The organism is Sorangium sp. So ce327, from assembly GCF_051530205.1.
GTDB lineage: Bacteria > Myxococcota_A > Polyangia > Polyangiales > Polyangiaceae > Sorangium > Sorangium cellulosum_B.
In genome coordinates this window covers 4,737,742-4,795,412 of sequence record NZ_CP150330.1, presented here as the reverse complement: position 1 = coordinate 4,795,412, position 57,671 = coordinate 4,737,742, and the positions used below count along the sequence as shown (strand labels likewise).

Below are 57,671 nucleotides of genomic sequence, written 5' to 3'. Positions count from 1 at the left end.
GCGTCTCGGCGGCCGGCGCGAGGAGGAGCTCCTCGCCCGTACCGAGATCACGCAGCCTCAGGGCGCCGCTCACGTCGCCAGCCTCGCGCGGCGCGACGTAGGCCAGCAAGCAGCCGTCGATCGCGTAGGGCGGAGCGCCGGGCGCCTGCGGGGCGCCCGTGTCGACGCTCGAGGCGAAGACGGCGACGCCATCGGCCGCGGAGGCATCACACGCAGCGGGTGAGGGCGGCTCGGCGGGGGCGCCGCCTCCGCCGTCCGGCAGGGGCGCCGGCGATCCGTCGACGGCCGCGGGCGAGCAGCCCGCGACGAGCAGCGCGAGAGCGAACCGCCCGCTCCATCCACGGCGAGAGCTCGGCCCTCGATGGCAGGGGCGCGGGGAGATCGGAAAGACCGTTTCTCCTGCCGCGGGGCCCTGTCGGCGCTCCTCCTCGAGCCTCGATGTGTTCAGTGCTCCGGAACCGCTGCCCTTCATAAGGAGTCCTCCACGACTGCGTTTGATTGCCTCTCTGTCAGCGGCGCCTTCACGAGGGGATTCACTCCGCTTTCCTCTGCGACCCGGAGGGAGCGCGCATGCCGAGGCGCGCCATGCGCTTTTTCAGACCGTGGCGCGTGATGCCGAGACGCTCGGCCGCGCGGCTGATGTTCCCGCCGGTCTCCGCAAGCGCGCGCCGGATCGGCTCGCGCTCGTCGTCCTCGGCCAGCGCGTGGCGCGCCTCGCCCGAGTTTCCGCGCCCCGCGGCCGGCGGCGGGACGGGTCCGGCCATCGGCGGCCGGGACGGCGACGCGGGTCGCTCGGCGGCGTCGGGCGCCAGGCGCGCGCTCGCCCGCGGCGCGCTCGCCCGCAGCGCGCTCGCCCGCGGCGCGCTCGCCCTCACCCCCCGCGGGAGGTGCTCCAGCTCGACGCGGCGCACGCCCAGCGCGGCCAGGCGCTGGACCAGGTGCGCGAGCTCCCGCACGTTGCCGGGCCACGCGTAGGCATCGAGCGCCGCGAGCGCGCGCGGCGCGATCTCGATGGGGGCGCCCGTCCGGGCCAGATACCCGGCGAGCAGCAGCGGCACGTCGCCCTCCCGGTCGCGGAGCGGCGGCAGGTGGATCTCGATGGCGTTCACCCGGAAGAGCAGGTCCTGCCGGAACGCCCGCTCGGCGACCGCCTGCGCGAGATCCCGGTTCGTGGCCGCGACGATCCGCACGTCGAACGGCCGCTCGTCGTCGCTGCCGACAGGGCGATAGCGCCGTGACTCCAGCGCCCGCAGCAGCGCCGCCTGCCGCGCGAGCGGCAGCTCCCCCAGCTCGTCGAGGAAGAGCGTGCCGCCCTCGGCCCGGGCGAGCAGGCCGGGGCGCGCGCGCTCGGCCCCCGTGAACGAGGCCCGCGCGTGGCCGAAGAGCTCCGCCTCGAAGAGCGCGTCGGGTACGGCGCCGCAGTTGATGGCGACGAGCTCGCGCGAACGGCGCGGGCCGAGATCGTGGAGCGCGCGGGCGAAGAGCTCCTTGCCCGTGCCGGTCTCGCCCATGAGGAGCACGGGCAGATCGCTGTCGATGGCCGCGTCGAGGCGCGCGAGCGCCCGGCCCAGCGCGGCGCTCTGGCCCAGGATGTCGGGGAAGCTCCTCCGCGGCTGGGCCGCGGGCACGACGGTCGTGTCGGCGCGCCGGAGATCGGGCGCGGGCTCGGCGAGCGAGGCGAGGCAGGGAGGCGCCGGGCCTTCGCGGCGGGGCTCTTCCGGCGCGCCGGGGCGGGTGAAGAGCCGCAGATCTTCCGGCGCGCCGGGGCGGGCGAAGAGCCGCAGGAAGAGCCCCGCGAGCGACGCCCAGCGAGCGGCCCGCGCCTCCGTGACGGCGTCGAAGCACGCCGGGCGGAACCGGTGCTCGATCACGATGAGCGCGCGCGGAGGCCCGGGGAGCGCCGGGTCTGGCCAGGCCGCGCTCGCCGCCGGGGCGCGCGCGCCCATCGAGGCGTGGCCCGCGCCGACGCGCAGCACGAGCCGCGAGCCGCGGCCGCCCGGCGTCTCCACGTCGCGCTGGTAGTGGACGGGCGTGGCCTGGCTCAGCGCGAGCTGCGCCAGGTCGGGCGCGATGCGCCGCGCCGCCTCGGCGATCTCCAGCCCGTCGAGGTCGGCGCCCCAGGCGGCGACCACCCGCCCCTGCTCGTCGACGACGGCGAGCAGCGCGCGCTCGGCCCCCGACTGCTGCACGAGGGCGCGCGCGAGCCCGACTGCGGCCTCCGCGGCGCCGTCCGCTGTCGCCACCGACGCGAGCCACGCCCAGAGCGCGTCGTCTTCTCCGCTCGCCGCCGCCGTCATGCCTGGGCCAGCATACGCGCCGCCCGCCGCCGCCGGTGCCCCCTGCGCAGCCGCCGGTGCCCCCTGCGCAGCCGCCGGTGCCCCCTGCGCCGCCGGTGCCCCCTGCGCCGCCGCCGGTGCCCCTTGCGCCGCATGCGCGCCGCCCCGCGCCGTCGCCGCGGCCGGCGACCGCCGTGCGCCCGGCCGCGCCGAGCGCAGCACGTCGAGCGCCTGCGCCTCCACCTCCGCGAGCATCGCCGCGCGCGCCCGCCGCGCGGCCCGGATCGCGCCCCGCGCCGCCCGCCGGGGCTCCGCCGGCAGCTTGGTGAGGTACACCTGCGCCTCCGCCACCTGGGCCCGCGCGTCCACCAGCGGGTCGTTCGCCCGCACGCCCGGGTCCAGCGCCGCGAGCGCCGCGAGCGCCCGCCGCCCGTCGCCGTCGAGCAACGCCACGTTCGCCCGCGCGATCACCAGATCGGCCTGGATCGCCGCAGGGAGCGACGCCGCGAGCGCCCACGCCTCCTCGATGCAGCGCTCCGCCGCGCGCGCGTCGCCGCGGCGCACCTCGATGTCCGCGCGCGCCGACAGGCACCAGCCGCGCCCCGCCACCTGCCCCAGCGATCGCGCGAGCCGCATCGCCTCGTCGAGCGCGCCGAACGCCTCCTCGTAGCGCGACGCCTTCCCGAGCGCGATCCCGAGGTTCATCAGGCACGAGCGCATGCCGGCGCGGTCCCCGAGGGTCCGCTTGACCGCGAGCGACGCCTCGAACGTCCGCACCGCGCCGTCCACCTGGCCGCGGTACAGGGCGACGATGCCCGCGTTGTGGTGGAGCCGCGCCACCTCTTCGACATCGTCCACGCCGTCGGCGCGCTCGCCCGCCGCGGGCAGCTTCGCCTGCGCCCCCGCGAGCCACGCCTCCGCCTCGCCCCAGTCGGCGCGCATCAGCGCCACGAGCCCCAGCGTCGACAGCGCGAACGCCTCGGCCGTCCCGCCGCCGAGCCGCCGCGCCGCCGCGAGCGCCGCGAGCGCGTGCTCCTTCGCCGCCGTCGCGTCTCCATCCCGCGCGCGCTTCTCCGCGCGGCGCCGCAGCGCGAGCACGAGCACCCGCTCGTCGCGCTGCGCCGCCTCGTCGAGCCACGCCACGACCTGCGGGTGCGCCGCGCCCACGCCCGCGTCGCGCGTCAGCCGCTCGAGCCTGCAGAGGAGCGCCGGGGTCCTCCGGTCCGCGTCCTCGCCGAGCGCGAGCAGCGCCTCGATCTCCTCCGACCGCAGCCCGGCCTCGCGCGCCTGCGCCGCGGCCCGCTCGTGGAGCTGCGCGCGCCGGGCCTTCGTGCACGGCGCCGCCGCCGCCGAGAGGAGCGCCGACGCAGGCGCGCCGGGATCCGCGAGCAGCGCCGCGGCGACCTCCTCGGCGACCTCCGGCGTGGCGAGCGCCGCGGCGAGATCCCTCGCCAGGGCGGGAGCGGACAGCGTGGTGAGCGCGCCGGCCGCCGCCTCCCGCCGCGCGATCAGCGCGCCCGCGAGCAGCTCGCCCAGGGCTCGCTCGCCGGAGGCGCCCGGCTGCGCGCCACCCCGCGCGTACGCCCGGCCGCCGCGCCCGAACCCGAGAGCGCAGCGCGCCTCGGGCAGGGCGCCGCCCGCGATGGCGATCGCGGCGAGCGTCGCGCAGGCGTCGGCCGACAGCTCGCGCACGCGCTCGATCGCGGTGTCCTTCGTGAGCGGCACGCGGCCGAGCGACGCGAAGAGCCACCCCGGGTTCTTCCCCGACGCCACGGCGGCCTCGCGCACGCTCGCCTCGTCGTCCACGCCGAGCGCGCGGCACAGCGCGCCGAAGCTCGCGTCGCCGAGCGGCCCGAGCGCCACGCACGCCGCGCCCTCGGGCGCGCTCCGGGCCGTCGCGACCACCTCGATCGCCGCGCCGCCGGGCGCCGCCGGCCGGCACCGGTACGCGTCGAGCGCGGCGCGCAGCTCGGCCGGGGCCTGATCCAGATCGTCCAGCAAGAGCAGGAGCGGGGGCCCGTCGCCGGGCGGCGTCACGAACGGCGGCGCCCGCTCGGCGCCCCGGAAGAACGCGATGAGCCGCTGCAGGAGCGGGTCGGCCTCGCGCGGGAACGCCACGTACCTGGCGCTCCGCCCGGCGAGCAGCGCCCGCGTCACGAGCTCGCGCCCGAGGTGGCTCTTGCCGGCGCCGCTCGGCCCCGTGACGTAGCGCACGCGGCCTGACGGTGACGGCGCCTGCTGCAGCGCCTCGAGCTCGCGCTCCCGCCCGATGGGCGCGGGCGGCGTTCCCACGGCGATGCCCGCCTCCGCGGCCGCGACGCCGAGCTGCCGGAGCACCTCGCGGGCCTCGGCAGGGCGGTCTCGCGGGTGCAGCGCGAGCAGCGCCTCGATCACCTCGGCCACGCTCGGCTGCACCCACGACGCGGCGTCGCGCAGCGGGCGCCGCGCGCGAAGGGGCCCGGGCGGGCGGCCCGCGGCCGAGCACCACGCGAGCGCCCCCAGGCTGTAGAGGTCGGACGCGGCCGACGGCGCGCCCCCGGCGAGCAGCTCGGGCGCGGCGAACGCCGAGGTGAACGCGACGGCGCCGCCCGGCGCGCGCGCCCTCGACACCGCCGCCCCGAGATCGAGGAGCACGGCCTCGGCGCCGCCCCCGCCGAGGGGCCGCATCCGGACGTGCGCCGGCTTGAGATCGCTGTGCACGAACCCCGCGTCGTGCAGGGCGGCGAGCGTCCTCGCGACGCCGGCGAGCACGCCCGCGAGCCGCGCCGGGCGCTCGACGGCCGGGGCCCCCTGCACCCACGCCCCGGCGTCGTCGCCGGCCACGTACTCCTCGACGAGGAAGGGCGCTCCCGTCCGCTCGTCCCGCCCGAGATCGTGCGCCCGCACCACGCCGGGGACGCGCAGGCGCGCGAGCAGCGCGAACTCGCCGAGCAGGGTGTCCTCGCGGAAGGCGCCCTGACGGAACACCTTCGCGACGAGCTCGCGCCCCCGCGCCTCGCGGTCGATCACGCGCCCCACGACGCCCTGCGCCCCCTGCCCGAGGATCTCGCCCGGCTCGTACCGAGCATGGGCCACGAAGGGCTCGCGCCGCGGGGCGTGCATGGCCGAGAGGTTACTCGCGCGCGGCGCTCGCCGTCGCGCCGGCTGCGATGCGGGCGAGCAGGGGCTGGCCGTACGTGGGCTCGCCGAGGATCGTGAGCGCGCGGCGGAGGCGCGGCTCGGCGAAGCGCCCGAGATCGTCGAAGTGGCGTTCGGCGCCCCCGGCGAGGGACGGATCTGCGAGCCGCCGCGCCGCGCCGACGTCCGCTGCCTCGAGCTCGGGCGAGAGCACCTCGACGCGGAGCATCATGACGCGCACGACATCGGCAGGCGTGGGATCGATGGTGATCGGGATCGAGGCGTCGGTCCACGCCTCCGGAGCGAGGTAGAGCACCCGGACGCCGGGCGTCCGGAACCACTGGCGCTTCCAGGTGTTCACCATGGCGACGGCTTCGTCGTGGTACAGGCCGGTCGCGTCGAGGGTGTCGATCATGCTCGCGCCGAGCGACTCGACGAACTCGTCGAGCGGCGGCGCTCCGTCGAGCGAGGGGGCGCGCTCGACGAGCGTGCCGCCCGTAGCGATGCCCTTGGGGTGGGCGACGAACGCCCCCGTCGAGGCGCCGACGTTGAGGACGAAGACGGCGCCGATCGCCTCGTCGAGGGTATTCTCGGCGGAGATCGCCCCGCCGGTGCCGGCCGTCACGCGGACGGGCAGGTCGAAGTTGCCGAGCCCTCGATAGAACAGGAAGCGCTCGTGCTGGGGCGCCTCCATCGCGCCGGGCACGCCTGCGATGCGGAGCGGGTTGGCGCCGACCTGACGCGCGTGCGCCCACGTGAACCGATCGAGCGGCGCCTCGGGCAGGGGGATATCGCGGTCGCGCCCGAGGACCTCGATGTTGCTCCACTCGAGGAACCCGCGCGCGTTCGGGCCGTAGATCTCTGAGCACATCGGCGAGCCAAAGGGGAAGTCGGGGTCGAACGCCGGGTCCGCGTACGTCGTCAAGTCAGCAACGCTGCCGGGCGCGATGATGGGCGGGTAAAACTGGCGGACGGCGGGGTACCACTGCGTGAAGATCCCTTTGGGGAACCCTATCTGGACATGCGCGTCGAGCGGCTCCTCGGCGTAGAAGTAAGTGACCGGCGTCTCCATCTTCACGTTGACGCTCGTCGAGATCGAGCCATCGAGCGTGCCGGCTCCGAGCCGGTCATAGACGAAGGCGGGGAGATCCTCCTCCTCGTGGTGCAGCCCCGCTTGAAGCGAGCCGTCGGAGCCGACGACCACGGTGTCGGTCCCCCATTCGTGGACGATGAAGCCCTTGCCGGGGTACGCGAGATCCGGCGCCGAAGGCACGGCGGGCGCGGCCTGCTGGCCGGAAGGGGCGCCCTCGTGGGGCGCTGGACCGGCCGGATCGGCCGGGGCGTCGCCGGTCGAGCTGCCGCCGTCGGCCGTTCCGGCGCACGCGGCGAGCAGGGTAGCGAGGAGCATGGGAAGCGTGAGGCGGTGGGATGTCGGTTCGGTTACCATGGTAAGGTCTCCTGCCAGCCCCTGAAGCAGCTCTCGGGCCATCGCGCCAAGTCATTGAATTTCAATGGATTGCGCGCGTCGCAACGGGGCGGTTACCAGGGGACGTGGTAACCGGGACGGCGGGGTGACCAGGAGCTGGTAACCGTGGACGACCGGCCGAGCGAGGAGTAAGGCGGGCGGTTGAAGTGAAACGCATGGCCACTTTGCCGATCGCCGACCGCTGGTTCGAGATCACGCGCGTCAGCGATGACATCACGCTGCTGATCGAGCCGCACGTGGTGCCGCTGATGCGCTGCAACATCTGGCATGTGCGCGGTCGCGATCGCGACCTGATCATCGACACGGGGTTGGGCATCGTCAGCCTGCGGGAGGCCATGAAGCACCTGCTCGACAAGCCGGTGACGGCGGTCGCGACCCACACCCACGCCGATCATGTGGGCAGCCACCATGATTTCGAGCACACCTTGGTGCACCATCTCGAGGCGGAGAACCTGCGCTCACCGACCGACCGCGGCACCTTGCTGGCCTCGGTGATGGGCGCCGCGACAATTCGCAAGCTGGGCGACGCTGGCTATCCGATCGAGGGCGATGTGATCACCGCCCTGCCCTACGCGGAGTACGACATCGCAAGCTACGCCCTGCATGGCGCGCCGGTCACGGAGGTCGTCGCCGAAGGCGACGTCGTGGATCTCGGCGACCGTCACTTCGAGGTGCTGCACCTGCCCGGTCACTCGCCGGGCAGCATCGGTCTGTGGGAGGCGGCGACCGGAACCTTGTTCTCGGGCGATGCGATCTATGACGGGCCGCTGCTGGATGAGATCGAGGGCGCAGACATTCCCGCTTACGTCCGCACCATGAAGCGGTTGCGGGAGCTCCCAGTCCAGATCGTGCATGCAGGCCACGACCCCAGCTTCGGCCGGGCACGGCTGATCGAGCTGGTCGATGCCTACCTGGCGAAGCGCGCCTAGAATACCGAACACGTTGAAACCCGGAGAATTTTCACAGGGAGGCGAGGAGGCGGGGAGGAAGAAAGAATGAATTTCTTTCTCTTGCCGTCTCTCGCTCCCCGCCTCCCCGTCTCCCTGTGAAATTCCTGCTTTTCTCGTGGTTTCAACCCGTTTGTCGCTCTAGCGTGCGCCGGCAATGCAGGCGATCGTCGAGGAGGGTCGGCTGCCCCGTCGCTTGACAAAATAGAACGGTCGTTCTATCCAGTCGAGGTGGCGAAAGGTGAAGATACCCGGCAGGCCATCCTGGCCGAGGCGCTGGCGCTGGCGAGCGAGGTCGGGCTCTCGGGCGTGACCGTCGGCGCCCTGGCCGAGCGCGTGAAGATGTCGAAGAGCGGCCTCTTCGCGCACTTCAGCTCCAAGGAGAACCTGGACGTCGCCATCCTCGAAGAGGCCAAGCGCCGCTTCGTCGACCTCGTGGTCGCGCCCGCGCTGCGCGAGCCGCGCGGTGAGCCGCGCGTGCGCGCGCTCATCGATCGGTGGTTCGTCTGGACAGAGCAGGACTTCATGCCAGGCGGCTGCGTCTTCCATGCCGCCGCGGCCGAGCTGGACGACAAGCCCGGTCCGGCGCGCGACGCGCTCGTCGCGTCGCAGAAAGACTGGCTGGCCACGCTCGCCACCGCCGCGCGCATCGCCGTCGAAGAGGGCCACTTCCGCTCGGACCTCGACCTGGCGCAGTTCGCCTTCGAGGCCTATGCCATCGCGTCCGGCTCCCACGCGCTCAGCCGCTTGATGCCCGACAACGCGTCGAAGCGCCGGGCCCGCGCCGCCTTCGAGAGGCTCGTGACCGACGCCCGGCGCTCGCCCCGCCGCTCTGCCTGATCCGTCTCGCAATCCCCCGAGGAGGTCCCCCCATGCAGGAAGCCAATCAGGTCCATTCGTCGCCCAATAATAGAACGATCGTTCGTACTGATCCGCGGCAGGTCCTCCTGCGCGGTGGGATCCGGTTCGGGTTCAAGCTCCTCAACAAGGCCGCGCCGGATCTGGCCTCCCTGGCGGCCGAACGGCTGTTCCGCTCTCCGCGCCGGCACGCGCGCCCGGCGTGGGAGGAGGAGATCCTCGCCGGCGCGGCGCGCTTCTCGCTGCCGTGGGGCGCGGAGGCGCTGCCCGCGTGGTCGTGGGGGGACGGGCCGACCGTGCTGCTCGTGCACGGCTGGGAGGGCCGGGGCAGCCAGCTCGGCGCGTTCGTGAGGCCGCTCGTGGAGCTGGGCTTTCGCGTGGTGACGTTCGACGCGCCGGGGCACGGCGATGGGCCGAGCCGGTCGGCCACGCTCGTGGAGCTGGCCCGCGCGGTCACGGTCGCGATGGACGAGGTCGGGCCCGTCCACGCCATCGTCGCGCACTCGCTCGGGAGCGCCGCGACGACGTATGCCCTGTCCCGCGCGGCGTCGGTCCGGCGCGCGGGCGCTCCGGCGCCGAGGCTCGTGTTCATCGCGCCGCCGCTCAGCGCGGTCCGCTACACCCAGCATTTCGCGAAGCTCCTCGGCATCGACGAGGCCGTCCGGCGCCGCATGGTCGCCCGCCTCGAGGCGCGCTACGGCGTGCCGCTCACGGACCTCGACGCGCTCTCTGCGGCCCCGCGGATGAACGCGCCGCTGTTCGTCGTGCACGACCGCGACGATCGCGAGGTGTCGTTCGAGGCAGGCGCGGCGCTCGCCGATCGCTGGCCGGGCGCGCGGCTCATGTCGACCCGCGGCCTCGGCCACAGGCGCGTCCTGCGCGCGCCGGAGGTGATCGCCGAGGTGGTCGAGGTCGTGACCGGCACCCCGTGGCCGGTCCGGACAGGGCTCGAGATGTTCGAGCTGGAGCGCGAGCTGTTCGAGCGCGACCGCCGGCGCGTGGTGTGACGTGGAGAACGCTGTTCATCGGCGCCTCGATCCCGCGTCGGGCATCAGGCACGCCTCCAGCGTATCGCAGATCCTCGATAGCTCTTCGCTCGTGTGCGCCGCGAAGCCGAAGCGGAATGCGGGCACGGCCCCGGCCGCGACATGAACGGACCCCGGGGTGAGGGCCAGGCCGCGTGCGTGCGCGCGCTCGACGAGCTCCTCCGAGGTCAGGTTGCGCAAGCGCATCCAGAGCGCCAATCCCCCGCCGGGCGGGTCGCACTCGATCGCGGAACGCAAGGGCGGCCTCGACGCGAGCTGCTCCAGCAGGTGGTCACGACGCTGCCGGTAGAGCTGCCGGGCGCGCCGCGCGTGACGCTGGATCTCGCCGTCCTCGATGAGCTCGGCCACGGCGCGCTCGAGGGCGACATCTCCCTGACGATCGAGCAGCTCACGGACCGCCCTCAGGCGCGCGACAACGGACCTGTCCGCGATGATGTACCCGAGCCGCAGGGCCGGAGCGATGAGCTTCGAGAGCGAGGCCACGTAGATGCAGCGCGACGACAGGTCCTTGGTCGCGGCGAGGGGGAGCAGCGGCGCGCCCTCGAAGTGGTACTCGTAGTCGTAGTCGTCCTCGACGATGTAGAGGCGAAACGACTCGCAGATTCGTCGCAGGTGCATTCGACGCTCGGCCGACATGGCGACGGTCGTCGGGTATTGATGGTGAGGCGTCACGTACACGGCCTTGAGGCGCCCCTTGAGCTTCCTGGCGTGCGCCTCCAGCTCCTCCGTTCGAAGGCCGTGGGCATCGACCGGCACATGAACCACGTCGGCCCGGGCGAGCTGGAACGCGCGCCAGGCCGGCGTGTACCCAGGGTGCTCGACGGCGACGACATCCCCGGGCTCCAGCATCGCCAGCGCGAACAGGCTCAGCGCGCCCTGGCTGCCGCGCGTCAGCACGACCTCCTCCGAGGAGCACGACAACCCGCGGGCGTGATTGACGAAGCCCGCAAGGACCTCCCTGAGCACGGGATCGCCCGCGGCATCTCCGTAGCCGAGGCCCGTCCGCGCCAGCGCTCGGAGAGCGCGCCGCTGCGCGCGCGCGAGCTCGTCGACGGGCGCGATCCGGGCGTCCGGGATCCCGTCGTTCACCGCGATCATGGCGCCGCGGCGCTGGGCGAGGACCGTATCGACCGAGCGGCGGCCCTCCGCATCCGCGACGGCGAGCGTCGGAAGGTTGAGCGCGACGCGGGTGCCGCGCGCGGGGAGCGCCTCGAGCCACCCCTGGGCCACCAGCTCGTCCACGGCGGCGACGACGACCTTCCGGTTCACGTTGAGCTGCGCCGCGAGCGTCCGGCTGCCCGGGAGCGTTGAACCCGGCAGCAGCCGCCCGCGCTGGATCTCTTGAACGATCGCCCTGCTCAGCTGGGTCTGCCGCGGCACGGACGCGCCGTCGTCGAGCACCAGGTCGAAGCGCCAGGGCCGACCAGCTGGACCCGTCGACATGTTCGTTCTGGAGCCTGTCATGGGTCCAGCTTCGCGCTATCCACTCTCCTGCGCAAGGTGCCTTTTGCGCTGACAGGGAGCCGACATGAGCGAACGATTCCATTCAGCAGACTTCGACAAGACGCCGCCGCGGCCTCGCGTGGTGATGCCAGAGAGGCTCGCGCACCCCGCGGTCGAGTCCGCCGGGCGTCACGGTGAGTATTCGAAAGCGCGGAAGCATCCGGTCTTCTTCGTGGACCTCCCGTCGCACGCGATCAGCATGACCATCGGATGGCTCGATCCTGGGCAATCCTCCAACCGGCATCGGCACACGTACGAGACCATCCTCTACGTCCTGGAGGGAGAGGGCTACTCGTACGTGGGCGGGAGGCGTGTCGACTGGAAGCAAGGGGACGCGATCTACGTCCCTGTCTGGGCCTGGCACAACCACGTCAACACCGGAAAGGGTCGGGCCCGCTACCTCGCCTGCGAGAACGCGCCGATGCTGCAGAACATGGGAGGTGTCGCGCTGCGCGAAGAGGTGCCCGACCGGGGAGATCAGCTCTTCGACCGGGATCACGAGGCGGAAGGAGGCGTGCGATGACATCGTCTCTCCGTGGAATCATCGCCTACCCCATCACGCCGTTCACGGAGGCTGGACGCGTCGACGAACAGCTCCTCGGGCGCATCGTCGACGACATGCTCGCCGCGGGGGTCCATGCGATCGCCCCGCTGGGCAGCACCGGGGTGTTGCCGTATCTCTCGGACGCGGAGCGTGAGGCCGTCACCGACATCGTCGTGAGGCGCGTGGCGGGCCGGGTCCCGACCCTGGTCGGCGTCTCGAGCCTCACCACGGAGCGGACGGTGCACCACGCGAGGTACGCGGAGCGGGCCGGCGCCGCCGCGGTGATGATCCTCCCGATGAGCTACTGGAAGCTCTCGGACAGGGAGATCGTTGCGCACTTCGAGGCCGTCGCGAAGGCCATCTCCCTCCCCATCGCCGTGTACAACAACCCGGCGACGGGGGGCCTCGACCTGAGCCCGGACGCGATCGCACGGTTGCTGCAGATCCCGAACGTCACGATGGTCAAGGAGAGCACCGGGGACGTGAACCGGATGCACCGGCTCGTGCAGCTCTGCGGCGACCAGGTTGCCTTCTACAACGGAAGCAATCCGCTCGCGCTCGCCGCGTTCGTGGCCGGGGCGCGCGGCTGGTGCACGGCTGCCCCGCACATCATCCCTCGCCTCACCGTCGAGCTCTATGACGCGGTGACCCGTGGTGATCTCGAGGCCGCTCGGCGCTCTTTCTACCGCCAGCTGCCGTTCCTTCAGTTCATCGTCGCGCATGGCCTGCCGCGGGCCATCTCGGCGGCCCTCGAGCTGATGGGCACACGGGTCGGGCCGCTCCGGGCCCCGCTGCAGCCCCTCGAGAAGGCGCGGGTGGAGGAGCTCCGGCGGATCCTGGTCGATCTCGCCGTACTGCCATCGGCGTGAGCCGTCGGGAGTCTTTGCTACCGCTCGTCACGCCATCGCTCGCGCCTTGATCGCGTCTCGCACAGCAAGATCCCGGCGATGCGTCCTCTGTTCCGGTGGGGTGCGTCCTCGCGTACACTCGATCCCACGATGAAATCTCCTGGCTTGTTCCGGTGGATCGGGTTGCTGTTGGTCGCCGCGGCCGCTTGCGGCACGTCTCCGAATCAGCCGCAAGTGGCGTCCGGGACCGGCGGGGCGGGCGGCAGCCAGCCCGACGGGTCCGGTGGAGCGGGCGGCCAGGCCGACGCCAGCGGCGCGGGCGGCGCGGGCGGCGCCGGCGGCCAGGACGAGGCCACCTGGCCGACCGGTTGCGCAGAGCAGCCGGCGTCCATCAGGACCGAGGGCACACTCGTCGAGCTCGCGTTCGAGCTCGTCCTCGGCGGCGCGCCGTTCCTGTTCGGCGAGCCGAACGTCGCGCCGGACGGCAGCACGGTCACGCCGCTCAACGTTCGCTTCTACGTCTCACACGCGGCGCTGATCGGAGAGGACGGCGACCTCGTGCCCGTCGATATCGTCGGCCCGGACGGCGCCGCCACCCCTTACGGGGTCCACTTCTACAACGCCGAGGAGCCGGGCTCGGCCACGCTCCGGCTGCGCGCTCCGGCCGGCAGCTATGAAGGCGTCAGCTTCGTCTGGGGCTTGCACAAGGCCTGCAGCACCTCTCGGCCCGAAGCGAACGTCGCGCCTCTGTCGGAAGCCTCCCAGATGACGTGGCCGCACAGCGGTTACCTCTTCCTGCGCTACGAGGGCAGCGTGGCTCCGCCGGCCGAGGGTGAGGGTGGTTCCGATGATCCGGACGGAGAGACGGCCGCGGTTCCGCCGGCGGTCCACATGGGGGGCAACCTGGCCGAGGATCTCGCCCCCAGGGTCGAGGTGCGAAGCGCGCTGTCCGTGCCCGCGAGCGGCTCGACGGGCAAGGTCGTCCGGGTCGCCATGGACGAGGTCTTCGCGGGCGCCACGGCGGACATCGACTTGACCGGGTTCGTCGCGCCGCCCGGGCCCGTGGGAGACGAGCTCCTCGCGGGTGAGCGCCTGCGGCGCGGCCTCCCCGATCTGACGGTGTTCGCCTTCGCTCCATGACGCCGCGCTCCAACCGTGGCGGGGCCATCGGCCTGGCGGCGCTGCTCCTTGCGGGCGGATGCGGCGACGACGGGCCGGCGGCCCCTGGACCTCTGCCGCCGCTCGTCACGGACGCCATCCCCGCCGGGTTTCCGGCGCGCACCGCGGCGGCCAGAGCGCCGGCCGACAACGCGCTCACCGAGGCGAGGGCCCAGCTCGGCAAGAGGCTCTTCTTCGACAAGCGCCTCTCTCGCACCGGCGAGGTAGCGTGCGCGAGCTGCCACCGTCAGGAGTACGCCTTCGCCGATCCGGACCCCGTCTCCCGGGGGGTCGACGGCCGCCTGGGACAGCGGAACGCGCCCGCGCTGGTGAACCTGGCCTGGGGCGAGAGCTTCTTCTGGGATGGCCGCGCGGCCACCCTGGAAGAGCAGGTGGGGAAGCCCATCGAGAACCCCGACGAGATGGATCTACCGCTCGCCGAGGCCGTCGCTCGTGTCGCCGGCGATGACGTCTACGTGAAGGCGTTCAAGGATGCTTATGGCAGGCCTCCCGGGGAGGAGTCCTTGCGCCATGCCCTGGCCAGCTTCGTCCGTTCGATCGTCAGCGCCGACAGCCCTTACGACCGGCACAAGCGCGGGGACGACACGACCTTTGGAGACGCCGAGCGCCGCGGCGAGGCGCTGTTCCTGAGCGAGCCAGCTGGCTGCTTCCATTGCCACCCGTCCGGAATGCTCACCAACGAAGGCTTCTTCAACAACGGCACCTACCTCGACGGCGGCGACGTCGGGCGGCAAGTGATCACCGGGCGGACGGGAGACCTTGGCAAATTCAAGGTGCCCGGTTTGCGGAACATCGCGGCGAGCGCCCCCTATATGCACGACGGATCGCTGGCGACGCTGGAGGAGGTGGTCGACCATTACGATCGCGGCGGGCTGGGCCATTCCTCCACCGATCCGCAGATCGAGGAGCTGGGGCTCTCTCCGGACGAGAAGGCCGATCTGGTGGCGTTCCTGCGGTCGCTGACCGATGCCGCCTTCCTGGACGATCCGCGGTACCGTCCGTGAGCGGCAAGGCACGGGCGTGGCGCCATGTCCCCGGATGCCCCCAGCCTCCTGCGAAAAACGCCGTCGAAGAGCTCGCCCCCTCCTTCAGCAAGAGTGCGGGAGGGCCGAAGTTGCTGTCGCTCGACATCCCTCACCTTGGCTCCCCAGGTCCGCGTGCACAGCGAAACCCAACGCGGCTGCCATGCCACGACGGTTCATGGTGCTCGCGGTCGGCCGCGCGCACCCACACAGGGCTCATGCTGAACCACGACCCCCCGCGCAGGACACGGAATTCTCCTTGCGCCGGGCCAGTCGGATTGACCTCGGGATCCATCATTTTCCTGTACGGACCGTAGCGATCCCAGCACCACTCCAGGACGTTGCCTGCCATGTCCAGGAGGCCAAATGGCGAAGCGCCGCTCGGATACATCCCGACAGGGCTCGGGCCGGCGCGCTTGCCGCGCCCGAGCTCGTTGTCATCCCCATCCCAGCAGAGCTGGTCGGAGGGAGGCGCGTTGCCCCAGGGGTAAATCCGGCCGTCGTGCCCCCGAGCCGCATACTCCCACTCCGCCTCCGTGGGCAGGCGGTAGCCCTCAGCGCTGAGGTCCCAGTGGACCTCGCCGCCATCGACCCGGTATGCCGGCGTCAAGCCATCCCGCTCGGACAGGGCGTTACAGAAGCGGATTGCATCCTCCCAGCTCACGTTGATCACGGGCAGCTCATCGCCCGCGATCGAGCTCGGGTTCTTTCCCATCACCTCCCGGTACTGCCGCTGGGTCACCGGCACTCGCCCCATCTGGAACGCTGCGATCACCACCTCACGGCGCGGGTGCTGGTCATCGAACGCGCCGGGCTCCCCCGCGTCGCTGCCCATCCAGAACCGCCCCGGCGGGATGGGCACCATGTCCAGCCGCGGACGGTGGGCCGGCGACTCGGACGGGGGCACAGGCGTCTTGCGCGGTGCCTCTCCGAGCCTGTCCTGAATGACTTGCAGAAGGTCGTGCGCCACGCCGCGGCGAGCCAGGCCATCTTGCTTGAGCCACGTCCCGGGCGCGCCGCTCATCTGATGCTCCAGGGCTGCGCGAAGCGCCTCCAGTGAGCGACGTTCGAGCTTCTTCAGCAAGCGCCCAGCGGCGATGATCGCCCAGTATTGCTCGAAAGCGGAGCGCGATGGATCGATCGCCCGCCGCACAAAATCGAAGCACGCAGGATCCGGTGTCTCGAGCACACCCGCGATCGCGACGATCCGATCTCCATCACCGCCGGCATCAAACCTCGTCGAGAGCTCGTCGGGCGTGAGCCCCGCGTCCTGCAGCGTCTTGCCCATCTCGCCGACCAGCCCGTCCAGCAGATCCGTCCGCGAAGGGCCTCCTGGCGTGACGCGCCGGATCTCCTCGTATCGCCTCGCGCTCGCGTCGAGGCGATCGAGCAGCGTCCGTGCCGACCTGAACCGGCCCTCCAGCAGCTCTCGGACGCGCTGACGATACCTGCCGTCCGGATCGGCGCGCTCCTGCACGTCGAGCAGCTGCGCCGTCCGCGCGAGCCCCGCCGCCGCGCGTCGCGATGGGGTGCCCTCGTCGAGCCCGGGCAGCGTCTCGTAACAGGCGAGGATCTGCCGGAGCGCGCTCGCAGCGCCGCGTTCCTCCACCTCCCGTCGCTCCAGCTGCAGGCACACGTCCAGCGCCTCGGCCGAGACAGGGAGATGGAAGGTGCGGCAGACGATGTATCCTGCAACACGCGTTGCTGGGTGCTCGGAATCCAGCAACGGGAGCACGAGATCGAGCCGCGGCGCGAGCTCGGCGGCCTGCAGCGCGCGCACGATGCCGTGGACGATACGGTCGCCCTCGGTCGGCAACCGCTCCGTCAGGTAAGCCTCCGCCCAGCGGACGGCGATGTCCTGGACCCAGCGCTGATGCTCGTCGGGTCCGAGGACGTGCCGGGTCGCCACGATCCAGGCGAGATGCGAGGGGGCGAGCTCGGGAGCGGGAGACATGGAGTCTGCGCCGTGGTCGAAGACGCGGCCGATCACCGCACGGGCGAGCGGCTGTGCGTGCCGCGCGAGCAGCGGTGTGAGCAGCGCGAGCGCCCTTTCCCTCGCAGGCCATCCCTTCACTCCCTCAAGCCTCGCCCAGTCGGCGACGAGCCAGGGGGCCATGGCCGGCAGGGCCGCCTCGATCTCCGGGATCGCTGGCTCCGGATCCTCCGAGGTGTCGAGCACCTCCACGTCGGCCGCCGCGAGCAGCTCGGCCATGTACGACCGGATCGGGGACGGGTCGGCGACGTCCAGGTCCAGGCTTCCTACGAGTCGCGCCAGGCCGCGCGCGAGGCCGCGGTACGCCCGCTCCGCGGCAGGGTCCTGCAGCGCCAGCACGGCCATCGCTCGATCGACGAAGAAGCGCGTGTCCGATCGAAACCGAGGCCCCCCCTCCAGCATCCGGAGCGCGCGCGCCTGGGTCGTCAGAGGCGCGCTTGTTCCCCCGGGGCGAGCCCGCGCGCCTTCGGCGAGCTGATGCGGCAAGACGCCCGTCCATGGCAGCGGAATCACCGGCCTGCCCCGCTCCTGCGCGGCGGCCGCGAGCTCCGCCACGAGCTCGGCCCCCCCGACGATGACCAGCGCGTCGCACCTGCGAAGCACCTCTCGCGTCCAGGCGTCGCTCGGGGAATCCGCCACCTCGACGGTGCGGCCACCCCGGAAGACGGGCTGCAAATTGCGACGAACCACGTGCAGGAGGCGCTCCTCGACCGGCCGCCCGTGCCGCTCGACCTGTACGGCAAACGCGCGCGCGGTGATCTCGTCCACCCCGGGAAATCCGCCCGTCAGGAGCGCATGGTCGGCGTCGGCGAGCGCGTGGCCGAGCGCCTCGGCGGCCGAGATCGTCACCTCATCGAGCGGCCGGCTGGAGAAGTGCCCCGTGCCCGCGACCAGCACCCACAGCCCACGCCACGGCTCCGCCGGTCGAGCGTCCTGGCCGAGCGCCTTGAGCGCAGCGGCCGCCTCGACCGCCTCGACCGGCAACGGCACGGCCATGCGCACCCCCGCCACCTCCGGCGCAGGGCCATGCTCGGCCACGAACGCCGCGAGCGGTCGCGGCTCCCCCCGGCCCCACGCCGCCATGGCCCGCGCGAACTGCAGCAGCGCCGGGAAGGCCGCCAGCGGCTCGGCCAGGCCCTCGATCAGCGACGCCAGGCGGATCCACGACGAGAGATCGTCCGCGCCGAGCTCCGCCAGCATGCTCACGAGCAGCGCCGCGGTCCGCGCGGGCGCGCTGTAGGCGAGCGCCGTCAGGCGCTGCGTCTGGGCGAGGGTCCGGTCGTAGGCGTCCTCGGCGTGCAGCGCCGCCGCCGCGGCGTCGAGCAAGAACCCGGAGAGCTCCTCCACGCGCTGCGGTCCCAGGCGTGGCTCCTCGGTGAGCCGCCGCCGCAGGGCGGCGCGGACGTCCGGGGCCATCTCGTAGAGCTCCTCGCCGATCTCCGCGCAGAGCGAGGACAGGAGGAGGTCGGCCACCGCGATCCAGGGGACCCCGAGGGGCTGGCCCCGGACGTCGGACCGGAAGGCCGCCCAGAGCTGATAAGCGAGCTCCGGCGTAAGCGCAGCGGGGAAGGCGGCGTGGCAGGCGAACAGCTCGTGCGCGGGGCCGAAGCGCGCGCGGAACGCGTCGAGGAGCCGCGACACGCGGTCCGGGCGCGCTCGTCGGCCGGGCGCGGGCTGCACCTCAGCGGCCCCCGTGCGGCTGGGGGCGCCTGCCGCGCAGCACCCGGAGCGCCGCGTCGAGGCCGGCGCGATCGGCCTCGAACATCGGTACCAAGGCGCGGATGGCCTGCGCGCTGGTGCCCGGCCATCGATCGCGCGGGACGGGGTTGATCCAGGCCACGCGCCGGAGCTGGGCGCGTAGCTCGCCGAGGAAGCGGCGTGTGGCCTCGATGCGCTCGGTGGCGTAGTTGCGGCGCGCGGCGCCGGCGTCGCTGACGATGAGCGCGCCGGTGACGGCGCGGGCGCCGGCGGAGAGGACGTCCCGCAAGAGGACGAGCTCGCTCCCTGGTCCTTCGGGGTGGACGGCGAGCCCTGCTTCGAGCTCGAAGGGCGTGTTGTTGAAGTACCAGACGCCCACATGCGCGAGACGGCCACCCCGGCGAGCGGTCTCCGCAAGACGGCGCGTCACGACCTGGAACGGCGTCATGGATCCGTGACGATCCACGAGCAGCAGGAGGCGCTCCACGTTGGTCCGGCGCGCCACGAGCGCGGGGCCCAGAAAGACGCCATCCCGGGCGATCTGCGCGAGGGTGGCGTCGAGATCCGGCTCGGTGCGAGGGCCACGGCGCTCCATGCGGCGCAGGCGGCGCCACGCCTGCCGCATCTGCCGCGGGCTCACGGGCAGGTATTCGTCCGGCAGCGCGCGGCGCAGGGCGGTCGGCTCCACCTCGCCCGGCGCGCCGCGGAGCATCGCCATGGCCAGCTCCAGCGCGCGGCCGCGCGCCGGCGGAGGGCGCACCTCAGGCGCCTCGTTCGCGGCGGCGACGCCGGGAGCAGCCGCCGCGGCCGGCGGCGGGACAGCAGGGATATTTACCGGCGCAGGTGGCTCCGGCGCAGGCCCGGGCGCGGCGGTGGATAGCTCCAGCGCCGGCCTGCTCCGGCGCGCGGCCGCGTCGACAGCCCGCTCGAAGAGGCGTTCCAGCAATCGGGCCTCCTCGCGCGTCCCTGTCCAGAGGAGCTGGCACAGGCGCAGGAGCGCCCTGTTGTCGTCGAGCCCCTCGCCCATCCGCAAGGCCCGCAGGAGCTCCAGGTAGTCACGGGTGCCGAGCGGGAGCCCCGCCTCGCGCAGGTCCTGGAAGAGCTCGACGAGGGGCAGCTCGTCCACGGCGAGCGGCGGCGCGGACGAGGGCGTCGCCCCGCCGCTCACCGCGCGCCCTCGTCGGCCGCGCGCTTCGCGAAGCGCGCGTGATCTTCCCAGCTCTTCAGGAGGACGCCCGGGAACGGCAGCGTCCCCGCGAGCAGGCGCAGCGCCTCGCCCTCCGGGCGATCCGCGAGCACACGCACCCAGTCGAGCAGCTCGCTCGTACCGACGCGCTTGCCGCCCTCGCCCTTCTCCGCGGCCATCCTCGCGCGGAGCTCGCGAAACCGCCGGATCGCAGCATCGAGGAGGTCCTGCTGCAGCCCGGGGTAATGGGCCCGGACGATCGTGGCGAGCTGCTGCTCTGCCGGGAACTCGAGGTAGTGGAAGACGCAGCGCCGCAGGAACGCGTCGGGCAGATCGCGCTCGTCGTTGCTGGTGATCACCACGAGCGGCGCGTGCTTCGCGATCGTCGTCTCGTCGATCTCGTCGATCCGGAACCGCCGTTCATCCAGCTCGACGAGCAGGTCGTTGGGAAAATCGATGTCGGCCTTGTCGATCTCATCGATGAGCACCACGGCCGGCTGCTCGGAGAGGAACGCCTGGCCCAGCGGGCCGAGGCGGACGTAGCTGCGGTCGTCGCGCGGCTCGGCGAGGCGAGCGGCGACGAGCTGCGCGTCGCGGAGGCGGCCCACGGCATCGTAGGTGTAGAGGCCATCGCGTGCGCGGCTCGTGGACTTCACGTGCCACTCGAAATAGGCGAGCCCGAGCTCGGCGGCGACGGCGCCGGCGAGGCGCGTCTTGCCGCAGCCCGGCTCGCCCTTGAGGAGGAGCGGGCGCTCTAGCAGCTGGGCGATGCGCACCGCTTCCACGAGCTCAGGGCTGGGGATGTAGGGACGGACGCCGAGGCCCCCGCCCGGCGCTGGCTCACGCCCCTGATAGGATCGTCTGGGCTGGCTCATGGCTGGAACCACTCTTTCTGGAGATCGCTCTGGCTATACCAATCGTAGGGCCACCGCCGGCAGAGCTCGTCCACGACATCGCACGGCACGCCGCCGCAGTCCTCGACGATGTCGACAAGCAACTCGGGGTCGTTCAGGTCGGGCGGGACGCCGCCCGCGATGTGTGCGTTGATCCACTCCTCGAGGACCCGTCCATCAAAGCGCGGGAGATCCATGCGCAGCGGTCTGCGGGGGCAGTCTTCCTGTCGGGCCAGCGCGGAGAGACCGTCCGGCGGGTTTGCATGGTAGAGAAGGAAGGCGGCGATGCAGGTCCTCCCCGGCGGCCGCGCGCGGGCCTCCACGGCGTCGACAAGCGGCGACCAGAGGCCATCCAGCAGGGCCGTGAGGCCCGCCGTGCCGAGCTGGTCGACGTTGTCGAGGACGAGGACGACGCTCTGCTGCGGCCAGAGCCTGCAGATCTCGCCGACCACGCAGCGGGTGAGATCAGCCTCCTGGCCCCTCGGCCGGAGCTGGCGCTTGAGCCCCGTGAGCAGGCCGTTCAGCGTCTGATCCACGGCGGCGGCGCGGAACGAGTGCCGCAGGATCATCGGCTTTCCGGGGCGCACGAGGTCGCGGAGCCGGTGGGAGAGCCAGTACAGGCCGTGCTCGGCGTCGCCCTGGATGAGGACCGACGCGAGCCGGCGCGTATCCAGGCGCCGCTTGAACTCGGATCGTTGCCGCGCGAAGTCGAGCGCCCGGATCACGCGCGTGAACTGCTCCCGCGCGACGCCGTCGCGCTCGGACCTGAGCGCCACGATCTGCCCCTCGTACTGGAGCCGCGCGGCCTCGTCGGCGCTCTCGGCGTGCGCCGCGCGGAGGCGCACTTCCCTCGTGAGCAGGTCGCGGAGGTGCTCGTCGCGGTCCAGGCAGCAGGCGAGCAGGGCGTCGAGCCCGGCGAGCAGCTCCTCGAGCTCCCGGACGGTGTCTTCGAGCTCCCGGATCCGGCGCTCGATGGCGAGCTGGTGGTCCGGGCGCGCCAGCACGTGCTCGGCGCGCAGCCGCCTCAGGATCTCGAAGATCCTGTCGATGGTGGACTGGAGCAGGTCCTCGATCACCCCTGTCCTCGCGCCGCTAGGCCTCGCCGAGCTCCGCGTGGAGGCGATCGAGCCGCCGCGTATCGGACTCCTCCGTGCGCTCGGCGTCGTCGATCTGGCGCTCGATCCGCAGCTGCTCCACGGGGTCGGTGGAGAGCGCGCGGGCGGTCCTGAGCCGGCCGATCAGGGTGCGCCGGAGCTCGAACGCTGGCATGAGGCTGTCGATCTCCAGCTGGATGCGCTTGCGCCTCCACGCGGGTGCCGGTGATGGCGCCGCCGCGCCCTTCACCGACGGCACCCGGCACAGCGTGAAGCTCTCGGTCCTGTCGGCCCAGCTGAGCACCGGGTGCTGCGGGGCGGGCGCGCGTCCGGGGACCTCGCGGAGCAGGTAGCTCACGACGTCGAGCGCCCACACGAACCCGAAGTACGACGGCGCTCTGCCGTCGAGCGCCTCGAGGAGGCACGCCGTGAACACGCTGTTGGCGTCGCCGTGCCGGATGTACGACTTCTCGTCTCCGCGGCAGGAGGTCAGGATCATCTGCCCCGCGCCGCTGCGAAGCCCATCGAGCTCCGGCAGGCCCTCTTTCGCGAACTTTGCGAAGCTCGCGCCGTCCTTGGGCCTCGGCAGGCCGGCGGCGTGGCAGCAGTCGAGCAGCACGAGCAAGCGCTTCGCGGGCACAGCGCGGATGCGCGCGGTGAGCTCCTCGCCCGAGACGCCCGTCTCATCGCGGCGCGACTCGTCCCAACCATGAGGTAAGAGGTAGTACCTCGCCAGGCCGGCAGAAGGCCCGAAGCGACCGCCGTGCCCTGAATAATAGAGGATCGCCGTCGCATCCGGATCGCCCAGAGTGCGCTGAGCCAGCCGGTCCAGCGCCGCCAGGATGCCTTCCCGCGTGGCCTGCGGGCCCGTGAGCACATCGACCTGGTCTTCGGGGTAGCCGGCGCGCGCGGGGTCTCGCAGCAGCGCGGCCAGGTCCTCGGCGTCCCTGGCCGTGACGGGGAGGTCGCCGCCTGTCCCCACGAGCAACGCGTACCCGCTCGAGAAGGCCGCGCTCATTGCGCCTGATACCGAGAGACGCTGAACGCGATGTAGTTGTGGGCGATGGGGACCGTCGGGTTGTCGCGCTCCACGAGGTGCTGGGCCTGCGCGTTGTAGGCCCACTGCTGCCAGCACGACGCGGTGAGCTCTTCTGGCGCCTGCACCGCGAAATAGGTGCCCTCGCGAAGCCGTGCGCCGGTCGCCGAGGCGCCGAAATCGAGCCCCAGGTAGAAATCCTGAACCGAGACGTTGCGGTGGCGGCCCGCCAGCGCGCGGGTTATCCCCACAGCCATCGTCGAGAGCGGCCCCAGCGCGGGCTGCACGGTGGCGAGGAGCTGAAGTCCCTGCCGCATGGAGTCCGACTCGAGGACGCCGAGCAGCGCCTCATCCTGCTCGTTCTTGACGTTGACCGTATGGCAGCGGAAGCCCACCCCGCCGTCGCCGACGCCCAGTCCGAGAAAGATAGGGTAGCCCACCACCGCTGCGCTCTGCCCCTGCTGCGCCCGGAGGACCATGTTGAAGTGCAGGTCGTCTTCTCCGCCTGCCCGCTGGTTCCGGGCATAGAAATCGAAGAGGATCCGGTGCACCCCGCGGCCCGGGTACGCGGCGACGCGCAGGCGGTCGAGCCGTACGGCGATGCGCGCGTTCTTCAGCGCAGGATCGGCCTCGATCTGGCTTGCAGGCTTCACCTCGACGAGGCCTGGCGCAGAGACACCCGGCGGGAGGAAGCCGAAGGCGTGCGACGTATGCTCCCACGGGTCTGGCACGGACGAGAAGAACCCCTTCGCCTGGGCCCGCACCTCGGCGTCCGCAGGCGGGTCGAGCTCGCGGAGCACCGCCGCCCGTTCTGCGGCGGGGAGGCGGCCGATCACGGGGAGGTCATCGAACCAGCGTTGCTCCTCGGCCATGGCTCCACCCTCGTCCCGCGGCGCGCCCGACGTGCACGTTTCCCGGGGATTCCCATTGTTTGGACCACATGCGCCGCGGTTCAGTCAAGTGCATCGGACCCCGGTCCACCTGCGACCATCGCCGCCACGGGTTCGCGTGTCGTGAGGGACCGACACGTTGGATCGCGACGTTCCTGTGAACGAGGCCGGAGCGCGGCGCCCTCGTCCTATCCCCAGGGGGCCAGCACCGCCTTGCGGAGCGTGAGCGCACGGGCGAGCTGGTGATCGAGGCCCTCTCGCCGCAGCTCCGCGATGATGCCGGAGAGCTCGCGGACGGCGAGGTTCGCGTGCTCCTCCTGGAGCGCCCCCAGGAAGGCGCCGACATTGCGGAGCAGCCCGTAATCCTCCCACACGGCAAGCTCGAGCAGGTCGCGCAGGATCCCGTCGAGCCCGGCATGATCGCGGGCGAGCGCGAGGTACGCGCGCTCGCTCGCCGCGAACACCTCGCTCATGTCAGCGAGGGAGTCGTCGATCAGATCCATCATCTCGATGATCACGGTCATCGCCGCTCGATGTAGCGCGAGGCGCTCCAGATCCGAGGCTGCCGTCGCTCCGAGGAGGTCGACCTGGCTCTCGAGGAGGTGCGCGACCAGATCCGTGGCGCGGTGATCGTAGTACGCGTCGTCACCGACGACGCGGCGGAGCTCGGGCTCGAAGCGCGCGGGCGACACCGGGAAGCGCGGCCAGTTCCCCCGGAGCGCGTGCGCCTCGATCCGCCGGCGAGGGGTGTTGCGCATCGCGTCCGTGCGGCGGTTCGGACCGTCATGCCAGACCCGCTTCCAGGCTTTCTTCAGCAGCCACCCGCTCGCTCGCTCTTCCGCATCGAGGACCTCTTCCGGAGTCCGCGCGAGGCGTGCGAGCCGGCCACGCAGGTCGACCACCTGCGCGAGCATCGCCTCGGCGGCCTCGCTGCTGACGCGTCGACTCGCCGCGCGCGCACGGAACTCACGCGCGATCGCATCGAGACCGTGCGGCTCCGCCAGCGCGAGCCGCAGGAGCCACCGGTCCCAGTGGGAGAAGGCGACGCCGTCGATCTCGCGCCAGGTCTCCGGGCCGTAGCGCGCGCCGTCGTCGAGCGGACGCTCCGCTGGCTGCGGCAGGCGCCTCGCTCGGGCATCGTCTCTTTTCACCATCGCCTCGGCTCGTTCTCCCGCTTCCAGCGGTCGAAAAAGCTACGGCGCCGCGACTGTTGCTTCCGCATCGCCTTGAACCTCTCCGTGAACGCTGCGTTCGTGCCGTCGCGGGCGGCAAGGTCGCGAAGGTCGATCGCCAGCTTCAGCGCCTCGTCGTAGGCGCGCTTCGCGACCAGGGCCTCCAGCTCGCTCCACGCTGCGTCGAGCCGCCGCGCGAGCGCGTCGAGCTGCTTCGCCCGGGCGGCCTCTGCGGCCTTGCGCGACCGCTCGGCGCGGAGCGCCACGGCGCGCTCTCTCTTCTCGCGACGCTCCTCGGCCGCGGCACGCAGCTCCGCGACGGTTCGTGGAACCCTGGTGGTCTTCGCCTTCACCCGAGCACGGAACACGCGGCGCAGCTCGGCGCCGAGCGCGAGCTCCGGTTCGTCCACCGCGCGCCGTAGCCACTGATCCTTGGTGCGCGCGGGGAGCGCGCCGACCCACGCGCGGAGGGCGTCGGCATCCTCCGGCTCCGCGCCGCTCGGCTCCGCCGCGGCCGCCAGGAGATCACCGTCGAGGCGGAGGAAGCCGACCATCGCCTCGAGCGGCGCGGAGAGCTCGCGGAGCCCCGGCGGCAGCGGCGGCTCCGTTTCGTCGTCCTCGACATCGTCCGCCTCGACTGCGAGGAGCCAGGCGAGGTACGCGGCGCGCAGATCTCCGCGCAGGAGCTCGCTCCGCACGGGTGCCAGCGACGCGAGCGACACGCCGCTCGTGAAGTCGTCCTCGGGCTCCTCGGTGTCGCTCACCAGCTCGATCACGACGTGCTCGCCGGCCTTCGTCATGCGCGCTGCGCCGCCGGGGAAGTACGGGTGGAGGTGCTTCTCGTCGACGCGCGCCGCCGGCAGCCGGAACATCAGCCGCCGCGTACCCCAGTTGGCGAAGTAGAGGTGCGCGTCGAAGTAGCGCTCGAGGAGCTTCGCCGGGTCGGCCTTGAGGTTGCCCCACTGGTACTCGTTCCAGAAGCGCGTGGGCGTGATGTCGGCGCGCGTCGAGATGTCCCTGAGCTCCGCCATCTGCTTGGGCGTGAGGGGACGATCGAGCGCGACGAACTCGTAGCACTGGTACTCGCTCATGTGCGCCAGGTCGTCTCAGCGAGGAGCGCCTCGATGTTGTGCGGCGTCACGTGCTTACCTGTGCGGAGGTCGTGAGCGACCTGGATTTCGATGTTCGCGTTCATGAGCCGTTTCAGGCCACTCCTACCCCACGGGCCAACGCGATGGACACCAAAAATCGTCCGCACAGAGCGAGCGCGACATGAAAATAGGATGGCTACAACGAGAAAATCAGTCGGCTTCTCGCAATGCTTTGTGAGCCGCAGGCGGGGTGGGCAGCTCACCCGGGCTTGGGCAGTTGACCCGTGTTGCCGAGGAGCTCCTCGGGAAGGCCGGCCCGGCGACGCGTAGATTGCGGCGATGGATGCGTCGAAGCCTCGACTGCATAGAGCACGTCGCGCAGATCGTCCCATCGAATCGTGAGCACCATCGAGGCGACAGCCTCGTTGCGCCGGCCGTCATCCATGGCGGCCTGTTCGCTGCGTACGTGGCGTCGGGACGCGCGCCCTCAAGGCCTGTCAGCGACTATGGCCCGGTGGCAGCTGCGAATACGCCGCGGAGATGAGGCCTGAAGGGCTCGGCGCGCGACATCTCCACGCGGACGCTCAGGGAAGCCACCGCGCGACATCGACGATCTCCCGGGCCACCGCGACGACGCCCTGCGGTCCAGCGATGCGGGCGAACAACGGCGCCAGGTGCCCGAGGTCGTCCTTCGTCCAGTCGTCGAGGAGCTCGGGCCGCGGCTTCCAGCCGAGATAGTTCAGGAGTCTCTGGCAGACGCGGCGCGCGTGCGGTTCGGTCATCCAGGCGGCCAGCGGGATCAGCGCGAAGAGCGCCTCGTCCTCATCGCTCGACTGCTCCAGAGCACGCTCGACCAGATCGCGCGCGATCGCCGGCGCGTCGTCCGGCGAGGCCACGGCGATCGCGACCAGGTCTGACCACGGGGCGCCGATCTCGCGGGACAGGTCGAGGACCGCATCGGCCCCGAGAGCCCGGGTCCACGCAGCGGCGTTCCGCTCGAAGAGCATTCGAGCGCCGTCGCTCGCCCGCAGATCGCCCGACAGCTGGGCCCAGGCGGCCCCGCGGACCGCGGCGGGCAGGTGCGCGAGCAGCGCGCATCGCGCCTCGATCCGGTCCGACGGCTGGGGCAGCGTGTCCACCAGCGCGAACGCATCCTCCACGCGCCCCAGATCGCAGAGGCGCGCGGCGACGGCCGTCACCACCGGGAGGTAGAAGCTGCCCGCAGCCGCGCACGCCTGGACCAGCGCGGACGCGGCGCCGGCAGGTGCATGCGGCGCGAGCGCGCAGACGCTCCAGCACGCGTCCGGTGGAAGCCAGTCGCCCGAGAGCAGCGACAGCGCGAGCCCCAGCGCCTCCGACGCGCCCGCTTCCCGCTCCTCCGCGGGCAGGCCCGAAGCGAGGCGAGCGAGGACGATGTGCCGCTCCGAGGGGGGCAGCGCCTCGGACCATGCCCAGAGCCCGCGCACCGCCGCGGGAGACCATCGCGCGGCGGCCTCCGAGAGCCGCGGCAGCTCGTTGCTCCTCTCGTCGGCCGGGACCTCGGCGAACGCCTCGCGACCGAGGTCGCGCGCCTCGTCCTCGGGCAGCAGCGCCGCCAGGGACACGCGCGCGAGACGGCTCTCCCTGGTCGGCTCGCGACCGAGCCGCGCCGCCGCCTCGCGCGCGGCCGTCACGCGCGCCTGCCCGTCGAGCGCGTGCGCAACGGCGGCGAGCGCGCCCCCCTCGGCGTGCTCCTCGCTGGCGGCCTCGAGCGCCCAGTCGAGCACGACCGCGCGCTCGGCGTCGGGCAGCTCGTTCGCCAGCCGGATCAGGGCGCCGGCGCGCTCCGCGGCGTCGGCGATCGGCCGCCCGGCCTCGAGGACGTCCTCGCCAACGCGCGGCATCTCGATGTGGGGTCCGCCGGAGCCCTCGCCTCCCTCGGCCCCTTCCTCTTCCTCCTCGTCGTCGTCCTGCGCCGCCAGCGCGGCCCGCGCGCGCCGCGTCTCCTCGAAGCCAAGGATCTCCCGCACGGAGCTCGTCACGAGCAGGCAGCGGACCCGCGCGGCCAGCACCGCCACGACATCGCCTCCGGCCGCGGCATCGACAAGAAGGCTCGCCGCGCACGCCGCCGTCGCGTCCACGTCGGCGATGAACCCGGACGAGCCATCCGGGCGTGTCCTCCACATGTCGAGCCACGCCCTCGAGACCAGGTCGAGCCGCTCTGCGAGGCTCGCGCCGACCCGCTCCAGGTGAGCGCGCCAGTTCCGGCACACGTAGTCAGAGACCGTGCCCGAGACGAACGCGCGCTTCCCGTGCTCGGCGAACCGGCGATCGATCGCCGCGCGCTCGTGCGGCGCGAGCCGTCCGTCGATTGCCTCGGCCCAGGCCGGGTGACGGAGCGCGAGGCCTGTTTCTCCGGCGGCGACCAGCGGTCCGCTCAGCTCGTTCCAGGCGCCGGCGTTCATCGTCGAGATCGCGAGGAGCTCCTCCACCTCGATCGGCGCGAGCGCGCCTGCAAGCCATGGCAATACGGGGCGGATCGTGCCGCCGGCGCAGAGGTCCAGGACGCCCGGAGCTCCGGCGGGAACGCTCGCAAGCGCCGGCGCCACTGCCGCGGAATCCTGCGCAAAGGCCTCGACGAGCGCCTCGACGAGGAACGGCTCCCCACCGCTCACCCGTGCGACCTCGTCCTTCACGCTGGCCGGCAGATGGCCGAGCCTCCGCCCGATCGCCTCCGCGACCTCGTCGACCGCGATCGGCGGCAGCGCGACCACCTCCGTCCCCTCCCGGAGCCCTCCCAGCGCCTCAATCGAGCGCGCCGACAGCACGGCGCGCACGCCGGGGCCGAGGTCTCGCAGGAATCGCTGCGCTGCATCGAGGGTCCAGGAGACTCCCTCGTCGAACCCGTCGAGAATGACCACGAGCGGCCTGCTTCCGGGCGGGCGGCCCTCCGCGAGCATGATCGCGAGGTCGCGCCGCATCTCCTCGACCCCGTGCGCCCGTTCGCCGATGCGCCGCGGCGTCCTGAGGAACGGAGCCACGCGAGCATAGAGGAGGTTCAGCGCCGTGGACTCCAGCGCCGTACCGAACCGGCGGCTCACGGGGACGAACGCGATCTCGTGCCGGCCCGCGCGGGCCAGCTCCAGCGCCCACGCGCCCAGCAGCATCGACTTGCCGCGCCCGCTCGGTCCGAGCAGCGCCACGCGCGCACCGCCACGCTCCAGCCACGCTTCGAGGCCCGCCACGGCGCCAGCGCGCGCTCTCCCGCCGAGGGGGGCGCTGCTGCAGCGCTCGACCTCGCGCCAGAAGTCGAGGACGCCGCGCTCCGCCGCCGCCGGGCCAGCGGCCGGCGCATCCGGTGCTCGCGAAGGAGGGCTCATGTCCCTTCGAAGGGCGGAGTGCTCGAGGGAGCGGTCCTGAACGGCACGGAGCGTCCCGCTAGCCATACATTGCCGTTCCACGCCTTGCCATCCGAGCCGATGACACCGTTCTTCTTGCCAGTACCGCCGTTGTTCGCCGGGTGAAGGCCGAGCTCACGCAGGACCTGCGCGCAGAATTTGCATAGATCCATGAGCTTACCGCGCTTGTCCGTCGTCGTCATCTTGCCCTCCTTCACCTGTTTCTGCAGCTCCTTCCTGATCTCGATGTCTTCGGCCGCGGGGTCTTTCAATGTCTTACCGTTCTTCTTGCGGTCCTGCCGGATGTCCTTCGCCAGGTTGTCCAATGCATCGATCTCGGCGCAGTGCCCGGCGCTCGATGGCGCCGGCCCCGCGCAGTGCGGGCCATGGTCGTCTCCCGCGCCTCGTGCGGTCTTGCTGCCGCGTGATCCAGGCGAACGTACATCGCCTGGCCCCCGGATGCACCAGCACGCTCGCAGGCCGGGCAATGCGCACCGACGAGGAGGATGCCCGTGAATCTCAATGGTGGGATGGCAATGAACGGCAGAGGGCGAGTGCTCCGCTTGACGACTCCGATCGAGCCACTCAAAGCTTGGCGCGAGCTATGAACCACGCCCGCCACGCGAGCGCCGAGATGGATGAGCTTGCCCGCGCAGCGCAGCGGGATGGGTTCTGCCTGATAAAGAACCTCATTCCGAAGAGCCTGCTGCGCTCGTGGCGTGAGGCCTTCGCGCCGCTCCTCGACGCCCACATCGCGCGTCAGGGGCACCTCAAGAACCGGGGGCCGGGTCGCTATTACGTGACGCTCCCGTTCAACGCCCCCTTCGCGGAGCCGCGCAGGAGGTCCACCGCGATGCGCCGCCGCTCTTTCCCGAGATCGGGAAAGAGACGCCCGCGTTCCAGCTCGCCGTCAACTTCCCCCTGGTCGACGTCACCGCCGAGAACGGCCCGATCGAGATCGCACGTGGCACGCACATGCTCTCCAAGGCCGAGGGGATGCGGCGCCTCGCGCAGGGCGAGGTCGCGCTCGAGCCGATCGCCATGGAGCTCGGCGACGTCATGGTCCGCGACGTTCGCGGCCTCCACCGCGGAACCCCGGCACCTCGGCCACACGTCGATCGCCTCGACGGTTTGCCGTTGACTCTGGTCGGCTTTGACGGAACCATCGGCGCGGGCACTGGAGGAGAGACAAGACCATGATCCTGAGCCAACTTCTCGATCCGAAGATCTACTCGACCCTGACCGCGGACGACGTCGACAAGCTCGAGGCCGTGCTCACCGCCGAGATCGCCTCGAACCCGGAGATCCAGAAGCTCCTCAAGGCGCGCATCGACAAGTTCGTTCCCCACTTCAAGGGAACCATCAAGGGAACCAAGAAGATCGGCGGCTGACCGGGAGATCGCGCGCAGTCACGAGCCACGCACTGCACGGGCGACCGATGACCGAAGACATCGTTGCCAGCTCGTCGTACCTGCCCATGCGCGACGGCACGCGGCTCGCGGTGTACGTCTTTCGCCTCGCCACCGGGCGATCGTCGCCGGTCGTCTGGATGCACAATCGCTATCACGCAGGGCATCCCAGCACGGATCAGCTGCGGCAATGGGCGGCCGCCCACCAGTGGCTGCGGGAGCTCGCCTCGGCGGAGATCGCCGTCGGCGAGATCTCCCTGGATCCCTGGCTCGTGGGCCTGGTTCGCCGCGGGTACGGCGTCGTCCTGGTCGACGCGCGGGGAACCGGAGCGTCGTGCGGAAGCCGCCGCGGGCCCTTCGCGCCCGAGGAGGCACGCGACGCCGCGGAGGTGACCGCTTGGCTCGCATCCCGCCCGTGGTCCTCCGGCGCGGTGGGGATGTTCGGCCGGTCGTACATGGGTACCAGCCAGTATTTCGCGGCCACGGAGGCCCGGGCGCTCGGCGCCATCTTCCCCGAGATGCCCCTGTTCGATCTGTACGATCTGGTGCGGCCGGGCGGCGTCTTCCGGCACGTCTTCGGACGCCAGTGGACCGATGACGTGACGCTGCGAGATCGGGGGGCTTCGGTCTCGCCGGTGCAAACCGATCCGGAGGGGGCGCTGCTCGAGGTGGCGCGCGCGGAGCACGCGGCCAACCTGGACAGCCACGATCTCTTCGCTCCGCTGCGCTGCCGGGACTCGCTGGACCCGGTCACCGGAGCGCGCCTGTTCCTGGAGCGCAGCCCCTCGTTCTGGGCGGCCGACCGGCGGCCCGCGACGCCGGTGTTCCTGCTGGCAGGCTGGAACGACGCGTTCGTTCGCGACGCGCTGCTCTGGTATCACAACAGCCCCGGGCCGCGGCGCCTGGTCATCGGCCCCTGGGCGCACACGGGGAGCGCGGGGTTCGACCTTCTGGAGCAGCACGCGGCCTGGTACGACCGATGGCTCGCGGGCGTCGAGCCCTCGGGGGAGGAGCCGCCCATCTATTACTACACCGTCGGGGCCGACCCTGGTGAGCGCTGGCGCTGCACCGAGGTGTGGCCGCCAGAGGAGATGGTGGCCACGCCCTTCCACCTTCGAATCGGGCGCTCCGGGAGCTGCCGGTCGATCAACGATGGCCGCTTGACGTTGCAGGCAGCCGACTCCGGAGAAGGCGCCGACGACTACGACGTGGATCCGACGACGACCACCGGCACCGCGACCCGCTGGGCCAACACCGCCGGAGGGCCCTTTGCTTATCCGGACCTCGCCTCCAACGACGAGCGGGCCTTGACGTACACGACGGCGCCGTTGACGGCCGCTCTGGAGCTGACCGGGCATCCCATCGTGCGCCTTTGGGTAAGCTCGACGGCTCCCGACGTCGACGTCTTCGCCTACCTCGAAGAGGTCGCTGAGGACGGCCGGTCGCTCTACGTCACCGAGGGTGTGCTGCGCGCTTCCCATCGCGCGCTCCACACGCCTCCCCACGAGCACTTGGGCTTGCCTTACCACCGGAGCTACGAAGAGGATCTCTCGCCCCTGCCCGATCACCCGGTCGAGCTGGTGTTCGACATGCACCCGATCTCCCGGAGGATCGCTCCAGGGAGCCGGCTCCGGCTCGCGGTCACGGGGGCCGATCGCGACAACGCGCTCACCGTGGTGCCGCCCGGCGGAGCACGGCTCCGGATCCACCACGAGCCGGGCTGTCCATCGAGGTTGATCCTGCCCGTCGTGGGTCCATCTGCCGCGTTCTAGGGAGGCTCGTGCGCGAGGACGAACGCCCTACCACCGCAGCGGCCGAGGTGCTGGACGTCATCGCGCGCGAGGCCGGGGTGCCCCCGGAGCGCGTCGATCCCGATGCGTCGTTCACCGAGCTGGGCCTGGACTCGCTCGGCATGATGACCCTGAGCGAGGCCCTGGAAGCACGCCTCGGCCGGAGCGTCCCCTTCCGGCGGCTCATGGAGGATCTCTCGACGCTGCGGCGCCTGGTGGACCACGTCGAGAGCCTGGAGGCCGAGCAGCGAGCGACGCCCGCGGCGCCTCCGCCGGTGCCGGCCTCCGCCGGTGATCCGGCGCCCGCGCCTCCGGCCGCGCTGACGGCGGCCCAGCTCGCGGCGATCCGGGACATCGGGGCGCGCCACGTCGCGCGCACAGCGACGTCACAGCGGTTGCTCGATGGATCGCTCGGACGGCTCGCCGATCCGCGCATCGCGGGCCGCACGCCGGATGGACGGCGATGGGCCTGGCCCGTCCTCACCGGGCCCGCGGGAGGCGGCAAGATCCGCGACGCCGACGGGAACGTCTATGTCGATCTGAGCATGGCGTCGGGCGCCTGCCTGTTCGGGCACGCGCCGCCGTTCCTCACGGCGGCCGTCCGGCGCGCGCTCGACGACGGAGCGTTCCTCGGGCCAGAGCACCCCACGACAAACGACGTCGCCGAGCGCCTCCGCGCGCTGACGGGGGTCGAGCGGGTGGCCTTCTGCATCTCGGTGACGGAGGCTGTCATGAGCGCGCTGCGGCTCGCGCGCACGGTGACACGCCGCCCTGGCATCGCGGTGTTCGCGGGATCGCACCACGGGCACTTCGACGGCACCCTGGCACGACGGGCCGCCGATTCTCCCTGGGGGACGCCGCTGTCCCCCGGAGTGCCCCGGAGCATGGTCGCCGACGTGGCGGTGCTCGACCACGGCGCGCCCGCCTCCGTGGAGGCGATTCGTCGGCTCAGCGACAGGATCGGCGCAGTGCTGGTCGAGCCCGTCCAGCCCCGTGGTTCGAGGGGGCCCCAGCCCGGGTTCTTGCGCGACCTCCGCAGAGCAACCGAGGAGGCGCGCATCGCGTTGATCTTCGACGAGACGACCACCGGCTTCCGCTGCCATCCAGGAGGCGCTCAGGCGCTCTTCGACGTCCGGGCCGACATGGTCGTGTACGGGTCGCTGCTGGGAGGCGGGATGCCCCTCGGCGTCGTGGGCGGCCGCGCGCGGTTCCTGGATACGATCGACGGAGGCCCCTGGGCCTTCGACGATGCCTCCTCACCGCAGGTGGAGCAGACCTTCTTCGGAGGCACCTTCTACAAGCACCCCTGCTCGATGGCCGCGGCGTCCGCCGTGATCGATCGCCTGATCGCCGAGGGGCCGGAGCTTCGACACCGCCTCGACGCCCGGGCGGCGGCGCTCCTCGGGCGCTTGCGGGCGGTGCTGGCCGCGAGCCGATCGGGCCTGCAAGGGTACGGGTTCTCCTCGGTCCTCTGGTTGGATTGTCCGCCGGGGCTCGAGGACGCGCTCTCGCAGCTCCTCCTGGAGCGTGGCGTGTACGCGCCGGCGCACCTGCCGTGGTTCCTGTCCACGGCGCACGAGGACGGCGATCTCGATACCGTCGTGTCTGCGGTGGAAGGGGCGGTGAAGGCGCTGGCCGGCAGCGGCGCTCTGCCGCGCGAGGCGATCGTGGAGCGGCCGCTCGACGCCCGGCAGCGCCAGCTCTGGATCCTCGCGCAGCTCGGCCCCGAGGCCTCGATGGCGCACAACGAGTGCGGCGCCCTGCGCCTGCGCGGCCGCCTCGACATACCCGCGCTGCGCGCAGCGCTGTCCCGGCTCATCGCGCGGCACGAGGCCCTCCGCACCACCTTCCGCGCGGACGGCGAGGCCCAGATCATCCACCCGGCCATCGACGCCTATCTCCCGATCCACGTCCTCTCCGGCGCCGAGGGAGAAGCCCTCGCCGAGGCCATCCGGCGCCGGGCCGCCGCGCCCTTCGATCTGGAGCGAGGTCCGCTCTTTCGAACCGAGCTGATCCAGCTTCGCGACGACGACTTCGTCCTCGTGATCGCGCTGCACCACCTGATCACCGACGGATCGTCCATGAGCGTCCTGCTCGGGGAGCTGACCCGGGAGTACACCGCCGCGGCCTCCGGCGCGCCGTCGCTGCTCGAAGCGCCTGCCGCGGCGCCGGCGCCAGAGGCGTGCGACCTCGACGAGCGATTCTGGGTCGGCGAGCTCCACGATCCGCCGCCTCCGCTCGCGCTCCCGCTGGACCGGCCGAGGCCGCCTCGGCGGACGTTCGCCGGCGCGGTCACGCGCTGCCGGCTCTCGCGGCCTCATCCGGCCGACGTGCGCGCGCTCGCCGCGGCTCACGGCACCACCACCTTCGTCGCTTTGCTCGCCGCGTACACCGCGCTTCTCCACCACCTGACCGGCCAGCCGGATCTGATCGTCGGCATCCACGCCGCGCCGCGCGCCGCGGGCGGCGCGCCGCGCGTCGGGTACTTCGTCCGCCTCCTGCCGCTCCGCAGCGGCGTCGAGCCGGCGCAGCGGTTCTCCGATCACCTGGTGGCCACGAGCCGCCGCGTCCTCGCCGCGCGCGATCACCAGGACGTGTCGCTGCCTTCCCTGAGCACGAAGATCGGCGCGCGTCACGAGCCCGGGCGCACCCCGCTCGTCGCGGCCACGTTCAACGTCGATCGGCCGGCGCCGCCCATCTCCCTTCCGGGGCTGACCGTCGAGGTGGACACCGTGGGGACCGGGTTCGCCAAGCACGAGCTGAGCCTCAACGCCGACGACACCAGCCTGACCTTCGACTGGACCTTCAACACCGATCTCTTCTCGCCCTCGACCATCCAGCGATGGAATGCGCAGCTCGGCGCGCTCCTCGCCGAAGCGGCACGAAATCCCGACAGCACCCTGGCCGAGCTCGCGGCCGTGCTCGACGGCGCAGCGAGAGAGCGCCATTCCCCCGGGCCGGTGGGGTTCCTCGACGGCGGCCCTCCCCTTCGCGACGGCCCGCCGGTGCACCAGCAGGTGGAGCAGCGCGCCGCCGCGCTCCCCGCCGCGATCGCGGTCGTCGCGGGCGAGGAGCAGATCAGCTACCGAGAGCTGAACGCCCGCGCGAACCGGCTCGCGCGCGAGCTCCTGGCGCGCGGGGTGAGGCCCGGCGTAACGGTCGCCGTGCTGCTCGATCGTGGCATCGACGAGGTGGTCGCCGCGCTGGCTGCGCTGAAGGCCGGCGGGGCCTTCCTGCTCCTCGATCCCGAGACGCCTCCCGATCGCCTCCGCGTGCTCCTGGCCGACGCGGCGCCCGCCGCAGTGATCACCTGGCAAGGCATAACCCCCCTTCTCCGTGGAGACGAGGTCGTGCTGGCCCTCGACGCCGACGCGCCCGCCATCGCCGCGCGCTCTCCGGCTCCTCTGGCCCTGCGGGTCGATCCTGCCGCGGCGGCCTACGGGGTGTACACGTCGGGCTCCACCGGCACACCGAAGGCCTCCATCAACACCCACGCGGCCACCGCGAACCTGGTGGCCTGGCTCGCGCAGCGCCTCGACGTCCAGCGCACCGACCGGGTGCTCCGCAAGGCCCCCGGGGGCTTCGACGTGGGCGTGTGGGAGATCTTCCTGCCCCTCGCTGCAGGCGCGACCATCGTCGTGGCGCCGCGAGGCGCCCACCGGGACATGGCCGCTCTCGCGCGCCTGATCCACGAGCAGGGCGTGACGATCGCGCACTTCGTCCCGTCGCTGCTCGGGCCCTTCCTCGACGAGCCCGGCGCCGCGGCCTGCCGGCTATCGCACGTTCTTTGCGGCGGAGAAGCGCTGCCCGCCGAGACGCGGAGCCGGTTCCACGATCGCCTCTCCGGGGCGACGCTGCACCACCTCTACGGCCCCAGCGAGACAGCCGTGGACGTCACCGCGTGGCGCGATCCGGCCGGCCCCTGGGAGGGCAAGATCCCGATGGGATCGCCCATCGCGGGCGTTCACTTGCACCTGTTCGACGAGGCCGGGCTCCCGGCGCCCGCGGGGGTGCCCGCCGAGCTGTTCATCGGCGGGGTGGCCCTCGCCCACGGATACCATCGCCGTCCGGGCTTGACGGCCGAGAGCTTCGTGCCCGACCCCTGCTGCGCCGGCGGCAAACGCCTGTACCGCACCCGGGATCGGGTGCGGCAGCGCGCGGATGGAACCCTGGAGTTTCTGGGGAGGATCGACGACCAGATCAAGCTCGGCGGCGTGCGCATCGAGCCCGCCGAGATCGAGGTGGCGCTGGGTGGTTTGCCGGGCGTGAAGCAGGCCGCGGTGGCCCTCCAGCCCGGACCCGCCGGCCCTCGTCTCGTCGGTTACGTGGTGGGCGATCCCCGGCTCGATCCGGCGTCGCTCGCCGAGGGGGTATCGAGGCTCCTCCCGAGCGTGATGATCCCGTCCGCGTGGGTCTTCCTGGATCGACTGCCCACGCTGATGAGCGGCAAGATCCATCGAGCGGCGCTCCCGCAGCCCGCCGCCGGCGCCGGAGCGCACCCGGGCGCCGCGCCCCGATCGCCGGTGGCGCAAGCCCTCGCGGCCATCTGGTCGCGCCTCCTCGGCGTCGAGGGCCTCTCGGTCGAGGACGGCTTCTTCTCCGCGGGCGGCCATTCGCTGCTGGCCATGCGCCTTGCCGCCGAGGTGCGCGACGCGTTCGGCGTCGAGCTCCCGCTGGGGGCGCTCTTCGATCGGCCGCGCCTCGGCGACGTCGCCGAGGCCATCGCGGAGCTGATGGAAGGCGCCGGCGGATCCAGCGCGCCGATCCCCGATCTCGCCTCGAGGGAGCGAGCGCCCCTCTCCCTCGTGCAGGAGCAGATCTGGCTCGCGCAGCGCGTGGACGCCGGCTCGGCGGCCTACAACACCGCCGAGGGGCTCCGGCTCACGGGCGACCTCGACGTCGGCGCGCTCCGCCGATCGCTGGACGAGCTGCTGATCCGCCACCCCATCCTCGCGACGACGATCGCCGAGATCGAGGGCCAGCCGTGGCAGGTCGCGCAGCCGGGCGCGACGATGCCGCATCGCTTCGAGGATCTGACGGATCGCGCGCCGGAGCGACAGCCCGTGGACGCGCTGCTCGCCGAGGTGATCGGCGCGCCCTTTCACCTGGATCGCGATCTCCCCGCGCGCGCTCTGACCGTGAAGATGTCGCCTTCGTGCCACCTCGTCGTGCTCGCGATCCATCACATCGCCTGCGACGAGGGATCGCTGTCGGTGCTGCTCCGCGAGGCGCTGGTCCTGTACCAGGCCTTCGTGGAGGGCCGGCGGCCGGCGCTGCCCGCCCCGCGCGTCTCGTACGCCGCGTTCGCGGCGTGGCAGCGCTCCCGGCTCCCCGACGTGCTCTCGCGGCAGCTCGGCTACTGGAGAGAACGGTTCTCCACCCCGGCGCCGCCGCTCGCGTTTCCAGGCGCCGAGCCGCTCTCGTCCCCCGCGGCGCGACGGCGGGCTCGCGCGCTCGCCGCCGGTCAGGGGCACGCCGTGAAGCGACTGACCAAGGCGCTCGGCGTCACGCCCTTCGTGGCCTACCTGTCGGTGTACCTGATCCTCCTGCAGCGGGCGTGCAGCGAGAGCGATCTGGTCGTGGTCACCCCGGTGGACGTGCGCGCGCAGAGCGAGCTCGACGAGGTGGTCGGGCCCTTCGTCAACCTCCTGCCCCTCCGGGTGGATCTCGGCGGAGCGGCGACGTTCGCCGACGTCGCGTGGCGCGCGCGGGCCGCGACCCTCGGCGCGCTGGCGCACCGCGAGATCCCCTTCCAGTCGATCGTCGCCACCGTGGCCCCCGAGCGGAGCGGTCCCGCGGCGCCGCTCGCGCAGGTCGGCTTCGCGTTCTACGAGCGACCCGTGCCCCCCTTGCACCTGCAGGGGCTGACCATGAGCCCACTGGAGCTCGATCCTGCGGCGCCCAAGCTGGACCTGCTCGTCACCGTCGACGTCACCGCGGCCGAGCCCGTGGTGACGTTCGAGCACGCCGGCAGGGCGCTCGATCCGGATGCGGTCGAGGGCCTGCTCGACGGATGGGTGGCCTTGATCGGGGCGATCGTGGAGGATCCGCAGACGCCCCTCTCGAACCTGGCGCTGACCACGCCGCAGGATCAGCGGCGGATCGTCGACGACCACAACCCGGTGTCCCCGCCCTTGCCCGGCCCCGGGCTGCTGGGCCGCTTCCGCGCCATCGCGGCGCGGCGCCCCGACGCGCTCGCGCTGGAGTTCGCCGACGGATCGTTCAGCTACGCAGGGCTCGCGCGGACCGCCTCGGCCATCGCGCGGCGGCTCAAGGACGCAGGCGTGGGCGCCGAATCCCCGGTCGGATTGCTCTTCGAAGGATCGGCGTGGCTCGTCGCGTCGCTGCTCGGCGTCCTCGAGGCGGGGGGCGCGTTCGTGCCGCTCCATCCCTCCGATCCGCCCACGCGCATCGCTCAGATCGTGCGGGAGGTCGGCATGTCCGTGATCCTGGCCCCGTCCGAGGTTACCGTCCTTCCCGGGCTAACGGTGATCGACGTGGGATCCATCCGCATCCCCGCGGCGCCCTCGCCTCTCCCCGCGGAGGCGCCGGATCCGGCCACGCTCACCGCCGTGCTGTACACCTCGGGATCGACGGGGCAGCCCAAGGCCGTGGGCATCACCCACGGAGGCCTCCTGCGCATGGCGGTGGGCCAGGAGCCCCTGGAGCTGACCGCGCAGGACGGCGTCGTGCAGCTCGCCGACCCACGGTTCGATGCATTCCTGTGGGAGGTCTGGACGACCCTGCTCGCGGGAGGGCGGCTCGTGGGCATCGAGCGCGACGACGTCGCCCATCCGAAGCGCCTCGCCGGGCATCTCGCCGAGCGCGCGATCACGGCCGGCCTCTTCACCACCGCCTTGCTCCACCACGTCGCGACGATCGATCCTGCGGCGTTCGCCGGACTTCGCTTGGTGCTCTTCGGGGGCGAGGCGGCGGACTCCGCCGTGTTCGCGGCCGCCTGCGGCGCCTGCCCGCGGACCAGCTTCGTCAACGGCTACGGCCCGACCGAGGCGACCACCGTCGCGTCTCTCTTCACCCTCGACCGGGTGGACCCGGCGCGCCGCGTGCCCATCGGCGGGCCGATTCGCGGGGCCCGCCTGCACGTCCTCGATGACGCAATGGCGCCCGTCGCGCCCGGCGTCGCGGGCGAGCTCTACATAGGCGGCGAAGGGCTGGCACGGGGCTACCTCAGGCAGGCGCGGGCGACGGCCGCTCGCTTCGTCCCCGATCCCTTCGCCCGCACGCCGGGGGCGCGTCTCTACGCGACCGGAGACCGGGCGCGGCGTCTGAGCAGCGGCCTCCTCGACTTCCTCGGCCGCGCCGACGAGCAGGTGAAGATCCGGGGCTACCGCGTGGATCTCCTCGAGATCGAGCGGCGACTGGAGCAGCACCCGAGCGTGCGCGACGCGGTGGTCCTCGCCATCGGCAGCGCCGGCATGGAACGGTGGCTCTGCGCGCACCTGGTCCCCAGGGCGAGCCCCGTCGACGCGGCGGAGCTGATCGACTTCCTGCGGGCCCGTGGGCCTTCCTTTCAGGTCCCCGCGGAGATCGTCTGGCACGCGGCGCTCCCGCTCACCTCCCGGGGCAAGGTGGACCGGGCGGCCCTCGCGGCGGCGTCGGCGCGCACGCCCCGGAAGGGCGGCTCCGGCGGCTCGCCCGAGACGCCAACCGAAGCGCTGGTGGCCGGCGTCTGGGCCGCCGCGCTGGGAGGTCCCGTCGGGCGGCACGACGACTTCTTCCATCACGGCGGGCACTCGCTCATCGCCGCGCGCATCACGGCCCAGCTCGGCGAGCGGCTCGGTCTCCAGATCCCCCTGCGCCTTCTCTTCGACGCGCCCACGGTGGCCCGCGTCGCGGCCGCCATCGACGCCCTGCGCCACCAGCGAGCGGGCGCCGCGGCCCTGCCCGGGCCGAGCACCGAGCCCGTGCCGTCCCGGCTCCAGCTCGCCCTACAGCAGCAGCAGATCTGGCTCTTCCAGCAGCTCTTTCCGAACAATCACATCTTCCACATCCACCTCGGCTTCCGCGGCCGCGGCCCTGTCGATGCCGATCGGCTGGCCCGTGCGGTGGACGCGCTCGCCCGGCGTCACGACGCGCTTCGGACCGTGTTCGCCTTCGACGAGGAGCAAGGCCCCGGGCAGGTGGTCCTGGAGACCGTCCCCAGCGCCTTCGAGGTCTTCGATCTCCGCGCGCTGCCCCCCGAGCGAATCCCCGACGAGACCCGGCGCATCCTGGGAGAGGTGCGCGACCGTCCGTTCGATTTCGACCGAGGCCCCCTGTTCCGCGCAGCGCTTCTCCACGACGGTCCCGACAGCTTCCTCGCCGTCCTCGTGATTCACCACATCGTATGCGACGGCGCGTCGCTCGCCGTGCTCGCCCGGGAGCTCGGCGCGACCTACGCGCAGCTCGGTCGGGGCCAAGGCCAGCTGCCCGCGGCGGCGGTGCAGTACGGCCACTTCGTGCGCTGGCAGCGCGAGCACCTGACGGCGGAGCGGCTGCCCGCCGACATGCAGCACTGGCGCGACGTGCTGGAGGGAGATCTCGCCCCCTTGCCGATCGGCAACGTCCACAGGAAGCAATCCATCGTCTTCCGCTTCACGAGCGTCGAGACCTCCCTCGACGAGGACGTCGCGCGGCGACTGCAGGCGGTCCTCTCGCGGGAAGGCGCCACCCTGTTCGCGGCGGGCCTGGCGGCGCTCGGCCGGGCGGTCCTGGCCGAGACCGGCGCGACCAGCCTCCGCGTCAGCACGCTCGTGGCCAACCGCCACCGCGCCGAGCTCCTGGGCGTCGTCGGGCTGTTGGCCACGGTGACCATCCTGCGGCTGCGCCTCCCGCCCGGCGGAGGTCCCCTGGAGGCCCTCCGCGCTGCCCGCGAGGCCGTCTTCTCCGCCTTCGACCACCTGGATCTCCCCTTCGAGGAGGCCCTCCGCGTCCTCGAGTCGGAGCGCGAGATCGATCGGAGCGCGCTGGCTCAGGTGATGCTCCTCGCGCAGGAGACGAGCGAGCTCCCCCTCGACCTGACGGGCCTTGCGGTGGAGCCGGCGGAGATCGACGGGGACGAGCCCGGTCCCACGGTCTCGGGGCACGATCTCCTGGCGCGCCTCGACCATGGCGCGCGGGGACTGCGTCTCCGGCTGCAGTACGAACAGAGCCGGCTCGACACCGCCCTCGCAGAACGAATGTTGAACCACCTCCGGCGTGCCCTCGAGGAGATCGCCGGGCTCTCACCGGCGGACCGCGCCGCGCCCGCGACGGCTCCCCTGCCTGGGTCGGCGCTTCCACAGAAGGAGACCTGACCGTGACGGATCGAGCGCAGCGAGTGACCGAGTTCTACGAGTTCCTGTGGCCCTTCCTCGCGGAGATCGCGGAGGGCGACGCCGCGGCGTGGCTCGACGCCGACCCGGGGGGCCGGCCCTACAGCGAGTACCTGCCGGAGATCCCGGAGCGCCAGGGGGTCGGAAAGGGCGACACCCTGCTCGATCTGGGCTGCGGCAAGGGCCGGCTCACCGTCGAGTTCGTCAAGAAGCTGGGCTGTCGCGTGATCGCCGTCGACCCGCTGGAGCAGAACATCACCCTGGCCGCGGAGCGGTTTCGCAACGAAGGCGTACAGGACTCTGTCACGCTGCTGCGCGGGGCGGCCGAGGCCATCCCGCTGCCGGACGCGTCGGTCGATTTCATCTGGTGTCGCGACGTCTTCAACCATATCGACGATATCGAGCAATCCGCCGCCGAGTGCGCCCGCGTGCTGCGGCCCGGCAAGCGGATGATGAACTACAGCGTGCTCGCCACGCCGAACCTGGAACCCGGGGAGATCCCGCGGTTCGCCGAGCCGCTCGGGCTGAACGTCGACACCCTCTCCGAGGACCGCATGATGAGCGCCTTCAAACGCGCGGGCCTCCGGGTGGTCGAGTACGGGACCACCAACATCGAGACGTCCCCCTACTACGAGGCCCTCGGCGAGGACGGCGGGCGCGATGCCATGCGCCTCGCGCGCGCGCTGCGCGCCCGCTCGCGCACCATCGCCCGGCTCGGGGAGCGCAACTACGCCTGCCTCCTCGGCTATTACTACTGGAACCTCAACCTGTTGATCGACAAGCTGACCTACGGCGTGTGGATCCTCGAACGAGAGCAGCCGTGAGCGAGAACCGAGACGGCATCTTCCGCGTGGTGAAGAACCACGAGGAGCAATACTCCCTCTGGCCCGCGGACCGGAGCCTGCCGCTCGGGTGGAGCGAGGCGGGCAAGACGGGAAGCTGGGCCGAGTGCTGTGCCCACATCGATGCGGTGTGGACCGACATGCGCCCGCTGAGCCTTCGCAAGCGCATGGAAGCAGCGCAAGGTGCGGGGCTGCCTGCCGTGGAGGATGTCGATCCGGCCCTGCTGGGAGAGGATCTGGTCACCCGCCTGTGCCGCGGGGACCATCCGGTGGTGGTGCTGCCGCCCTCGGGCGCGACGCTCGACGACGTGCTCCGGCGCGAGTTCGTGCGGATCCGGTTCGTGGGCACGGAGGGGCCTACGGAGCTCGGCGTGCGCCTCGCGCGCGAGGCGTCCACGCCGCCGGCTTCCGGCCTCGCCCGGACCCACCTCGAGGGGGCGTTGACGCTCGACGGGGTGCGGGTCCGCTGCACGGTGGACGTCGACGCGATGAGCCTGGAAGGACGGGGGCGCCTCTCGCGCCTCGACGAGGGCTGAGCCGTGCTGGAGAGCGGCGCCGGAGGGGATCTGCAGGTCGCCGACGTCCTGTTCCCTGAGCAAGAGCTCGCGGCGCTCGTCCTGCCATCGCGTCCAGGCGAACGCCTCACCGAGATGGCGATGCACCGGCGTGACGCCGTGGAGGCCGCGCTCACGCGCTACGGCGCGGTGCTCTTCCGGGGCTTCGCCCTCGCCGGCGCGGCGGACTTCCAGGCGTTCATGACCGCGGTCGCGGGCAACGTGCTCCCGTATGTCGAGCGATCGTCGCCCCGGCGGCAGGTGGAGGACCGGGTGTACACCTCCACCGAGCACCCCGCCGAAGAGGCCATCTTCCTCCACAACGAGCAGTCGTACAACGCGATCTTCCCGCAGAAGATCGCGTTCTTCTGCGTGAAGAGCGCCGCCGCCGGGGGGGAGACGCCGATCGCGAGCTGCCGGCGCGTCTTCGATCGGATCCCGCGCTCCCTGCGCGACGCGCTGCTGACCCGCCGCTACCGCTACGTGCGTACCTACCACAAGAACGTCGGCGTCTCGTGGGAGACGGCTTTTCAAACCACCCACCGGGGCGAGGTGGAGGCGTACTGCCGCGCCAACGACATCGGGCTCGAGTGGCTCGATCGCGGCCGGCTGCGCACCTGGCAGGTGCGCGACGTGGCTCTCCGGCACCCGCGAAGCGGCGACGCGACGTGGATGAACCACCTCACCTTCTTCCACCCATCGACGCTGCGGCCCGAGGTCCGCGCGTTCCTGGCGCAGCTCTGCGGCGCCGACGGCCTGCCGAGCCAGACCCATTACGGCGACGGCGAGCCCTTCGAGCCCGACGTGCTCGCCACGCTGCGCGAGGCGTACGCGGCGGAGACGTGCGCCTTCCCGTGGCGCGAGGGGGACGTGCTGCTGCTCGACAACAGCCTGACCGCCCACGGACGCTCGCCGTTCCGGGGTCCGCGGGTAGTGTGGACGGCGATGGGTCAGCCGTGCCGCTGGGCCGACGTCGCGTTGCCGTCGAGCGGATCCGGCGCCGCCTGAGTCAGAGGAGCCCATCCTGGCGCATCGCGCCCACGCCCGCTTCCAGGGCGCTCGCCACCCGATCGAGATCCGCGTCGGAGTGCGCGGTGGAGACGAAGCACGTGCCGCCTTCCCACACGTAGACGCCCTGCTCGATGAGGTGGCCGAGGAGCAGCTCCGCGTGGGCCGCTGCGCCCTGGAACGCGAAGTTGAAGAACGATCCGAACGAGGCCACCCGGAGCGGCGCCCGAAGCTCGGTGAGGATCGCGTCGAGGCGCCGGGTGAAGTCGCGGGCGCGCCGGTTGAGGTTCTCCTGGAGGGCGGGCCCCTGGGCGGACAGCTCGTCGAGCACGGCGCGAGCCGCGGCCATGGCGAGGGGATGCTGGCAGAACGTGCCGTCGTAGAAGGCCCGGAGCGCCGCACCGTCGATGGCCGCCAGCAGATCCGCCCGGCCGCCCACGACGCCGATGGGCAGCCCTCCGCCCAGCACTTTTCCATAGGTCACGAGATCGGCCTCGACGCCGAGCCAGGCCTGAGCCCCGCCGGGGTGAATTCGAAACCCTGTGATCATCTCGTCGAAGATCAGCGGCACTCCGGCCTGCCGGGTGACCGTTCGAAGATCCTGGAGCAGGGCCTTCGGCACGAGATCGGGACGGCGGCTCTGGATGGGCTCCACCAGCACGGCCGCGAGCTCGTGAGCGCGCTCGCGCACGGCGTTCACCGACGCGGGGCTCGCGTAATCGAGCACGATGGCGTCCTCGATCATGCGCGGAGGGATTCCCGGCACGGCCGGCAGGGTGATCGATCTGTCCCCCGAGAGTCCGCTCCGCGCGAGCAGGCCGTCGTAGCTGCCGTGGTAGGAGCCCGCGAAGAGCGCCACCTTGTCCCGCCCGGTGACGGCCCGCGCGACCCGCAGCGCGAGCATGACCGCCTCCGTGCCGGTGTTGCAGAACGCCACGCGCTCGACGCCGGTCATGGCGGAGATCCGCTCCGCCACCTCGCCCGCCGATCGCACGTCGGGAGCGCAGTTCATGCCGGAGACGAGCTGCCTGTCCAGCGCGTCGCGCAGGAACCGGGGCGCGTGGCCGAACAGGTTGACCCCGAACCCCATGGTCAGATCGACGTACTCGTTGCCGTCGACGTCCCAGAGCCTCGACCCTTCGGCCCGCCTCGCGACGAGGGGATAACAGAGCTTCTTCCAGGCCGACCGGAAGCGCACCATCGACCGGTTGTCCGCGTGCGTCGAACGATGGCTCTCCGCGAGCCGCCTCGACGCGCCGGTCCGCGCGGTCAAGCGGGCGATCAGCGACTCCACGTGTTCCGCGACGCGCGACTCCTTCGCTCGCCTCGAGCCCTCGGCCGGCGGAGGCTCGGGGTCCGGACGCAGCCAGTGGCGCTCGCGCCGAAGCGGATGGATGGGCAGCTCCACGCGCAGGCGCTTCTCCCCGTCGTAGTAGCGGTGCACGAGGACGGGGACGCCCTCCATCCACAGCTTCACCAGGCCGTCGAGCAGCGGCGAATCGTCCGGTGCTCCGCCGGCGCCGGCGCTGGCCAACGACGGGAGCCAGCTATCGACTCCGGAGCCCGCAGGACGGTCGGCAGCTCCCGCGCAGACCACCAGCCAGGATCGATGGGCCTGCGGCGGCGGAAGATCGGGGCTCGGGCCTTCCACGCTCCCATCGGCTGAGGCGGCCCGCCGGAGGCCTTCCTCGAGCGAAACCTCGCCCCGGACGACCGCGGCGACGATCTCCCCGACGCCGCTCCCGGCGACCTGGTCGGGCTGGAGGCCGCAGTCCAACCAGAGCTGACCGAGCGCCCACGCGAGGGCGAAGGACGCCGCCCGGTCGCGGGCCGCGCCGTCGACCCCGCGCGCGGGACAAGGCGCCGCGCCGGGAGCAAACCCCGGCAGCGCGATGCCGAGCTCGGACGCGAGGAGCTCCGCGCAGGCGGTGAGGTGCGCGTGAAGCGGATCGCAGCGCCGATCGAAGAGGCGCGCGATCCGCGCTGCGGCCGCGGCGTCGCCCGGAAAGAAGAGCAGCACCGGGCCGGGCGATCCGGAGACGCGGACGGACGGCCCGCCGCGAGGCTCACGCAGCGCCGCGACGGCCTCCGCGGACGTCCTGCACAACACCGCCCGGCGATGCGCGTGCGCCGTGCGACCGACGCTCAACGAGAACGCCGCGTCGGCGACGTCGACCTCGGGGTGGGCCTCCAGGAAGCCGGCCATGTCGGCGCAGAGCGCGCGCAGGGCGGCCTCGGACTTGGCCGACAGGATCAGCGCGTGACGCTGCCGCGACGACGCCTCGCTGCGCAGAGGATCCGTCCACTCCTCCACGATGACGTGGGCGTTGGTCCCGCCGATCCCGAACGAGCTGACGCCCGCGCGGCGGGGCCCCTCCGCCGTCCACGGGCGCAGCCGGTCGTTCACGAAGAAGGGCGACGATTCGAGGGGGATCTCCGGGTTCGGCCGCTCGAAGTGCAAGCTCGGCGGGATCATCCGATGGCGCAGGGCCAGCACCGTCTTGATGAGCCCCGCGACGCCGGCCGCCGCGTTGAGGTGCCCGATGTTCGTCTTGACCGAGCCGAGCGCACAGAAGCCCGTGCGGCTCGTCTTGCGCCGATAGGCCTGCGTCAGCGCCTCCACCTCGATGGGATCGCCGAGCCGGGTCCCCGTGCCGTGGGCCTCGACGTGCGAGATGCTATCGGGCTCGACCCTCGCCACGCTCATGGCCTCCGCGACGACGCGGGCCTGCGCACGAACGCTGGGCGCCGTGTAACCGACCTTGTCGGATCCATCGTTGTTGACCGCCGTCCCACGGATGATCGCCAATACCTGGTTGCCCGCGGCGAGGGCGTCGGCGAGGCGCGCCAAGAGGACGATTCCGACGCCGTTGCCCCCGACGGTCCCGCCTGCCCGATGGTCGAAGGCGCGGCAGTGCCCGTCGGGAGAGACGATGCCGGGTTGGTAGAGGTATCCGGCCTTGAGAGGCACCGTGATCGACACGCCCCCCGCCAGGGCCAGATCGCACTCGCCCGCGAGCAGCGCCTGGCAGGCCAGGTGCACCGCCACGAGCGACGCCGAGCACGCGGTCTGCACGGTGATGCTCGGGCCGACCAGGTTGAGCTTGTAGGAGACGCGCGTGGTCAGGTAATCCTTGTCGCTCGCCAAGAGGGCCTGAAACGTGCCTGATCCGGCGCCGATGCGGTGGTAGTGGGGCAGGAGGTTGTGCACCAGATAGCTGTTGAAGTCGGCGGCCGCATAGACGCCCACCACCTCGTCCCGCCCCTCGGCGCCGTGGCCCGTGCGATCGAGCAGCTCCCAGGCGTGCTCCAGGAAAATCCGGTGTTGCGGGTCGAGCAGCTCGGCCTCGCGCGGGGTGAGGCCGAAGAACTCCGCGTCGAACAGATCGGCGCCCTCCAGCGCGCCCGCGGCGGGCACGTAGCCGGGCGCGTCCACCAGGTGGGGCGGGACGCCCGCGGCGATCAGCTCCTCGCGCTGGAAGAACGAGATCGATTCCACGCCGTCGCGCAGGTTCTCCCAGAACTGCGCGGCGTCGCGCGCGCCCGGCAGGCGGCAGCTCATGCCCACCACGGCGATGAGGTTCTTATCGTCCGCGGCCGTCATCTGCCTCGCTTTCGACGGGCCTCACCGAGCGAGAAGCCCTCTCGCCCGGCTTCGCGGAGGCGCCGCGCGTCCGCCTGCTGATCGCGCAGCGCCCGCCGGGCCTCGGCGTCCGCGGGCTCCCGGCGGCGGGCCGGCGAGGCGCCGGGGCTCCGTTGAGCCAGGAGCTCGGCGAGGCCCGCGATGGTGGGGCACTGGAACAGATCGACGATGGCCAGCCGGACGCCCAGCGTCTCGACGATGCGCGCGTGGGCGCGCGCGATGCGCAGCGAATCTCCGCCGCGATCGAAGAAGTTGTCGTTCCGGCCGACGGCATCCACCCCGAGCACCTCGCGCCAGATGGACGCCAGGGCCGCCTCGACCTCGCTCCGCGGCGGCGCGAAGGCGGCCGCGCTCTCTGCGTCGAGGGCCGGCGAGGGCAGCTTTCGCCGATCGATCTTGCCGTTCGGATCGAGCGGCAGCTCGGGCACGAAGAGGTGATGGCGGGGGCGCATGAAGTGAGGCAATCGATCGGCCACGTGCGCGCGGAGCTCCGCCACGGACACGGTGGATCCGGGACGGGCGACGACGTACGCGACGAGGAAAGGGTCCCGTCCCTCAGGTTGGAGCGCGACCACGAAGGCCGCCTCGACGCCAGGGTGCTCGCTCAGCGCGACCTCGATCTCGGCGGGCTCGACGCGAACGCCCCGGAGCTTGATCTGCCGGTCGGTCCTGCCCAGGAAGACGATGGTGCCGTCGGTCCGGTATCGGGCCGAGTCCCCCGTGTGGTAGAGGCGCGCGCCCGGCTCGCCGGAGAGCGGATCGGGCAAGAAGCGAGCGGCGGTCGCCGCGGGGGCGCGGAGATAGCCGCGGCCGACGCACGCGCCGCCGATCAGCAGATCGCCCGGGGCCCCGATCGGCGCCGGCGCCATGAGCCCGTCGACCAGGTAGATGCGGGTGTTGAAGATCGGCCGCCCGATGGGCGCCGACGCCGGCCACGCGTCGGGCGGGCCCTCCATCCAGCACGACGTGACGACGTCGCACTCGGCGGGGCCGTAGTAGTTGCCGAGCCGCGCGCGCGGATGGTCCTGGAGGAAGCGCCTCATCTCGGCGGTGATGCGCAGCTCCTCCCCGGTGGACGCGAGCTCCCGCAGGTGCGGGAGGCGGAGCCCGTGGAGCTGGGCCGCCTGCGTGAGGTGATTGGCCATCGCGTACGTCATGACCGCGCGCTCGACGGCCAGATCCGCCATGGCCTCGCCGAGCGCGCGAGGGTCGGCGCGCACGTCGTCCGGGATCGTGACGAGGGTCCCGCCCTGGCAGAGCGTGCCGAACACCTCGAGGTACGCGATGTCGAAGCTGGGCGAGGCGAGCTGGATCGTGCGGAGGGGGCCGCGCGTGGGGCTCGCCTCGTGGTGCCACGCGATCTCGTTGGCAAGCGACGCGTACGTCATGGCGATGCCCTTGGGGCGCCCCGTCGTCCCCGAGGTGTACACGACGTAGGCGAGCCCCTCGGGGCGGCTGAGGTCGCGCGGGTTGGTCGCGCCGTCCGCGGAGGACGAGCCGTCGTCTCGAAGGGACAGGACCGGGCAAGAGGCCCATGGAAGGTCGGGCAAGCCCGGCTGCGCGAGCAGCACGGCGGGCGCGGCGTCCTTCAGGATGTGCTGCACGCGCTCGCGCGGGTAGGTCGGATCGATCACCAGAAAGGCGGCGCCGCGCTTGACGATCGCGAGCAGCGCCATCGCGGCCCACCACGACCGCTCTACGTGTACGCCCACGATGACCTCGGGCCCCACGTCGAGCGCCGCGAGGCGCCTCGCCAGCCGGTTGGCACGGCGATTCAGCTCCCGGTAGGTCAGGCACTCGTCCCGGCCCGCGACGGCGACGGCGTCGGGACGCCGGCGCACCTCGGCCTCGAACATCTGCTGAAGGCTCGCCCGCAGCGCAGGCTCGGAGCGCGTGTCGTTCCACACGGACAGCGCGCGGACGCGCTCCGCCTCGGAGAGCAGCGGCAGCGACCGGACGTCCCGATCGGGCGTGCTCGCGGCCGCCGAGAGCAGCGCCGCGAAGCTCGCGATCATGCGGTCGATGGTGCCCTCGTCGAAGAGATCGAGGCGATATTCCATCGCGCCGTGGAGGCCGTCCTCGGCCTGCTGGACGGTCAGCGTGAGATCGAACTTGGACGTGCCCGTGTCCAGCTCCTCGACGGCGGCGGTGAGCCCCGGCAGATCGAGGGGCGGCAGCGGCCGATCGTGGAACACGAACGCCATCTGGAACAGCGGGGGATGGCTCGGATCGCGGTCGGGGCGCATGGCGTCGACGACCTTCTCGAACGGAGCGTCCTGGTGCGCGTACGCGTCGAGCGCGCCGCTGCGGACCCGCCGGAGGACCTCGCGGAAGGACGGATTGTGCGAGAGATCCGTGCGCAGGACCATGGAGCTCGCGAAGAAGCCGATCAGGCCTTCGAGCTCTGGGCGGGGGCGGCTCGCGATGGGGAACCCGACCACCAGATCGGTCCCGGCGCCGTAGCGGTGGAGCAACGACTTGAAGGCCGCGAGCAGCACCATGAAGAGCGACGCGCCCTCCTGCTCACCGAGCGCGGCGAGCGCCGCGGCGACGGCAGGGGAGAGACGAAACCGGCGCGTGGCGCCGTCGTGCCTCATCACCGGGGGACGGGGCCGATCGGTGGGCAGCCCGATGAGCGGCGGCGCGCCCGCGAGCACTCTCGTCCAGTAGGCCAGCGCGCCGTCGAAGCGGCCCTGTTCGAACGCCTCGCGCTGCTCCACGGCGTAGTCGGCGTACTGCAGGGGAAGCTCGGGCAGCCCGGGAGGCTCGCCCCGCGCGATCTGGCGGTAGAACGCGGCGAGATCGGCGGTCAGGACACCCACCGACCACCCGTCGCAGAGGATGTGATGGATGGTCACGAGCAGCTCTTGCCGGCGGTCCTCCAGCAGGAAGAGCGTCGTGCGCCACAGGGGACCTGCCTCCAGATCGAACGGGCGGCGGGCCCGCTCGCGCTGCGCCTCGGCCAGGGCGCGGCGTGCGTCCTCGGGGGGCCGATCGCGGTAATCGACGATCTCGAAGGGCACCTCGATGGAGGGCGCGATGACCTGCGCCGGCCGGGTGCCATCGAACGAGAAGGTGGTGCGCAGGATGGCGTGCCGCTCCGCGACCAGGCCCAGGGCCCGGCGCAGCGTGGGGATCGGGAGATCGCCCTCCAGCGACACGACGGCCGCGGCCACGTAGAAGGGGCTCTCGGGATCGAACCGCGAGAGGAACCACAGGCGCTCCTGTCCGAGCGAGAGCGGCGAATACCCCGTCCTGGGGACGTGCCGGCGCGGGGGCGGCGCAGCCTCGGCCGGCGCGCTCCGCGCCTCGAGCGCTCGCTCGATGATCCCGGCCTGCGCCCCCAGCGTGGGCCCATCGAAGATGTCGCGGACCGAGATCTCCACGCCCCAGGTCTGCCTCACCCGCGAGGCGAGCTGCGTCGCCGCCAGGGAGTGCCCTCCGAGCCGGAAGAAGTCGTCGTGGACCGAGACGTCGCCGACGCCGAGGACCGAAGCCCACAGCGCGGCCAGCGCGCGCTCCACGGCGGTGCGAGGAGCGGGGCTCTCCCCGGCGCGATCGGGGAGCGATGGAGAGGGCAGCGCGAGATAATCCACCTTCTCGCTCTCCAGCATGGGGAGGGCGTCCAGGAGCACGAAGCGCGCGGGCACCATGAAGTCGGGGAGCTGCTCCGCGAGGCGGCGCCGTAGCGACGCTTCTGCGCGCGCCCCGCGGCGCGCCGGCGCTGGCACGGACGCAGAATCGAAGAGGCGCTCGTAAAAGGGAGATCCCCGATAGGCACTCTCGTAGGGCTGGCAGGCGTGGTGGAACTCGACCGGAGCCTCGCGCCGCCGCAGGAGCTGGCCCCGCAGCTGGTAGTCGCGCAAGAGCCCGTCGGCCGCGGTGCGGCCGGAGCAAACGGCGGTGATCCGATCTCCCGCCTTCACCCGGACACCCGGGTAAAAGGCGGGAAAGAACGTGGGCATCCAGCAGTGCTGATGATGGAGGGTGTCGAGCGCCTCGCCCTCCATGGTCGCGACCGACAGCCAGAGGACGAAACCGTCGATGCGCCCGTCCTCGGTGACGGTCATGTCGATGGATCGCTCGTACGAGGCGCCGATCGGACCGCGAAAATCCAGGTCTTCGAACACCGCCGGCGTCGACGCCACGAGCGAGGGCGGATAGCCGCGGACGCCCACCGGCACGTCGAAGCGGCGGCCCACCCGCCGGAAGATCGCCTCCACGTACGGTCGAGCCAGCGCCCCGAAGCGTGGCTCTTCGTGCAGATCGTCGGGGAGCCTGGCGGCGGCGATGAAGGTCGTGCAGCGCTCCGGAATCATCGCGGCGCCCGGGCGCAACAGCCGGCGCGCGTCGTCGAGCAGCGCGGCCGCGCCCTCGCAGCCGCCGATGCCGCCGAGCAGCTCCGACACGCAGACATCGGCGGGCTCGGGCAGCGTGACCTCGCGCGAGTCCCCGTGGATCACGTGGATGCGATCCCCGAAGCCCAGCGACGCGACCAGGTCACGTGCCGCGCGGTAGGCCGCGTCGAGGGTCTCGATCGCGTAGACGCGGCGGGCCCCGGCCTCGACGCACATCAGCGCGAGCACCGCGTCCTTTCCCGTGCCCACGTCGACCACCACCTTGCCCGGCACGTGTCGCCGGATGGCCGCCGCGTAGCGGCGGTTCCGCTCCACGTCGTTGGTCATGGCCTGGTAGACGAGCTCATCGTAGACGAGGTACTCGCCGAGCGAGGGCCACAATTCCGCAGGAGGTTCCTTAGCCTTGGGGGCGCCCCGCAGCGCGACATGAGCGACGATCTGCCCGGCAAAAGGGGCCTCGCACGCGAGGGTGACCGCGGCCGCGGCGACCTCCGGAAGCGCGCGCAGGCGCGCCTCCACCTCGTCGAGCTCGACGCGGTGGCCTCGCACCTTGACCTGCCGGTCCGCGCGGCCGAAGAACTCGATGGCTCCCCCCTCGGCCCAGCGGCCTCGGTCCCCCGACCGGTACATACGCCCGCCGTCGTCCCAGACGCTCGGCACGAAGCGACACGCCGTGAGACCGGGCTGGTTGCGATAACCGCGCGAGACGGGCGATCCCGCGATGTGGATCTCGCCGGCCACGCCCGGAGGGACGATCTCGTCGTCCGCGTCGAGCACGAGGACGCGGGCGTTCGGCCTCGGGGCGCCGAGCAGCGAGACCTCGTCGTCGCGCGCGCCGTCGAAGCGGTGGGTCAGGACGATCGGGCTCGTCTCCGAGGGGCTGTAGCCGTTGAGGATGATCCCCGTCCGCGCGATCAGCCGGCGGCATTCGCGGACCAGCTCGATGGAGATGGCCTCGCCTCCCACCGAGAGCGTGGCGAGATCGGCGAGCGGTGCCTCCCCCGAGCCAGCGAGGTAGGCGCAGAGCTCTCGCAGGAGACTGGGCACCTCATCCACGCACTGGATCTGCTGGTCTCGCAGGTAGGCGACGTAACGGGGGATCTCCAGGCGAAAGCGGGGATCGACCACCAGAACCGTGCCGCCCGCGGCGAGAGGGGGAAAGAGCTGGAGGATGGTTCCGTCGTACGCCACTGAGGTGCCGAGCAGGCACCGGACCCCTTCCCTGTGACCGTATTCGCCCGCGGCCCAGCGCGTGAAGCTGGAGAACGCGCCGTGCTCCACCATGGTGGCCTTGGGCGAGCCGGTGCTGCCTGACGAGTAGATGAGATAGGCCAATTGGGCTGGATCGACGTCGGTGCCCGCGAGCGGCGGCGCGTCCGCGCCGAGGCGGTCGTCGAGCGCGAGCACCCGGCCGCCGAAGCGCGGCGGCGAGGTGCCGGGGGGAATCACGAGGAAGGCGGCGCCGCTGTCGCGGAGCAGAAGCTCCAGCCGATCGGCGGGGAGCCGCGGATCCAGGAGCGTGAAGGCGGCCCCGGCCTGGAGGACACCGAGCGTGGAGACCGCGAGCGAGGTCGTGTACGAAGCGAAGATCGCCACCACGTCCTCCGGCCCCGCGCCGGCCTGCACCAGCGCGCGCGCCAGCCGGCTGCTCCTCGCGGCCAGCGCCCGATAGCTCAGGTGTCCGTCCTCGCCCACGACCGCGATCACGTCCGGCCGCAGGCGGGCCCTGTCGCCGAAGAGCTGGTGGACCGCGCGGAAGGGAGGCTCCACGGCCGAGCGGTTGTAGACGGTCCGGATGCGCGCCTCCTCTTCGGGACCGAACCACCGCAATTGCCCGATCGGGGTGCGTGGGCGCCGCAGGCCGTCGGCCAGCACGTGGAGGACGCGGGCCACGAACGCCTCGGCCTCGAACGGGCGGAGCGACGACCCGTGGCTGCCTCGCAGCGCGGCGGAGCCACCGGCGATCGCCGGGTGGAGGTCCAGATCGAAGGCGTCGACGAAGGGGCTCTCCGAGCGGCCCAGCGCGATCCGGAAGCAGTCCGGATCGAGGGCCTCGCCTCGCTCGCGGAGGCGGCCGATCAGGGCCTCGAAGGGCAGCTCTCGATGCGCCATGGCCTCGAGAAAGTCCTGCTCGACCCCCTGCACCAGCTCTTCGAACGGCGTGTTGGGATCCATCGAGCGCTGCAGGAGCAGCAGATCGGCGGCCGGCCCCGCGGCGAGCTCGTCAAAGCCGGCCAGGCCGATCGTGGCGGAGTCCCCATCAGCGGAGCGCCGCCCCGTGGCCAGCAGCGCGCTTGCGAGGAGCACCAAGAGCCCGAGCTCCGAGCCCTGGCAGGCCTTCTGCGCAGCTTCGAAGAGATCCGGAGGGATCGCGATCGCGAACGCCCTCCGGGGCGCCTTGGGAGCATGGCGAGGATCGACGGCGGCTCCTCGCCGGATCACCGGCGCGAGCTTGCGAAGCCAGTGATGCTCCAGGAGCTTGAGCCGAACGGGGTCGGCGCTCATGGCAGCTCGACCTGCTTCTTGCAGTAGAGCCGCTCGGCCACGAGGCCCCTGCGCCTGCACGCCTCGACGAGCCGATTCGACTCGACGATGGGGCGGGACTCGGCGCCCTGTTCGAGGCTCATGAGATAGTAGAGCCACGGCTCCTGCCCCATGGCGTAGACGTACACGTGGGAAGGCTCGAAGCGGGCCACGAGATCGAGCGCGCGCGCGCAGTCGGATCCACGAAAGCGGCGCGACTCGCGGTGCTCGGCCAGAAGGGGCGTGGTCAGCACCGGACCGTACAGCGAGGTGAGCGGCGATCCCTCGCACTCCATGCCCAGGAACATGGCGTCGACCGGCCCCACGTGGGCGCGCACGGACGCATAGACCCGGGGCTCGACGTTGTCCGAATCGGCCATGAACAGCACCTTGCGACCCCCGCCTTCCACGAGGTACGCGGCCTTGCTCCGGATGGCGAGGTCGCCGTGCTCTCCCATGAAGGGAAGCGCCGTGATGGCCCCGCCCGCGCACTCCAGCCGGTCGAGATCGTCGACCTCGACGATGTCACGGAAACCGGCGGCCCGCAGCAACAGGCGCAGCGAAGGATCCTCTAGGCGGCCCCCGCCGCTCTTGGGGACCACCACGCGCCGCACCTTGTGCCTGAGCTCGATCAGCGTCTCGAGGTGCAGGTGGTCCTCGTGGCCGTGGGTGATCACCACGTCGTAAAGGACCTCCGGGAGATCCTCGAAGGAGAAGTACGGCTCCCGGCTCTCGTAGCGATGATTGATGAGCGGGTCGACCAGCGCATTTCCCCCGGCCCATTCGAGCAGGACGCAGGCGTGGCCGAAGTAGCGGGCGCGGATCCCGGGGCCCGCGTAGGCCTCCACGGGGCGAGGGGCGGTGTCCGTGAGGAGCGCGGAGAACCGCTCCCGCGCGCCCGCGTCGAGGCCGAGGCGCTCGGCCATCTCCTCGGGCCGGCGCGGGGCTCGCCGCATCGCGAACAGCTCGTCGACGAAGGGCGCGTCGAACGGCAGGGAGAGCTCCACGACGCCCTCGCCGGGGAGGCGCGGCGTGCTGAGCGCCGGCGGCCGCCGGTGGCCGGAGACGATCGACAGCGACATCCCCTGCCCGGCCCGGGGGTAGAGCGGGCTCTTGTACAGGAGGGCTTCGAGGAAACGCATCGACGGATGGTTCTCCCGGTCATACACGAGCTCGACGTAGCCGCGGAGCGCGGAGGGCACGCGCTCGTACACGCGGTCCAGGCTGCCTCCCCGCGCCTCGGCGCCGAGGATGTGCTCGAGCTCCGTGATGCCGGAGGCGAGCTCCAGCAGCGGGGCCTGCTCGGCCAGCGTCCTATCCAGGAGGGCTCGAACGGCGTCGGTCTGGATCGTGTCGAAGGCCACCACGGGCGCGCCGAGATCGAGCTTCCCGCGGGCCGCCTCGGCGTGCGCGTTCGGGTCGGCGAGGTACGAGCGCAAGAGCGGCAGATGCGCGTTCGCCAGGTACAGCGCGGCCGAGGGCGGGAACAGGAGGTAAGACCAGGCGTACCAGCGGTCGACCAGTGGCTCGGCGCGCACGTCCGCGCGGAGGAACGACGAGCGAGCGGCGCGGCTCATCGCCTCCGGAGCCACCCTTCCATGCGCGACATGGCCTCGGAGAATGAGGCCGGCGGAATGCCGAACCCGATGCGGAAGTGCCCCGGCACGTCGAACACCTCCCCCGGGAGCACGAACACCCCCGTGCGCTCGACCAACCCGCTACTGAAGGCCTCAGTGGTCATCCCGGGGGCGCTCAACCGGGGGAAGGCCACCACGCCGGCCTCGGGCGGGATCCAGGACAAGAGATCGGGATTGTCGTCGACCAGCTCGCCGAAGCGCGCGACGTTGGCGCGAATCCAATCCCGGTAGCGAGCCACGATGGGCCTCCAGTGCGCCAGGATCGTCGTCGCCAGGAAATCGCTCATCGGAGACAGCGTGTGCGTGGTGTAGTCGCGGAAATCGCGGCACCGATCCAGCAGCTCGGCGGGGCCCAGGATCCAGCCGACCCGCAGCCCGACGCAGCCGCAGCACTTGATCATGGATCCCACCGCAACCACGCGGTCGGAGGCACCGTAGAGGGAGGGGATGGGATCGTCCCCCGCGTAGGGCAAGAAGCGATAGTGCTCATCCACCAGCACCTCGGCGCCGTGCGCTTCGGCCAGGCGCAGGATGGCGTCGAGTTCCCGGGGCGTGTAGCGCACGCCGGTGGGGTTGTGCGGATTGTTGACCACGATGGTCTGCGTCCGATCGTCGACGAGGCGCGCGAGGGCGTCGAGGTCGGGCCGGAAATGATCGTCCGCGCGGAGAGGCAGGGTGCGGACCTCGTAGCCGAGGTAGCGCGGGACCTCGTACAGCGTCTGGAAGGCGGGCACCGGCACCACCACGTTGGCCCCGGGCCGGTGGCGGATCTGGAAGTAAATGAACAGCGCCTCGCTGGTCCCGGTGGTGACCAGGACCGACGCCGGATCGACCCCCGCGTAGGTGGCGGCGACCTGCTGCCGCAGCTCGAGTGATCCCCGGGTGTCGCCGTTCCGGAGGCTTGTGCGGAGCAGCCTCCGGGGATCTTCACCCGTGGCGGCGAAGATGTCCTCCACGGTCTGGTCGAGCACGCCGCTCTCGCCGAGGTTGTACGGCACGTCCTGGTACTGGATGAGCCAGGGCTCCATCTGGTGGGTCGGGATCTTCACGGCGGCTCCGCGGCGGCTCTGGCGGGGGAGAGCGCGACGAGGTGATCGAAGATGCGCTGCACCTGCTCCTCGAGATCGCCTAGGGCTGCCACAGTCGCGATCTCCGCGAGCCAGTCGGCGCGGCACGCGCAGCCGAGGGATCCGAACGACGAGGCGTCGAAGCGGTGATTGTAGGCCTCGATGGCCCGCACCACGGCGGGGGTACACTCCCGGCAGTTGGCGGCGTGGGCCAGGGAAGGCACGCTGTAGTTGGGAGGGCTGATGTAGACGGGCGTAGTGAGCCCGAGG

Annotated in this window: 33 protein-coding genes and 1 pseudogene (2 of these 34 only partly in view); 14 read left to right on the top strand and 20 right to left on the bottom strand. The window is 72.1% G+C overall.

Features of this window, described 5'->3' with window-relative positions:
• The 3 genes from WME95_RS17930 to WME95_RS17920 all read right to left on the bottom strand — a co-directional run.
• On the bottom strand, nt 1-472 hold the 5' end (the start) of the coding sequence (locus WME95_RS17930) for a hypothetical protein (RefSeq protein ID WP_437909577.1). Its footprint begins 806 nt before the window's first position; only the first 472 of its 1,278 coding nucleotides appear in the window; its start codon is at nt 470-472; the stop codon falls past the left edge of the window.
• Between the two features lie 61 nt (nt 473-533).
• Complete coding sequence (locus tag WME95_RS17925) at nt 534-5,378, bottom strand: sigma 54-interacting transcriptional regulator (protein ID WP_437909576.1); 4,845 nt, start codon at nt 5,376-5,378, stop codon at nt 534-536.
• Between the two features lie 10 nt (nt 5,379-5,388).
• Entirely contained in the window at nt 5,389-6,801 is a 1,413-nt protein-coding gene (locus WME95_RS17920) for a hypothetical protein (protein WP_437909575.1), read from the bottom strand.
• Nucleotides 6,802-7,034: 233 nt separating this feature from the next.
• On the opposite strand from WME95_RS17920, the gene WME95_RS17915 reads away from it, so the two are divergent.
• From WME95_RS17915 to WME95_RS17905, 3 genes are all read left to right on the top strand, one after another.
• On the top strand, nt 7,035-7,808 hold the full coding sequence (locus WME95_RS17915; protein WP_437909574.1) for an MBL fold metallo-hydrolase: 774 nt from the start codon (nt 7,035-7,037) through the stop codon (nt 7,806-7,808).
• A gap of 249 nt (nt 7,809-8,057) precedes the next feature.
• Complete coding sequence (locus WME95_RS17910) at nt 8,058-8,666, top strand: TetR family transcriptional regulator C-terminal domain-containing protein (RefSeq protein WP_437909573.1); 609 nt, start codon at nt 8,058-8,060, stop codon at nt 8,664-8,666.
• 32 nt (nt 8,667-8,698) lie between these two features.
• A complete protein-coding gene (locus WME95_RS17905) occupies nt 8,699-9,691 on the top strand; it encodes an alpha/beta fold hydrolase (protein WP_437909572.1) in 993 nt (330 codons plus the stop codon).
• Between the two features lie 15 nt (nt 9,692-9,706).
• Here WME95_RS17905 and WME95_RS17900 read toward each other — a convergent pair whose 3' ends face one another.
• Nucleotides 9,707-11,194, bottom strand: coding sequence for a PLP-dependent aminotransferase family protein (locus tag WME95_RS17900; RefSeq protein ID WP_437909571.1), 1,488 nt, complete (start codon nt 11,192-11,194; stop codon nt 9,707-9,709).
• 64 nt (nt 11,195-11,258) lie between these two features.
• Between WME95_RS17900 and WME95_RS17895 the strand changes: the two genes are divergently transcribed.
• The 4 genes from WME95_RS17895 (at nt 11,259) to WME95_RS17880 (ending at nt 14,808) form a co-directional block, all read left to right on the top strand.
• On the top strand, nt 11,259-11,756 hold the full coding sequence (locus WME95_RS17895; protein WP_437909570.1) for a cupin domain-containing protein: 498 nt from the start codon (nt 11,259-11,261) through the stop codon (nt 11,754-11,756).
• The gene (locus tag WME95_RS17890; RefSeq protein ID WP_437909569.1) at nt 11,753-12,646 is read left to right on the top strand and encodes a dihydrodipicolinate synthase family protein; all 894 of its coding nucleotides are present in this window, start codon (nt 11,753-11,755) and stop codon (nt 12,644-12,646) included. The genes WME95_RS17895 and WME95_RS17890 overlap by 4 nt, the downstream gene beginning before the upstream one ends.
• 213 nt (nt 12,647-12,859) lie before the next feature.
• Nucleotides 12,860-13,765, top strand: a complete 906-nt coding sequence (locus WME95_RS17885; protein WP_437909568.1) for an MbnP family protein — start codon at nt 12,860-12,862, stop codon at nt 13,763-13,765.
• Nucleotides 13,762-14,808, top strand: a complete 1,047-nt coding sequence (locus WME95_RS17880) for a cytochrome-c peroxidase (protein ID WP_437909567.1) — start codon at nt 13,762-13,764, stop codon at nt 14,806-14,808. The genes WME95_RS17885 and WME95_RS17880 overlap by 4 nt, the downstream gene beginning before the upstream one ends.
• 130 nt (nt 14,809-14,938) lie before the next feature.
• On the opposite strand, the gene WME95_RS17875 is transcribed toward WME95_RS17880, so the two are convergent.
• The 11 genes from WME95_RS17875 to WME95_RS17825 form a co-directional block, all read right to left on the bottom strand.
• Entirely contained in the window at nt 14,939-18,460 is a 3,522-nt protein-coding gene (locus tag WME95_RS17875) for a formylglycine-generating enzyme family protein (protein WP_437909566.1), read from the bottom strand.
• A 40-nt stretch (nt 18,461-18,500) separates the two neighbouring features.
• Nucleotides 18,501-19,685, bottom strand: coding sequence for a VWA domain-containing protein (locus tag WME95_RS17870; protein WP_437909565.1), 1,185 nt, complete (start codon nt 19,683-19,685; stop codon nt 18,501-18,503).
• Entirely contained in the window at nt 19,682-20,578 is an 897-nt protein-coding gene (locus WME95_RS17865; protein ID WP_437909564.1) for an AAA family ATPase, read from the bottom strand. Before WME95_RS17865 ends, WME95_RS17870 begins: the two co-directional genes overlap by 4 nt.
• Nucleotides 20,575-21,672 carry a hypothetical protein gene (locus WME95_RS17860; protein WP_437909563.1) on the bottom strand — a complete coding sequence of 366 codons (1,098 nt, stop codon included), beginning with the start codon at nt 21,670-21,672 and terminating at the stop codon, nt 20,575-20,577. The genes WME95_RS17865 and WME95_RS17860 overlap by 4 nt, the downstream gene beginning before the upstream one ends.
• 16 nt (nt 21,673-21,688) lie before the next feature.
• Nucleotides 21,689-22,708 carry a caspase family protein gene (locus tag WME95_RS17855; protein WP_437909562.1) on the bottom strand — a complete coding sequence of 340 codons (1,020 nt, stop codon included), beginning with the start codon at nt 22,706-22,708 and terminating at the stop codon, nt 21,689-21,691.
• Complete coding sequence (locus WME95_RS17850) at nt 22,705-23,598, bottom strand: hypothetical protein (protein ID WP_437909561.1); 894 nt, start codon at nt 23,596-23,598, stop codon at nt 22,705-22,707. Before WME95_RS17850 ends, WME95_RS17855 begins: the two co-directional genes overlap by 4 nt.
• A 206-nt stretch (nt 23,599-23,804) precedes the next feature.
• Nucleotides 23,805-24,770, bottom strand: a complete 966-nt coding sequence (locus tag WME95_RS17845; RefSeq protein WP_437909560.1) for a hypothetical protein — start codon at nt 24,768-24,770, stop codon at nt 23,805-23,807.
• Nucleotides 24,764-25,879 carry a hypothetical protein gene (locus WME95_RS17840; RefSeq protein ID WP_437909559.1) on the bottom strand — a complete coding sequence of 372 codons (1,116 nt, stop codon included), beginning with the start codon at nt 25,877-25,879 and terminating at the stop codon, nt 24,764-24,766. The genes WME95_RS17845 and WME95_RS17840 overlap by 7 nt, the downstream gene beginning before the upstream one ends.
• 259 nt (nt 25,880-26,138) lie before the next feature.
• Nucleotides 26,139-26,324, bottom strand: a complete 186-nt coding sequence (locus WME95_RS17835; protein ID WP_437909558.1) for a hypothetical protein — start codon at nt 26,322-26,324, stop codon at nt 26,139-26,141.
• Nucleotides 26,325-26,463: 139 nt separating this feature from the next.
• Nucleotides 26,464-29,238, bottom strand: coding sequence for a hypothetical protein (locus WME95_RS17830; RefSeq protein WP_437909557.1), 2,775 nt, complete (start codon nt 29,236-29,238; stop codon nt 26,464-26,466).
• The gene (locus WME95_RS17825; RefSeq protein WP_437909556.1) at nt 29,235-29,582 is read right to left on the bottom strand and encodes a hypothetical protein; all 348 of its coding nucleotides are present in this window, start codon (nt 29,580-29,582) and stop codon (nt 29,235-29,237) included. The genes WME95_RS17830 and WME95_RS17825 overlap by 4 nt, the downstream gene beginning before the upstream one ends.
• Before the next feature lie 538 nt (nt 29,583-30,120).
• Here WME95_RS17825 and WME95_RS17820 point away from each other — a divergent pair.
• The 7 genes and pseudogenes from WME95_RS17820 to WME95_RS17790 form a co-directional block, all read left to right on the top strand.
• Nucleotides 30,121-30,456 (top strand): annotated as a pseudogene (locus WME95_RS17820) (hypothetical protein); the annotation flags it as partial.
• A complete protein-coding gene (locus WME95_RS17815) occupies nt 30,453-30,647 on the top strand; it encodes a hypothetical protein (protein ID WP_437909555.1) in 195 nt (64 codons plus the stop codon). The pseudogene WME95_RS17820 and the gene WME95_RS17815, both read left to right, overlap by 4 nt.
• 47 nt (nt 30,648-30,694) lie before the next feature.
• A complete protein-coding gene (locus WME95_RS17810) occupies nt 30,695-32,437 on the top strand; it encodes a CocE/NonD family hydrolase (protein ID WP_437909554.1) in 1,743 nt (580 codons plus the stop codon).
• Between the two features lie 8 nt (nt 32,438-32,445).
• A complete protein-coding gene (locus WME95_RS17805; protein WP_437909553.1) occupies nt 32,446-41,751 on the top strand; it encodes an amino acid adenylation domain-containing protein in 9,306 nt (3,101 codons plus the stop codon).
• A gap of 2 nt (nt 41,752-41,753) precedes the next feature.
• Complete coding sequence (locus WME95_RS17800) at nt 41,754-42,593, top strand: class I SAM-dependent methyltransferase (protein WP_437909552.1); 840 nt, start codon at nt 41,754-41,756, stop codon at nt 42,591-42,593.
• A complete protein-coding gene (locus WME95_RS17795; RefSeq protein ID WP_437909551.1) occupies nt 42,590-43,147 on the top strand; it encodes an MbtH family protein in 558 nt (185 codons plus the stop codon). The genes WME95_RS17800 and WME95_RS17795 overlap by 4 nt, the downstream gene beginning before the upstream one ends.
• A 3-nt stretch (nt 43,148-43,150) precedes the next feature.
• The gene (locus tag WME95_RS17790; RefSeq protein ID WP_437909550.1) at nt 43,151-44,173 is read left to right on the top strand and encodes a TauD/TfdA family dioxygenase; all 1,023 of its coding nucleotides are present in this window, start codon (nt 43,151-43,153) and stop codon (nt 44,171-44,173) included.
• Between the two features lies 1 nt (nt 44,174).
• Here WME95_RS17790 and WME95_RS17785 read toward each other — a convergent pair whose 3' ends face one another.
• The 5 genes in view from WME95_RS17785 to WME95_RS17765 are tightly spaced (each overlapping or abutting the next) and all read right to left on the bottom strand, a layout consistent with a single transcriptional unit that may run on beyond the window.
• On the bottom strand, nt 44,175-47,777 hold the full coding sequence (locus WME95_RS17785) for a type I polyketide synthase (protein WP_437909549.1): 3,603 nt from the start codon (nt 47,775-47,777) through the stop codon (nt 44,175-44,177).
• Entirely contained in the window at nt 47,774-54,679 is a 6,906-nt protein-coding gene (locus tag WME95_RS17780; RefSeq protein ID WP_437909548.1) for an amino acid adenylation domain-containing protein, read from the bottom strand. The genes WME95_RS17785 and WME95_RS17780 overlap by 4 nt, the downstream gene beginning before the upstream one ends.
• On the bottom strand, nt 54,676-56,274 hold the full coding sequence (locus tag WME95_RS17775) for an MBL fold metallo-hydrolase (RefSeq protein WP_437909547.1): 1,599 nt from the start codon (nt 56,272-56,274) through the stop codon (nt 54,676-54,678). The genes WME95_RS17780 and WME95_RS17775 overlap by 4 nt, the downstream gene beginning before the upstream one ends.
• Nucleotides 56,271-57,383 carry an aminotransferase class I/II-fold pyridoxal phosphate-dependent enzyme gene (locus WME95_RS17770; RefSeq protein ID WP_437909546.1) on the bottom strand — a complete coding sequence of 371 codons (1,113 nt, stop codon included), beginning with the start codon at nt 57,381-57,383 and terminating at the stop codon, nt 56,271-56,273. Before WME95_RS17770 ends, WME95_RS17775 begins: the two co-directional genes overlap by 4 nt.
• Nucleotides 57,380-57,671, bottom strand: the 3' end of a protein-coding gene (locus WME95_RS17765) for a radical SAM protein (RefSeq protein ID WP_437909545.1). The gene runs 896 nt beyond the window's last position; 292 of the gene's 1,188 nt are visible here — the last part of the coding sequence; the start codon falls outside the window, past its right edge; it ends in the stop codon at nt 57,380-57,382. Before WME95_RS17765 ends, WME95_RS17770 begins: the two co-directional genes overlap by 4 nt.

What these genes read in the sequence shown, in the direction of transcription:
- WME95_RS17845 (WP_437909560.1), bottom strand. Translation starts at nt 24,770, where the DNA reads ATGGTGAAAAGAGACGATGCCCGAGCGAGGCGCCTGCCGCAGCCAGCG.
- WME95_RS17865 (WP_437909564.1), bottom strand. Translation starts at nt 20,578, where the DNA reads ATGAGCCAGCCCAGACGATCCTATCAGGGGCGTGAGCCAGCGCCGGGC.
- WME95_RS17835 (WP_437909558.1), bottom strand. Translation starts at nt 26,324, where the DNA reads ATGGATGACGGCCGGCGCAACGAGGCTGTCGCCTCGATGGTGCTCACG.
- WME95_RS17810 (WP_437909554.1), top strand. Translation starts at nt 30,695, where the DNA reads ATGACCGAAGACATCGTTGCCAGCTCGTCGTACCTGCCCATGCGCGAC.
- WME95_RS17850 (WP_437909561.1), bottom strand. Translation starts at nt 23,598, where the DNA reads ATGGCCGAGGAGCAACGCTGGTTCGATGACCTCCCCGTGATCGGCCGC.
- WME95_RS17895 (WP_437909570.1), top strand. Translation starts at nt 11,259, where the DNA reads ATGAGCGAACGATTCCATTCAGCAGACTTCGACAAGACGCCGCCGCGG.
- WME95_RS17775 (WP_437909547.1), bottom strand. Translation starts at nt 56,274, where the DNA reads ATGAGCCGCGCCGCTCGCTCGTCGTTCCTCCGCGCGGACGTGCGCGCC.
- WME95_RS17900 (WP_437909571.1), bottom strand. Translation starts at nt 11,194, where the DNA reads ATGACAGGCTCCAGAACGAACATGTCGACGGGTCCAGCTGGTCGGCCC.
- WME95_RS17840 (WP_437909559.1), bottom strand. Translation starts at nt 25,879, where the DNA reads ATGAGCGAGTACCAGTGCTACGAGTTCGTCGCGCTCGATCGTCCCCTC.
- WME95_RS17915 (WP_437909574.1), top strand. Translation starts at nt 7,035, where the DNA reads ATGGCCACTTTGCCGATCGCCGACCGCTGGTTCGAGATCACGCGCGTC.
- WME95_RS17890 (WP_437909569.1), top strand. Translation starts at nt 11,753, where the DNA reads ATGACATCGTCTCTCCGTGGAATCATCGCCTACCCCATCACGCCGTTC.
- WME95_RS17815 (WP_437909555.1), top strand. Translation starts at nt 30,453, where the DNA reads ATGATCCTGAGCCAACTTCTCGATCCGAAGATCTACTCGACCCTGACC.
- WME95_RS17855 (WP_437909562.1), bottom strand. Translation starts at nt 22,708, where the DNA reads ATGAGCGCGGCCTTCTCGAGCGGGTACGCGTTGCTCGTGGGGACAGGC.
- WME95_RS17925 (WP_437909576.1), bottom strand. Translation starts at nt 5,378, where the DNA reads ATGCACGCCCCGCGGCGCGAGCCCTTCGTGGCCCATGCTCGGTACGAG.
- WME95_RS17920 (WP_437909575.1), bottom strand. Translation starts at nt 6,801, where the DNA reads ATGCTCCTCGCTACCCTGCTCGCCGCGTGCGCCGGAACGGCCGACGGC.
- WME95_RS17830 (WP_437909557.1), bottom strand. Translation starts at nt 29,238, where the DNA reads ATGAGCCCTCCTTCGCGAGCACCGGATGCGCCGGCCGCTGGCCCGGCG.
- WME95_RS17780 (WP_437909548.1), bottom strand. Translation starts at nt 54,679, where the DNA reads ATGAGCGCCGACCCCGTTCGGCTCAAGCTCCTGGAGCATCACTGGCTT.
- WME95_RS17880 (WP_437909567.1), top strand. Translation starts at nt 13,762, where the DNA reads ATGACGCCGCGCTCCAACCGTGGCGGGGCCATCGGCCTGGCGGCGCTG.
- WME95_RS17905 (WP_437909572.1), top strand. Translation starts at nt 8,699, where the DNA reads ATGCAGGAAGCCAATCAGGTCCATTCGTCGCCCAATAATAGAACGATC.
- WME95_RS17785 (WP_437909549.1), bottom strand. Translation starts at nt 47,777, where the DNA reads ATGACGGCCGCGGACGATAAGAACCTCATCGCCGTGGTGGGCATGAGC.